This is a genomic window from Novosphingobium mangrovisedimenti (assembly GCF_025153475.1).
GTDB lineage: Bacteria > Pseudomonadota > Alphaproteobacteria > Sphingomonadales > Sphingomonadaceae > Novosphingobium > Novosphingobium mangrovi_A.
This window is the reverse complement of sequence record NZ_JANZXA010000006.1, coordinates 1-56625: the sequence shown is the minus strand read 5'-3', so window position 1 is coordinate 56625 and position 56625 is coordinate 1. Positions and strand designations below refer to the sequence as shown.

At 61.4% G+C, this 56625-nt stretch carries 53 protein-coding genes; 19 read left to right on the top strand and 34 right to left on the bottom strand.

Features of this window, described 5'->3' with window-relative positions:
• The first annotated feature begins 453 nt into the window (after nt 1-453).
• Genes NZK81_RS10285 through asnB form a run of 5 tightly spaced genes read left to right on the top strand, consistent with a single transcriptional unit; the run spans nt 454 to nt 5422 of the window.
• Nucleotides 454-822, top strand: coding sequence for a hypothetical protein (locus tag NZK81_RS10285; RefSeq protein WP_260046043.1), 369 nt, complete (start codon nt 454-456; stop codon nt 820-822).
• The gene (locus NZK81_RS10280) at nt 815-2239 is read left to right on the top strand and encodes a sodium:solute symporter family transporter (RefSeq protein ID WP_260046042.1); all 1425 of its coding nucleotides are present in this window, start codon (nt 815-817) and stop codon (nt 2237-2239) included. Before NZK81_RS10285 ends, NZK81_RS10280 begins: the two co-directional genes overlap by 8 nt.
• On the top strand, nt 2236-2358 hold the full coding sequence (locus tag NZK81_RS10275) for a hypothetical protein (RefSeq protein WP_260046041.1): 123 nt from the start codon (nt 2236-2238) through the stop codon (nt 2356-2358). Before NZK81_RS10280 ends, NZK81_RS10275 begins: the two co-directional genes overlap by 4 nt.
• Nucleotides 2355-3446 (top strand): aspartate/ornithine carbamoyltransferase family protein, encoded by a 1092-nt coding sequence (locus NZK81_RS10270; RefSeq protein WP_260046040.1) that lies wholly within the window; start codon nt 2355-2357, stop codon nt 3444-3446. Before NZK81_RS10275 ends, NZK81_RS10270 begins: the two co-directional genes overlap by 4 nt.
• A gap of 29 nt (nt 3447-3475) precedes the next feature.
• Nucleotides 3476-5422 (top strand): asparagine synthase (glutamine-hydrolyzing), encoded by a 1947-nt coding sequence (gene asnB, locus NZK81_RS10265; protein WP_260046039.1) that lies wholly within the window; start codon nt 3476-3478, stop codon nt 5420-5422.
• Nucleotides 5423-5458: 36 nt separating this feature from the next.
• Here the strand turns inward: asnB and NZK81_RS10260 are convergent, their stop codons facing one another.
• Nucleotides 5459-5947, bottom strand: a complete 489-nt coding sequence (locus tag NZK81_RS10260) for a MarR family winged helix-turn-helix transcriptional regulator (RefSeq protein WP_260046038.1) — start codon at nt 5945-5947, stop codon at nt 5459-5461.
• Between the two features lie 81 nt (nt 5948-6028).
• Here NZK81_RS10260 and NZK81_RS10255 point away from each other — a divergent pair, with 81 nt between their 5' ends.
• Entirely contained in the window at nt 6029-6964 is a 936-nt protein-coding gene (locus tag NZK81_RS10255; protein WP_260046037.1) for a DMT family transporter, read from the top strand.
• On the opposite strand, the gene NZK81_RS10250 is transcribed toward NZK81_RS10255, so the two are convergent.
• From NZK81_RS10250 to NZK81_RS10240, 3 genes are all read right to left on the bottom strand, one after another.
• A complete protein-coding gene (locus tag NZK81_RS10250) occupies nt 6941-8215 on the bottom strand; it encodes a Zn-dependent hydrolase (protein WP_260046036.1) in 1275 nt (424 codons plus the stop codon). The two genes, NZK81_RS10255 and NZK81_RS10250, sit on opposite strands and share 24 nt — an antisense overlap.
• 198 nt (nt 8216-8413) lie before the next feature.
• On the bottom strand, nt 8414-9226 hold the full coding sequence (locus NZK81_RS10245; protein WP_260046035.1) for a TauD/TfdA dioxygenase family protein: 813 nt from the start codon (nt 9224-9226) through the stop codon (nt 8414-8416).
• A gap of 130 nt (nt 9227-9356) precedes the next feature.
• Complete coding sequence (locus NZK81_RS10240; protein ID WP_260046034.1) at nt 9357-10028, bottom strand: TetR/AcrR family transcriptional regulator; 672 nt, start codon at nt 10026-10028, stop codon at nt 9357-9359.
• 155 nt (nt 10029-10183) lie between these two features.
• Here NZK81_RS10240 and NZK81_RS10235 point away from each other — a divergent pair, with 155 nt between their 5' ends.
• Both NZK81_RS10235 and NZK81_RS10230 read left to right on the top strand, forming a co-directional pair.
• Entirely contained in the window at nt 10184-11551 is a 1368-nt protein-coding gene (locus NZK81_RS10235) for an aromatic ring-hydroxylating oxygenase subunit alpha (RefSeq protein ID WP_260046033.1), read from the top strand.
• A gap of 46 nt (nt 11552-11597) precedes the next feature.
• Nucleotides 11598-12056, top strand: a complete 459-nt coding sequence (locus tag NZK81_RS10230) for a hypothetical protein (RefSeq protein ID WP_260046032.1) — start codon at nt 11598-11600, stop codon at nt 12054-12056.
• 93 nt (nt 12057-12149) lie between these two features.
• Here NZK81_RS10230 and NZK81_RS10225 read toward each other — a convergent pair whose 3' ends face one another.
• Together NZK81_RS10225 and NZK81_RS10220 are read right to left on the bottom strand one after the other, a co-directional pair.
• The gene (locus tag NZK81_RS10225; protein WP_260046031.1) at nt 12150-13418 is read right to left on the bottom strand and encodes an amidohydrolase family protein; all 1269 of its coding nucleotides are present in this window, start codon (nt 13416-13418) and stop codon (nt 12150-12152) included.
• Nucleotides 13419-13602: 184 nt separating this feature from the next.
• Entirely contained in the window at nt 13603-14541 is a 939-nt protein-coding gene (locus NZK81_RS10220; protein WP_260046030.1) for a LysR family transcriptional regulator, read from the bottom strand.
• A 147-nt stretch (nt 14542-14688) separates the two neighbouring features.
• On the opposite strand from NZK81_RS10220, the gene NZK81_RS10215 reads away from it, so the two are divergent.
• The 5 genes from NZK81_RS10215 (at nt 14689) to NZK81_RS10195 (ending at nt 18445) form a co-directional block, all read left to right on the top strand.
• Nucleotides 14689-15912: a CaiB/BaiF CoA transferase family protein gene (locus NZK81_RS10215; protein ID WP_260046029.1), complete on the top strand. Its 1224-nt coding sequence runs from the start codon at nt 14689-14691 to the stop codon at nt 15910-15912.
• Nucleotides 15909-16676, top strand: a complete 768-nt coding sequence (locus NZK81_RS10210; RefSeq protein WP_260046028.1) for an enoyl-CoA hydratase/isomerase family protein — start codon at nt 15909-15911, stop codon at nt 16674-16676. Before NZK81_RS10215 ends, NZK81_RS10210 begins: the two co-directional genes overlap by 4 nt.
• Before the next feature lie 4 nt (nt 16677-16680).
• Nucleotides 16681-17271, top strand: coding sequence for an LLM class flavin-dependent oxidoreductase (locus NZK81_RS10205; RefSeq protein ID WP_260046172.1), 591 nt, complete (start codon nt 16681-16683; stop codon nt 17269-17271).
• A 6-nt stretch (nt 17272-17277) separates the two neighbouring features.
• On the top strand, nt 17278-17406 hold the full coding sequence (locus NZK81_RS10200) for a hypothetical protein (RefSeq protein WP_260046027.1): 129 nt from the start codon (nt 17278-17280) through the stop codon (nt 17404-17406).
• 91 nt (nt 17407-17497) lie between these two features.
• Nucleotides 17498-18445: an SDR family NAD(P)-dependent oxidoreductase gene (locus NZK81_RS10195; protein WP_260046026.1), complete on the top strand. Its 948-nt coding sequence runs from the start codon at nt 17498-17500 to the stop codon at nt 18443-18445.
• Between the two features lie 50 nt (nt 18446-18495).
• Here the strand turns inward: NZK81_RS10195 and NZK81_RS10190 are convergent, their stop codons facing one another.
• The 8 genes from NZK81_RS10190 to NZK81_RS10155 all read right to left on the bottom strand — a co-directional run bounded on the left by NZK81_RS10190 (nt 18496) and on the right by NZK81_RS10155 (nt 24441).
• Nucleotides 18496-18867, bottom strand: coding sequence for an SgcJ/EcaC family oxidoreductase (locus tag NZK81_RS10190; RefSeq protein WP_260046025.1), 372 nt, complete (start codon nt 18865-18867; stop codon nt 18496-18498).
• Nucleotides 18868-18943: 76 nt separating this feature from the next.
• Nucleotides 18944-19702, bottom strand: coding sequence for an SDR family NAD(P)-dependent oxidoreductase (locus tag NZK81_RS10185; protein ID WP_260046024.1), 759 nt, complete (start codon nt 19700-19702; stop codon nt 18944-18946).
• Nucleotides 19703-19720: 18 nt separating this feature from the next.
• A complete protein-coding gene (locus NZK81_RS10180; protein WP_260046023.1) occupies nt 19721-20944 on the bottom strand; it encodes a cytochrome P450 in 1224 nt (407 codons plus the stop codon).
• 31 nt (nt 20945-20975) lie between these two features.
• Nucleotides 20976-21344 (bottom strand): transcriptional regulator, encoded by a 369-nt coding sequence (locus NZK81_RS10175; RefSeq protein ID WP_260046022.1) that lies wholly within the window; start codon nt 21342-21344, stop codon nt 20976-20978.
• A complete protein-coding gene (locus tag NZK81_RS10170; RefSeq protein ID WP_260046021.1) occupies nt 21334-21948 on the bottom strand; it encodes a hypothetical protein in 615 nt (204 codons plus the stop codon). The genes NZK81_RS10175 and NZK81_RS10170 overlap by 11 nt, the downstream gene beginning before the upstream one ends.
• 153 nt (nt 21949-22101) lie before the next feature.
• Complete coding sequence (locus NZK81_RS10165) at nt 22102-22971, bottom strand: LLM class F420-dependent oxidoreductase (protein ID WP_260046020.1); 870 nt, start codon at nt 22969-22971, stop codon at nt 22102-22104.
• 48 nt (nt 22972-23019) lie between these two features.
• Nucleotides 23020-23943, bottom strand: coding sequence for an SDR family NAD(P)-dependent oxidoreductase (locus NZK81_RS10160; protein ID WP_260046019.1), 924 nt, complete (start codon nt 23941-23943; stop codon nt 23020-23022).
• A 96-nt stretch (nt 23944-24039) separates the two neighbouring features.
• Nucleotides 24040-24441 (bottom strand): TonB-dependent receptor plug domain-containing protein, encoded by a 402-nt coding sequence (locus NZK81_RS10155; RefSeq protein ID WP_260046018.1) that lies wholly within the window; start codon nt 24439-24441, stop codon nt 24040-24042.
• A gap of 214 nt (nt 24442-24655) precedes the next feature.
• Between NZK81_RS10155 and NZK81_RS10150 the strand changes: the two genes are divergently transcribed.
• On the top strand, nt 24656-25717 hold the full coding sequence (locus tag NZK81_RS10150; RefSeq protein WP_260046017.1) for an AraC family transcriptional regulator: 1062 nt from the start codon (nt 24656-24658) through the stop codon (nt 25715-25717).
• A gap of 10 nt (nt 25718-25727) precedes the next feature.
• On the opposite strand, the gene NZK81_RS10145 is transcribed toward NZK81_RS10150, so the two are convergent.
• The 5 genes from NZK81_RS10145 to NZK81_RS10125 are packed head-to-tail and all read right to left on the bottom strand — an operon-like array spanning nt 25728 to nt 31727.
• Nucleotides 25728-26630 (bottom strand): endonuclease/exonuclease/phosphatase family protein, encoded by a 903-nt coding sequence (locus NZK81_RS10145; protein WP_260046016.1) that lies wholly within the window; start codon nt 26628-26630, stop codon nt 25728-25730.
• A 49-nt stretch (nt 26631-26679) separates the two neighbouring features.
• Nucleotides 26680-28032: a lipopolysaccharide biosynthesis protein gene (locus NZK81_RS10140; protein ID WP_260046015.1), complete on the bottom strand. Its 1353-nt coding sequence runs from the start codon at nt 28030-28032 to the stop codon at nt 26680-26682.
• On the bottom strand, nt 28022-29695 hold the full coding sequence (locus NZK81_RS10135) for a glycoside hydrolase family 44 protein (RefSeq protein ID WP_260046014.1): 1674 nt from the start codon (nt 29693-29695) through the stop codon (nt 28022-28024). Before NZK81_RS10135 ends, NZK81_RS10140 begins: the two co-directional genes overlap by 11 nt.
• Nucleotides 29692-30978 carry a hypothetical protein gene (locus NZK81_RS10130; RefSeq protein WP_260046013.1) on the bottom strand — a complete coding sequence of 429 codons (1287 nt, stop codon included), beginning with the start codon at nt 30976-30978 and terminating at the stop codon, nt 29692-29694. Before NZK81_RS10130 ends, NZK81_RS10135 begins: the two co-directional genes overlap by 4 nt.
• Nucleotides 30975-31727 (bottom strand): polysaccharide biosynthesis/export family protein, encoded by a 753-nt coding sequence (locus tag NZK81_RS10125; RefSeq protein WP_260046012.1) that lies wholly within the window; start codon nt 31725-31727, stop codon nt 30975-30977. Before NZK81_RS10125 ends, NZK81_RS10130 begins: the two co-directional genes overlap by 4 nt.
• Nucleotides 31728-31842: 115 nt before the next feature.
• Between NZK81_RS10125 and NZK81_RS10120 the strand changes: the two genes are divergently transcribed.
• Complete coding sequence (locus NZK81_RS10120; RefSeq protein ID WP_260046011.1) at nt 31843-33846, top strand: GumC family protein; 2004 nt, start codon at nt 31843-31845, stop codon at nt 33844-33846.
• A gap of 98 nt (nt 33847-33944) precedes the next feature.
• On the opposite strand, the gene NZK81_RS10115 is transcribed toward NZK81_RS10120, so the two are convergent.
• The 3 genes from NZK81_RS10115 to NZK81_RS10105 all read right to left on the bottom strand — a co-directional run bounded on the left by NZK81_RS10115 (nt 33945) and on the right by NZK81_RS10105 (nt 37524).
• Nucleotides 33945-34568 carry a WecB/TagA/CpsF family glycosyltransferase gene (locus NZK81_RS10115; RefSeq protein WP_260046171.1) on the bottom strand — a complete coding sequence of 208 codons (624 nt, stop codon included), beginning with the start codon at nt 34566-34568 and terminating at the stop codon, nt 33945-33947.
• Between the two features lie 575 nt (nt 34569-35143).
• Nucleotides 35144-36280, bottom strand: coding sequence for a glycosyltransferase (locus NZK81_RS10110; RefSeq protein ID WP_260046010.1), 1137 nt, complete (start codon nt 36278-36280; stop codon nt 35144-35146).
• Nucleotides 36281-36627: 347 nt separating this feature from the next.
• A complete protein-coding gene (locus NZK81_RS10105) occupies nt 36628-37524 on the bottom strand; it encodes a DMT family transporter (protein ID WP_260046009.1) in 897 nt (298 codons plus the stop codon).
• Nucleotides 37525-37772: 248 nt separating this feature from the next.
• Between NZK81_RS10105 and NZK81_RS10100 the strand changes: the two genes are divergently transcribed.
• A complete protein-coding gene (locus tag NZK81_RS10100; protein ID WP_260046170.1) occupies nt 37773-38474 on the top strand; it encodes a 2OG-Fe(II) oxygenase in 702 nt (233 codons plus the stop codon).
• Between the two features lie 417 nt (nt 38475-38891).
• On the opposite strand, the gene NZK81_RS10095 is transcribed toward NZK81_RS10100, so the two are convergent.
• From NZK81_RS10095 to NZK81_RS10075, 5 genes are read right to left on the bottom strand one after another with little or no spacing between them, the layout of a single operon-like run.
• The gene (locus NZK81_RS10095) at nt 38892-39305 is read right to left on the bottom strand and encodes a Fur family transcriptional regulator (protein WP_260046008.1); all 414 of its coding nucleotides are present in this window, start codon (nt 39303-39305) and stop codon (nt 38892-38894) included.
• Between the two features lie 2 nt (nt 39306-39307).
• Complete coding sequence (locus NZK81_RS10090) at nt 39308-40465, bottom strand: CobW family GTP-binding protein (RefSeq protein ID WP_260046007.1); 1158 nt, start codon at nt 40463-40465, stop codon at nt 39308-39310.
• Nucleotides 40458-41165 carry a class I SAM-dependent methyltransferase gene (locus NZK81_RS10085; RefSeq protein WP_260046006.1) on the bottom strand — a complete coding sequence of 236 codons (708 nt, stop codon included), beginning with the start codon at nt 41163-41165 and terminating at the stop codon, nt 40458-40460. Before NZK81_RS10085 ends, NZK81_RS10090 begins: the two co-directional genes overlap by 8 nt.
• Nucleotides 41162-41800 (bottom strand): DUF1826 domain-containing protein, encoded by a 639-nt coding sequence (locus tag NZK81_RS10080; protein ID WP_260046005.1) that lies wholly within the window; start codon nt 41798-41800, stop codon nt 41162-41164. Before NZK81_RS10080 ends, NZK81_RS10085 begins: the two co-directional genes overlap by 4 nt.
• Nucleotides 41797-43041, bottom strand: a complete 1245-nt coding sequence (locus NZK81_RS10075; RefSeq protein WP_260046004.1) for a GTP-binding protein — start codon at nt 43039-43041, stop codon at nt 41797-41799. The genes NZK81_RS10080 and NZK81_RS10075 overlap by 4 nt, the downstream gene beginning before the upstream one ends.
• A 23-nt stretch (nt 43042-43064) precedes the next feature.
• Between NZK81_RS10075 and NZK81_RS10070 the strand changes: the two genes are divergently transcribed.
• A complete protein-coding gene (locus tag NZK81_RS10070) occupies nt 43065-43520 on the top strand; it encodes a MerC domain-containing protein (protein ID WP_311202084.1) in 456 nt (151 codons plus the stop codon).
• Nucleotides 43521-44073: 553 nt separating this feature from the next.
• On the opposite strand, the gene NZK81_RS10065 is transcribed toward NZK81_RS10070, so the two are convergent.
• Nucleotides 44074-44688 carry a S24 family peptidase gene (locus tag NZK81_RS10065; RefSeq protein WP_260046003.1) on the bottom strand — a complete coding sequence of 205 codons (615 nt, stop codon included), beginning with the start codon at nt 44686-44688 and terminating at the stop codon, nt 44074-44076.
• Nucleotides 44689-44808: 120 nt separating this feature from the next.
• Between NZK81_RS10065 and NZK81_RS10060 the strand changes: the two genes are divergently transcribed.
• Nucleotides 44809-45675 (top strand): IS110 family RNA-guided transposase, encoded by an 867-nt coding sequence (locus NZK81_RS10060; protein ID WP_260046002.1) that lies wholly within the window; start codon nt 44809-44811, stop codon nt 45673-45675.
• Nucleotides 45666-45929, top strand: coding sequence for a hypothetical protein (locus NZK81_RS10055; protein WP_260046001.1), 264 nt, complete (start codon nt 45666-45668; stop codon nt 45927-45929). Before NZK81_RS10060 ends, NZK81_RS10055 begins: the two co-directional genes overlap by 10 nt.
• 213 nt (nt 45930-46142) lie before the next feature.
• On the opposite strand, the gene NZK81_RS10050 is transcribed toward NZK81_RS10055, so the two are convergent.
• From NZK81_RS10050 to NZK81_RS10025, 6 genes are all read right to left on the bottom strand, one after another.
• Nucleotides 46143-47606, bottom strand: coding sequence for an ADP-ribosylglycohydrolase family protein (locus NZK81_RS10050; protein WP_260046000.1), 1464 nt, complete (start codon nt 47604-47606; stop codon nt 46143-46145).
• Nucleotides 47607-47735: 129 nt separating this feature from the next.
• A complete protein-coding gene (locus NZK81_RS10045) occupies nt 47736-48476 on the bottom strand; it encodes a PGN_0703 family putative restriction endonuclease (RefSeq protein ID WP_260045999.1) in 741 nt (246 codons plus the stop codon).
• Between the two features lie 139 nt (nt 48477-48615).
• Nucleotides 48616-51045 carry a DUF262 domain-containing protein gene (locus NZK81_RS10040; RefSeq protein ID WP_260045998.1) on the bottom strand — a complete coding sequence of 810 codons (2430 nt, stop codon included), beginning with the start codon at nt 51043-51045 and terminating at the stop codon, nt 48616-48618.
• Nucleotides 51042-52862 (bottom strand): DUF262 domain-containing protein, encoded by a 1821-nt coding sequence (locus NZK81_RS10035; RefSeq protein ID WP_260045997.1) that lies wholly within the window; start codon nt 52860-52862, stop codon nt 51042-51044. Before NZK81_RS10035 ends, NZK81_RS10040 begins: the two co-directional genes overlap by 4 nt.
• A 66-nt stretch (nt 52863-52928) precedes the next feature.
• On the bottom strand, nt 52929-56093 hold the full coding sequence (locus NZK81_RS10030) for a UvrD-helicase domain-containing protein (protein WP_260045996.1): 3165 nt from the start codon (nt 56091-56093) through the stop codon (nt 52929-52931).
• Nucleotides 56086-56469 (bottom strand): hypothetical protein, encoded by a 384-nt coding sequence (locus tag NZK81_RS10025; protein ID WP_260045995.1) that lies wholly within the window; start codon nt 56467-56469, stop codon nt 56086-56088. The genes NZK81_RS10030 and NZK81_RS10025 overlap by 8 nt, the downstream gene beginning before the upstream one ends.
• Nucleotides 56470-56625: the final 156 nt, after the last annotated feature.

The following is a 56625-nucleotide window of genomic DNA, read 5'->3' as shown; positions in this document are numbered from 1 at the left end:
TACATCAAGTAATCGTCCATTATACCAACGCATTGAGGACTGCCCTGCCACCGACAATCGGTTACGGCAGGATGACATTCCGTAACGCTATAATGCATCGATCGCCACGCAGTGGCATCGATCAAATTTTCAGCGCCGCTTGCGGATATTTCACTTAATGCAGACCAGCGCGTCAGCTGCCCTTTCCACCCCAGGCTGGGGATCCTTTCAATTGGGCGGTTCCCCTTTCATGGCCGATTTGTTAGGGACCCTGCACTTTGGGCACATCAGCAGGAGCACCGGCACCGCGGCCGGCAGGACGGACAAGGGACAATCTTATTTTCCGGTCAGAATAATCCCTCCGGTCGGCACATGCCGTCGGAACGCCCCATAATCTCCCAATATCGAACATGGCGAAGGGCCCTTGAGGCATGCCTGGCAGGCATTAGCCTGGGCTGTCTGGCGGCGCTGTTCATGGCAGCGAGTCCGGCCCATGCCGCCACGCCTCAATTTACGGGTCCGGTCGAACTGGAAAGCGATGCAGGCAATACCATGCTCAGCTGGCAGGCCGACGGACCGGTATTGCTCCAGATCGCCGACGCGCCCGACTTGTCGGCCCCCAAGCTGCTTTATGAAGGGCAGGCAAAAAGCTATTTCCTCTCAGGGCTGGCCAACGGTGACTACTATCTGCGCCTGAAAGGCGTCGGCGGTACGATTTCCGCGCCCTTGCACGTGTCCGTGGTGCACCAGTCGCTGACGCGTGCACTTCTGCTCGTCGCCATCGGCGCGCTCGTCACTCTGGCGATCGTCGTCACGATCCTGTGGGGTGCACGCGATGAATGAGGCCGCAGCCCTGCTTCCTCCCTCGGTTGGCTGGCTCCTGCTGGCCCTGTTCAGCGCCTTGTGGATTGGCCTCGGCGTCTACTGGGGGCGGCGCAACAAGAGCTTCGAGGACCATGCCCTCGCCGGCCGCAACATCGGCCTCGCGCTGGGTTCCGCCACTGCAGCGGCAACCTGGATCACCTCCAACACGACGATGCTCGCCCCGCAATTCGCGCTGGAACTGGGCGTCTGGGGCATGCTCGCCTACACAACCGCGAGTTTCGGGCTGTTCCTGTTCGCCCCCATGGCAGGCCGCATCCGCAAGCTCATGCCGACCGGTTACACCAGCGGTGATTTCTTCCGCCTACGCTACGGGCGCACCGCCTGGGCCATCTACATGGTCTTCACGCTGTTCTACTCGCTGACCTGGCTGGTGAGCATGGCGATGGCGGGCGGCATCCTGCTCAACGCGCTATCGGGCATTCCCTATGCCTGGGGCATGACCGTGATCCTGGGCGTCTGCGTTGCCTACACGATGCGCGGCGGGCTGGCCGCCGTTATCGGCACCGACTTCATCCAGAGCCTCATCATCATCGTCGGCGTGGTCATCGTCGGCTTCGCCGTGCTCTCGCATGTCTCGGTCGAGCAGATCCACGAGAACCTGGAAGCCACGCGCCCTGCCCTGCTCAACGTGCTGTTCCCCGCCGCGATCATGGCGATCTTCAACAACCTGCTATTCGGCCTTGGCGAAGTGTTCCACAACAACGTGTGGTGGAGCCGCGCCTTTGCCTTCCGCGACGGTGTGGGCGGCAAGGCCTTTGCGCTGGGCGGGCTGATCTGGTTCCCGATTCCCGTCGCGGCAGGCTTCATCGCGCTCGCCTCGGGCGCGCTTAACGTCGCGGTTCCCGCCGCAGACATGGTCGGCCCGCTGGTCGTTGCACACGTTCTGGGCGAATTCGGGGCGATCGCCATTTTCATCGTCGTGTTCTGCTCGCTGGCATCGAGCCTCGACAGCCTGCTCGCGGCGACCTCGGACCTGCTGACCGAGGACATCTACCGCAAGCTGCTGCGTCCCGATGCGACGCCCGACAAGTTGAAAAACATGGCGCAGTATGTGACGCTGGCGCTCGGCCTGTTCACATGGGCGGTTTGCCTGCCCCGTATTGGAACCCTGGCCTCGGTCCTGTTCTTTGCCGGCCCGCTCGTCGGCGCAATGATCTGGCCGATCGTCACGGGCCTGTACTGGCGCAGCGCGAACGCGACCGGAGCGGTCGGGGGGATGCTGTTGGGCGCAGGCGTTGGCCTCGTCTGCTATTTCGCAATCGGCTGGTACGTGGCGACGCTGATGGCCACCGCCGTGTCGATGGTCTGGGTGCTCGCCTGCACCCACTTGTCGAAGTCCCGGTTTGACTGGGCCCAGCTAAGTGAAACAGCATGAGCTTCTCAGCCGAATTCCTCTCGACCATCATCTACGGCTCGCTGATCTGGTGCGCGTTGACCGGCCTCGGCCTCGCAGCGCTGCTTATCCGTGACATGAAGAACGGGGACATCTGGTGAACCTTCCCGCCTCCCAAGTCGAACATATCGCCGATTCCGAACGCAAGGCCGGGGTCATCGGCAATTGCCCCGACCCTTCCGGACTGCTGAAGCACGATCCCAAGCTGCGGCTGGACGTGCTGGATCGGCTGCACGACTGCTCCGTGCTCTCGGCAGCCCAGTTCGACCATGACCTGCTGTGCGAACTGACAAAGCTGGCGGCCTACCTGCAGCTCAAGCAGTTCCCGGTCATGCATGCGCTCGACGACAAGATCATGGCCGCGGCCTTTTTCGAACCGAGCACGCGCACGCGCCTCTCGTTCGAAAGCGCGATGCTGCACCTTGGCGGCAAGACCATCAGCGTAGCGGATGCCAAGACGACCGGCGTCGCCAAGGGGGAATCGCTGCGTGACATCGGCCAGATGTTCAATTCCTATGCCGACGTCGTCGCCGTGCGCCACACCGAGCAGTCCGCGATCAAGGAATTGTGCGACTACTTGCGCATTCCGCTGCTCAACGGCGGCAACGGGTCCGACGAGCATCCGACGCAAGCGCTGGCCGATTGGTACGCGCTGCTGAAATGGCGCCCGGAAATCGCCTACGGCACATTGCCCGACCAGTTCCGCCTTAACATCGGCATCATCGGCACCCCGGGCAACATGCGCACGGTGAAGAGCTTCCTGATCCTCGCGCTGCTGTTCCACAAGAACATCAGCCACATCACCATCTTTTCCGAGATGGCCGACCCGCTGGGCGAGGAAATCCGCGAGCTGACCAATGCCAGCCCGATCGGCATCGACTTCTCGCAAAACCTCCAGCAGAGCCTCGAGTATCTCGACGTCATCTACATGAACGCGATCGCCTATCTGGGCGACGGCTACCGCTTCTTCGGCGATGCCTTCAGTCTCGACGCGGAGAGCAAGCTGAAACCCGACACGGTCATCCTGCACCCGCTGGCCCGCGGCGAGGAACTCGACATCAGCCTCGATGACACCGTGCACAACCTCTACTTCAACCAGGCCGACGGCGCCGTATGGATCAGGCAGGCCCTGCTGCTCGCCGTGTTCGGGCGCGTTGGTGACGTGGTTCCCCAAGAATACCTCGCCTGACCCTCTTCTCAGTCTAAGGAACACATCCGATGTGTGGCATCGCCGGGCTCTGGAGCCCCACCCGCTATTCTTCCGAAACCGAGGCACATGCCCACAAGATGGCGGACAGGCTCTATCATCGCGGGCCTGACGGACGCGGCTTTCATTTCGATGCCGCCAACGGGCTCGCCATGATCCACACGCGCCTGTCGATCATCGGCCTGAGCGCGGGCGACCAGCCGCTCTATGGCCGCAAGGAAGACGGCACCGGCAGCCTCGTCGGCACGATCAACGGCGAGTTCTACGACTACAAGCGCCTGCGCGGTCTGCTGCGCACCGACGGGTACGAATTCAACACCAAGTCGGACTCGGAAATCGCGCTCAAGCTCTACGACAAGCATGGCCTCGATTTCGTCGAGCACCTGCGCGGCGAGTTCGCCTTCGCCATCTTCGATGAAGCCAAGCAGCAGCTGATCCTTGTGCGCGACCGCTTCGGCATCCGCCCGCTGTTCTACCACCACGGCGAGGCAGGCTTCTTCTGGGGCTCGGAAATGAAGGCCATGCTGGCCCACCCCGACGTCCCGCGCGACATGTGCCCCAAGGCACAGCTGCATCAGATGATGCAGGTGATGGTGCCGGGCATGACGCTGTTCGAGGGCATCCACGCGATCAAGCCCGGCCACATGCTCATCGTCACCCGCAAGGGGGATGAGTTCGAGGTCGAGGAACGCCGCTACTGGGATGCCGAATTCCCGCTCGAAGGCCAGCACGACGAGTTCCCCGACGAAGTGCACATCGAGAACGTGCGCCAGGCGCTGGTGGAATCGATCACCTTCCGCCTCGAGGCCGACGTTCCGGTCGCCTGCTATCTTTCGGGCGGCATCGATTCCTGCTCGATCATCGGCATGGCCGCTGCGATCCAGCAGTCGCCGGTCAAGGCCTTCACCATCAGCTTCGACGATGCCCGCTACGACGAGGCCGCCATCGCCACCGAAATGGCCGAGAAGGCGGGTGCCGATCAGGACATCCTCACCGTCAAGGCGCTCGACCTCTACGGCAAGAATTTCGAAGACGCGATCTACTACTCGGAGCGCACGTTCTACAACACGCTGGGCGTCGCCAAGATGCTGATGTCCAAACACGTGCGCGAGGTCGGCTACAAGGTCGTCATCACCGGCGAGGGATCGGACGAGCTGTTCGGCGGCTATGCCCAGTTCAAGGCCGACCTGTTCCTGCACGATCCTGAATACGCCAAGACCCCGGCGGCCGAGGAAATGCGCAAGCGCAACGCGATCTTCTCCGGCTCGGTGCTGGCCGAAACCGCGATCTCGCACCCGGCCTTCGAGGAAGTCATGGGCTTCACGCCCAACTGGATCCAGCCCTGGATGCTCACGCTCGAACGCGTGAAGCCGCTGCTTTCGGACGAGTTCAAGGCGAAGTTGGGCGACTATGATCCGATTGCCGCCATCGCCTACAGCCTCGACAAGTCGATGCTCGACGGGCGCCACGTGCTCGACAAGGTCCAGTACTCGTGGATCAAGACCATGCTCGAAGGCCAGATCCTCAACTGGGGCGGCGACCGCGTGGACATGGCCAACAGCCTGGAAAGCCGCCCGGCCTTCCTCGACCACCACGTGGCAGAACTGGCCATGCGCATCCCGCCGCACGTGCGCGTGCGCGACGGGATCGAGAAGTGGGTGGTGCGCGAAGCGATGAAGCACGTGCTTCCCGAAGTGCTCTACAAGCGCGAGAAGTTCGCCTTCATGGCCCCGCCCGCGCACACCGACAAGGCCAAGGCCGCCGAGATCGACAAGCTCATCGCCAAGTGGCTGTCATCGGAACGCATCGCCAAGTACGGCATTTTCGACGAGGCGAAGATGAAGGCCTCGATCGAGGAATATCGCAAGTCCGACGATCACGCCGCCAACACGCGCAAGGACATCATCCTCAACCACGCCATCGCACTCCATGCGATCGAGGATCTGATCGCGGCCTGAGGCCGCAACGCACCGGCATAGCCAGCCCCGTGACGCTCATGCGCCGGTCTCCAGACCGGCCATGAGCTTGCGCAGGGCCGCGTCCAGCCCTGCCAGTTCCTCGGCATCCAGCCCGGCCAGAAGCTCGGTCTGGGTCGCCACGTGGTCGACGATGGCCCGCTCGATCAGCGCCTGTCCCTCGTCGGTCAGGCGGATGACGACGCGGCGGCCATCGGTCTCGTCCCCCTGACGCTCGACCAGCCCTGCCTTGGCGAGCTGATCAATACGGTTGGTGACAGTGCCCGAGGTTATCATCATCGCCGCCATCAGCTCACCCGCCGTCAGCGCGTGAGGCGGGGTGCGCCGCAAGGTTGCCAGCACGTCGAAACCCGCCGCGTTGAGGCCATGGCGCGCAAACGTCTGTTCCATGCGCCGCGCCAATGCGCTGGACACCCTGCCAAGGCGCCCCAGAGGCCCCATGGCCCAGACATCGAGGTCCGGCCGCGCGACCTGCCACTGAGCGAGAATTCGATCGACGTCATCCATGCGCATCCGCCTATCGCATCATTATCTTGACATCAAGATATATCCATTTATCTCGACGTCGAGATAAATGGAGTCAGCCCCATGTCCCGCGCTCTCGATACCGCCCTCGCCGCCATGGCCCCTGCCGTCTGGGGCAGTACGTTTCTGGTGACCACGCAGTTCCTGCCGCAAGGCTATCCACTGACGGCAGCGATGCTGCGCGCGCTGCCTGCCGGGCTGCTGCTGCTGGCGATCACCCGCCGCCTGCCCTCGCCCGGATGGTGGCTGAAGATCTTCGTGCTGGGCGCGGTGAACTTCACGCTCTTCTGGTGGCTGCTATTCGTGGCGGCGTACCGGCTGCCAGGCGGGGTCGCCGCGACCGTGGGCGCGATCCAGCCACTCATCGTGCTGTTCCTTGCCAAGGTTCTGCTGGACCAGAGGATCACGCCGATGGCGGTCGCGGCCGGTTTCGGCGGGCTCGCCGGTGTCAGCCTGCTGGTGCTGACGCCGCAGGCAAGCTTCGATCCGTGGGGCATTGCCGCGGCTGCCGGCGGCGCGGTGTCGATGGCGCTGGGCGGCGTGCTGACGCGGCGCTGGCAGCCCCCAGTGCCCGCGCTTACCTTCGCGGCCTGGCAGCTGACGGCGGGCGGCGTGCTGCTTGTTCCCGTCGCCATGCTGGCCGAGCCGGCGCTGCCGCCGCTCAGCACCGCCAACCTGCTCGGTTTCGCCTATCTCTGCCTGATAGGCGCGGCGCTTACCTACATTCTGTGGTTTCGCGGGATCGCCCGGCTCGGCCCGGCAGCGCTGGCGCCGCTCGGTTTCCTGAGCCCGGCCACAGCCGTACTGCTTGGCTGGGTCGTGCTGGGCGAACGGTTGGATGCGGTCCAGACGGCGGGTTTCCTGCTGGTCGTGCTCAGCGTCTGGATAGGCCAGCGCGCCCAGCGCCGGGCCGCCGAACCGGAACCCAATGCCGGAAACGCCCTCACACGGCTTGTCCCGGCTTTGCCGGTCCGGTCAGTCGCCGGACGCCTCCGCTGAGAGACTGGGCACGGCCCCTTCCCCGCAAGCCAGCTCCATCACGCATTCCAGCAGAAGCTGCGCGCCGCGCTCGCAATCTGACCAGTGCGTCCATTCGTCCGGCGCGTGGCTGATCCCGCCAACGCTGGGCACGAAGAACATCGCGGCATTCACATGCCCGCAGAAGAACTGCACGTCGTGCCCCGCGCCCGAGGGCATGATCTTGTAGCTATAGCCCAGTTCCCTGGTCTTGGCCTCGATGAGGTCCATCAGGCCCTGGTTGCAGTGCGCCGGGGCAAGCCAGCTCATCTCTTCATATTCGAACTTGAGTTTCTGGCGCCGGGCGATGGAGGACAGCACGCGCCGGCACGAGTTGGAAAGCACGCGCATCACCTCCTCGTCGAGATCGCGCCCGACGATAGTGAAATCGACTTCCCCCGGCACGGTGTGGGGAAAGCCCGGCTTGCACGTGACCGTGCCGATGGTGATCCGGCTCCTCTCGGTTCCCTCTTCCTCGATGATGCGCGGGATTTCGTGGGCGAAATCGACCATGCCCATCAGCGCATCGGCGCGCATGTCCATCGGTGCGGTGCCGGCATGGTCCGCCTTGCCGATCAGCCGGCAGTTCCACTTGAACACGCCCGAGATGCCCTCGACGATGCCGATGGTGGTCTTTTCCGCATCGAGCACCGGCCCCTGCTCCACGTGCAGTTCCAGAAAGGCCCGGATCGTTTCGGGACGGCGAAAGGCGTGGAGCGCCTTGTGATAATCGAGCCCGGCCGCCGCCATGGCCTCGGTCAGGCGGTTGCCGCGTTCGTCGGCCGCCCGTTCCAGCCAGTCGAGCGTCAGATGCCCGGTCAGCGCCTGCGCGCCGAGCATCCCGCCAAAGCGGCCTTCCTCCTCGGCCGTGGCGATCACTTCGATCGGATAGTCCGGGACGATCCCGTTTTCCTGCATGGTGCGCACGACTTCGAGCCCGGCGACCACGCCGAGCACGCCGTCGAACATGCCGCCCGCCGGCACGGAATCGATATGCGATGCAATCACCACCGCCGGTTTGTCGGCCGGACCGAAGCGGCCGATGACGTTACCGGCCCCGTCGATCCCGTGCGTCATGCCCAGCGTTTCGAACTGCTCTCGCAGCCAGGCACGCGCGGCCATGTCGGCCTCGCTGAAACCCTGGCGGTACACGCCCCTGTCTTCTTCATTGAAACCAAACTGCGAAACGGCAGTGATATCGCGTTCTATCCGTTCAATATTGACCGAGGGCACGAACTCTCCTGAGGTTGCTTTGGGCAAGCATAGCCCCGGCAGGTTCGGTTGGACAAGAAGCGGGGCGCGATGAAAGACCTGCGCAGGCGCGCCAGCCACACGGCGCAGCCCGCGCCAATACCCGCTGCCGCGCCGGTGATAGGCGCAACTTTCGTCGTCATGTTTCCTGCTCCCCGCTCAATCGCCGTCACCTTCACTTCAGGCGAAGGCTTCCTCACCCAGAAGGGTCGTGCGGTGCATCACCCGGCCGCTGTCGAGCGGATAGGGCCTTGCGCGGTGGAGCACGCCGGTATTGTCCCAGATCAGCAGGTCGCCCGGCTTCCATTGATGCCAGTAGGTGAATTGCGGCTGCGTCACCCAGTCGAGCAATTCTGCCAGCAGGGCATCGCTTTCCTTCCGGTCCATACCGACCACATGCGAGGCATGGCAGCCGATCACCAGCGACTTGCGGCCGGACTTGTGAGGCCAGACCAGGCTGTGGGTCTTGTCGGGAATGCTGCGCCAGTAGGCGACGTTTTCCGCTGTCGGAGACACGTCCGCGCGGCTCATCGATGTCGCGAAGCTGTGCACGACTTTGAGCCCTTCCAGCCGCGCCTTCATCTCGGGCGAGAGCGCTTCATAGGCGGCATAGGAATTGGCGAAACCCGTCTGCCCGCCTTCCTTGGAAAGAACGCGCCCGGTCAGCAGCGAGGCGAACACCGGCACATCGTCATGCGTGCCATCCATGTGCCAGAGCCACGAGCCCTTGAGGTATTCGGCCTTGGCATTGATCCCGCCGTCGAGCGTGACCTTGAAAATGCCCTTCTCCCCCTCCGAACGCAGATTGCCCATCATGTCGGCAAGCTGCACCTGCTGTTCGTCGGTGAGGTTCAGTTCGGGAAAGACGAGCACGCCGCGTTCGACCAGCAGTTTGCGCAATTGCGCCGCCGTTTCGGGTTGCAGCACATTCTCGGGGCTTCCGATGATCTTCGATCCGATCGCCGGTGTCAGATCGACTGCTTCTATTGCCATGTGATCCCTCTCCCTTCCGCAGGCAACGCGCCCATGCACCTGCCGCGAATTATTAGTCCATTTGGCCTATTTTTAGATCTACATCCGCCAACCTGTCAAGCGACAGGCACAGGTCGTCCGGCTGAGGAGATTACCAGTGGGCGCGCCCGGCGATCAGGGTGCCCACCATGCCATCGACCCAGGCTTCGCGCTCTGCCTGCGTCACCTGTTCATCGCGCAAGATGGCGAAGCCATACCAGCCGCGCAGCAGCAGGATGAAGCACTCGGCCGGAACCTCCGGGCGACGACAGGCAATGCCGTCCGCCTGCGCGCAGTGGCGAATGAAATCGGTGATCTGCTCGATGCCGACGCGGGTGCTCTCTATTGCCGCGCGCGCCACTTCGGGAAACTGGTTGGCCGCGCCGTAAACGAGGCGATTGACCTCGAGATAGTCCCCCTCGAGGCTGTAAGACAGGGCGCGGTTGGCATAGGCCTTCAGCCCTGCCCCCAGATCGGGCGCATCCTGCGAGCCGAGCGAAGTTGCCGCGGCCATGCGCGCAATCTGCTGCGTCATGATTGCCTGGAACAGCGCTTCCTTGGTTTCGTAGCGGGCCTGCAGCGTCGTGCGCGCGACATTGGCCGCCTTGGCAATGCTGCGCATTGATGCACCGCCATAGCCCTCACGGATGAACTCGCCCAATGCCGCCGCCAGCAACTGGTTTTCGATCTCCGCCGAATCCTCGCTGGTCGGCCGTCCGCGTGAACGCGACGAAGGCGCGGAAGCCCTTACCTTTCGCCGTACTGCTTGCCCTGTTCCCGTCATAGCATTCCACTAGCAAATTCCTGCCGGCTTTCGAAAGCGGCTGCGGCCCCGCCGCCCGAAAATTGGCTTGCGAATAAATAGTCCATGTGGAAGTTTAAATAAACCGATGTCGGAACGAGTCCGCGAAAACGGACCACGAACGGGAGAGAGCAGGCATGCAACGCGACAAACCAGGCCGCCTGGTCGACGAAGGCCCGCGGATCGCGCAAATCGATTTCACCGGCTACCGCATGCGCGTCCCCACGGACCGATACTACAGCCCCGAATTCGCCGAACGCGAGCGCGACCGCCTGTGGCTGCGGACATGGCAGATCGTCGGCCGCTGCGACGACATTCCCGAAACCGGCGACTGGCTGGAATACAAGCTGTTCGACCAGTCGTGGATCGTGGTGCGCGGCCGCGATGACAAGATCCGCGGCTTCGTCAATGCCTGCCGCCACCGCGGCAATGCCTTCTGCGAGGGCAAGGGCCATGCGGCGCGCTTCACCTGCCCCTATCACAACTGGTCCTACGGCCTCGACGGCAAGCTGCTCGCCGTGGCCCGGCCCGATTTCGACGGCACGCTGGAGGAATTCGTCGGCGCCAAGGAGGAACTCGGCCTGATCGAGGTGCCGGTAGAGACCTTCGCGTGCTTCATCTTCCTCAACCCGGACCGCGATGCCCCGCCCCTGTCCGAATTTCTGGGCGAAGCGGTGGAACTTCTGGGGCCTTACCGGATCGAGGAGATGATCCCCTACGGCTTCAACGTGCGCGAGGAGATCGCCTGCAACTGGAAAGTCGTGCTCGACGCCTTTCAGGAAGGCTATCACATCCAGGGCGTCCACCCTGAGCTGGTCGCGGCCATGGACGAATCCCAGGAACGCTACGTCTTTTGCGGCGATCACAGCGTCGCAACGGCCCCCTTCGGCTCCTCGAATCTCGGCGACAGCAGCCTGGAAGAACAAGTCGCGGCGATCCACGGCCTGCCCGCCACGTTCCCCGCAGTGGCCGATTCCCTACCGCGTTTCGACAAACTGCTCGCAAACTATCGTGACGCTGACGGCAAGCTGCCCGCCTCGGGCGAAGTGCCGTTGCGCACGCTGCTGCAACAGGCGATGCGCCAAAGCTGGGAAGCCAAGGGCCTCGATGTGGGCGGGCTGACCGACAACCAGCTCAGCGACAACCACTTCTGGATCCTGTTCCCCAACTTCTTCCTGACCATCCATGCCGGCGAAGGCACGCTGATCATGGCCTTCCCGCACGAGGACGGCGATCCCAACCGCTGTTATTGGCACGTCCAGAACCTGCAGTGGTTCCCGCCCGAGGAACGCGCGACAAACCGGACGCCGCTGAGGCAGGTGCCCGAGGGCGAGCACTACCCCTACTTCCTCGCGCTGGAGCAGGACTACGAGCAGATGCAGCACCAGCAGCGCGGCCTGCGCAACAAGGCCCAGCCGTTCCTGACGCTGACACGGCAGGAAGTGCGCCTCGCCCACTATCATGCCGCGCTTTCCAGCTGGGTCGAACCCGAAAGCCCCCACTGATCCGCGCTGCCACGATCAACAAGACAATTCAGGGAGAAGACCCGCGATGGAAATCATCACCGCCACGGCCACGACGAACGAAAAAGGCCCGCTGACAAAACTCGTCGAGGCATACAGCGAAGCAGTCGGGCAACTCGCAGCACAAGGCATTTCCTCTCCCAGCGACTGGGAACCGCTGTCCGAGTACATCGCCACCGACGAGTTCAAGCGCGTCGGCGCCTATCTGGAGGAGCTGGACTGGGATCAGTACTGCCGTTTCATGACCGACTGGGTCGGCGGCGGCACCCGCTTCGAAATGGACATGTTCCGCATCACCGAGGCCGGCCGCGTCGTCGTGCAGGAGATCGAGGAACGTCACTATCGCGGCGATGAATTCATCCGCAAGAACGTGATCGCGCTCTACGTCTTCAACGAACAGAAGAAGATCGTGCACCTCGACATCTACGAACAGGCCAGGGATTCCGGCCGCTGGATTCAGGAAGCCGCCAGCGCGGCCATGGCCTGAACGGGAAAGTCGTTGTGTGCCTCAGGCAGCGCAAGCGACCAACCGATGACCGCCCTGTGAGCGGCCATCGGCGTCTGTCCTGTCAGTGACGGGTCACAACCCCAGGTTATACAACCGGGACGGATTGTCCTGCAGGATTTTTTTGCGAACCTCGAAGGGCTGGTCACCCAGCGCCTCCACGATGTGCGACTGCACATCGGGGTAGAGCGACGTGGGATGCGGAAAATCGGTTTCGAACAGGATGTTGTCGGCGCCAATGATGTCGATCTGGGTCTTGGGACCCAGCTTCTCGAACCAGAACGTGGTCCAGAAGTTTGAGCGGAAATACTCCCAAGGCCGCTTGTCGGGCAGGCTGGCCGGGTCGGGTAGCATTTCATCGAACTGGTGTTCGAGCATTTCGAGCGCGAAGGGCACCCAACCCATGCCCGCCTCGATCAGCCCGATCTTGAGCTTGGGGAAACGGTCGAGCAGGCCGGAAACCATCCAGTTGCCCAGCGTCGCCGCGCAGGCGAGCGAGTGCATGATCGGCTGGATCGTCAGGCGCTTCTGAAACGTAAAGCCGTCCCAGATCACCGTGCCCGGATCGATCGCGGCATTGATGTGGAAATTGATCGACATGCCGGTTTCGTTGCACATCTCGAGCACGTCGGCCCAGTGATCGGTCATGTAGCCCGGAATGCCGAACATCTCCGGCTTGTCAGGCAGGACGAAGCCCTTGAGCCCGCAGTCGATGCAGCGGCGCGCCTCGGCGTTCATCGCCGCCTTGTCCCAATAGGGCAGGTGCGCCATGTTGAAGATGCGCTGGCCGGATTCCTCCTGATACTCCATCGAGGCGTCGTTGAAGATCCGCAGGATGTCGACCGCCAGTTCGTTGTCTCCCAGCGACATGAGCATGCCCGGCTGCGTCACGCCCGAATTCTGGAAGCAGATGTGCGCCCAGACGCCCATGTCGTCCATGATCTGCAGGCGCGGCTTGACCTGATAGGCGCCGGGAATGGATTCCTCGATCGTCGGGAAAGCCAGTTTGCCCAGCAGCTTGTTATAGTCCTTTCGGATCACGTTGCCGCCGGTCGAACCGCAATTGCGCTCACCGATGTACCAGCGATCGACACCGTCGGTATCGCGGCGCAGGTAGGGCACCTTGTCCTTGTACTTCGCCGGTGCACGCGAGGTAAAAAGGTCGGGCGCCTCGGTGAAATGGGTGTCGCAATCGACGATCTTGATCCCTTCCAGCAGCGGATCGAGACCGCCGTTCTGGGTGGAATAATCGACTTCGCGGATCGTGCCGCCGGGGGTGTAGCCTTCCGCAGCCCAGTACTTGCGGGCGGTTTCGGCAAGCTCCTTGTCATCGACGTCGGCCATGTTTTTGCTCCTCTCTCCAATAGCAGACGGGCACTTCCAGCCTGGCCGGCGCCCGGCACCCATTCTGGCTAACGCGCAGGCAGGCGGAGAGCCAATGCAAATAGGAGAAAATGCTATAGAGGAAACGAATATGATGGCCCGCTAACGGCTTGGCTGCGCATATTCAGCGCCGGGCAGGAAGCGCTCAGAAAAGAAGCTGCACGTGCGACGGGTTTCTCTCGGCCAGTTCGACGATCTCGGCCTTGATCATCTCCTTCACCCGCTCCAGCGCCCGCGGATATTGTCCGCCGGGATAGGTGCCCAGAACCATATGGCGGGACAGGCGATGGCCTGAGATCGGCGCATAAGTCAGCGCACCGCGTTCCGCCTCGTGCGAAACGGCCGAATGGGGAAAGACCGAATAGCCGATCCCCGCCTCGACATAGGATTTCGTAAGCTGAAAGGAATCCGCATAGGCCGGGAAGTTACACTTGCCATCCGTCAAACCCGACAGGATTTCGACGAGCGCGCGGATCGGCGGCGGATGGTTGGGCGGGCTCGGTAGCACCAGGGGAAGCTGCGCCAGATCCTCCACGCTCACCGGATTGTCGATGGAAAGGCCCGCGTCGGCCGAACCGGCCAGAACCAGTTCCTCGACGAACAGATCCTCGATCTCGCAGCGCCATTTGGTGTCGGTCGGCGGCGCGTTGAGCAGGGCGATATCGATCTCGCCGCGCTCCAGCGACTTGAGCATCTGCCCGGCCGATCCCTCGACGATGTGCACCGCCATGTTGGGAAAGGCGCTCGCGCGCCGCGCCAGCGGACTGGCCAGGGCATCGATGGCGCTCGACGGCATGCCGAACACGACACTGCCCCCGATCTGGCTGGAGTGCGACTTGATCTCGTCCAGCGCCATTTCGAGCTGGCGCAGCGGCCCCAGAATGCGCGTGCGCAGTTCCAGGCCGTCACGGCTGAGCACCATGCCGTCGCGGCGGCGGGTAAACAGCGAGACGCCCAGTTCCTCTTCCAGCAGCCGGATCTGCCGGCTCAGCGAGGGCTGGCTGAGATTCACCTGCTCGGCCGTGGCGTTGAGCGAGCCGAACTCGGCCACCTGCAGGAAATAGCGCAAACGCCGGATGTCCATCGTCTTCCTCACCCCTATAGAATAAGCGTATATGTGATGGACATTTTTGACATTGTCGATGCCTGCATCCCCCCACTAGGACAGAATCCACACATGCCCCCGGTTCGGGCGGCCTTCGTGCGATACGAACAAGAACGGGAGATCAGGATGACACGGGTGATGAAGGGCATTCGCGTCCTCGAAGTGGCGCAATATACCTTCGTTCCGGCGGCTGGCGCCGTACTGGCGGACTGGGGCGCAGACGTGATCAAGGTGGAGCATCCCGTGCGCGGCGATGCCCAGCGCGGATTCCTGCGCGTGGGGAGCGTGCCCGTCACGCCCGATCGCAATACGGTGATGGAGCACCCCAACCGGGGCAAGCGCAGCGTCGGCATCGACGTGTCGAGCGAAGAAGGGCGCGAGTTGATCTATCGCATCGCGCGCACCGCCGACGTGTTCCTGACCAACTACCTGCCCGACGTGCGCCAGAAGCTGCAGATCGACGTGGAGCATATCCGCGCGATCAATCCGAACATCATCTACGCACGCGGCAGCGCCTTCGGCGACAAGGGGCCCGAACGCCGGCTCGGCGGGTTCGACAGCACCGCGTTCTGGAACCGGGGCGGCATCGGTTTTGCCCTCACGCCCGAGGAACTGCCCGGCGTGATGTCGCAGGGCATTCCGGCTTTCGGCGATACCATCGGAGGAATGAACATCGCCGGCGGCATTACGGCGGCCCTGCTGCACCGCGAACGCACCGGCAAGGCGAGCGAAGTCGACGTTTCGCTGATGAGCACGGCCGCATGGGCCATGGCCTCCAGCTTGTGCCTGACGATGGAAACCGGCGCCCAGATCCGCTCTCCCTACCCCGGTTCGGGCGCGACGCCGGGCAACCCCTTCATGGGCAATTTCCGCACTTCGGACGGCGGGACGATCAACCTGACCATGATCACGCCGGGGCCCTATATCCGCGACACCTTCGAACATCTTGGGCTGGCGGAATACGCCGATGATCCCCGGTTTGCCGAAGTGAAGGACCTGCTCGCCAACTGGGAGGCTGCCGGTGCCCTGGTAAGAGACGCGATCGCCAGCCAGCCCTTTGCTTATTGGCGCCAGCACCTCAAGACACTGAAGGGCCAATGGGCCCCGGCCCAGAGCCAGAAGGACGTCGTCACCGACGATCAAACTCTGGCCAACGACACGATCTTCGAAGTGGAAGGTTCGGGCGGCGAGCCGATCCGGCTGATCCGCAATCCCGTGCAGTTCGACCATGCCCCGGTAGAGACCACCCGTGCTCCGCAGGCCTCCGAGCATACCGAGACGTTCCTGATGGAACTCGGCCTCGAATGGGACGAGATCGAAAGCCTGAAATCCAAGGGCGCGATCGCATGACGCGCCTTTCGGACTATGCGGAGAAGTATCAGGGCATCGCCATGACCCGCGAGGGCGGCGTCCTCGAAATGACGCTCCATACGCGCGGTGGCCCTGCAAAATGGGGCTCCTCGCCGGATTCGCTGCACGGCGAACTGGGCGATGCCTTTCTGGACGTGGCGCGCGATCCGGAAAACAAGGTGATCGTGCTGACCGGCACGGGCGAGAGCTTCATCGACGGCTTCGATCCGTCGCTGTCCTTCCCGGAGCCGGACATGGCCTCGATGTGGCCGCGCATCTACGACGAAGGCAACGCCCTGCTGCAGAACCTTCTCGCCATTCCGATGCCGATGATTGCCGCCGTCAACGGCCCTGCCCTCATCCATGCCGAAATCCCCGTGATGTGCGACATCGTGCTTGCCGCCGAGCATGCCGAGTTCGCCGATCTGGCGCACTTTCCCAACGGCACGGTGCCCGGAGACGGCGTCCATGTGATCTGGCCGATGCTGCTGGGCCCCAACCGGGGGCGCTACTTCCTGCTGACCGGGGAACGGATCGGAGCATCCGAGGCAAACCGGCTCGGCGTGGTCGGCGAAGTCCTGCCCCCGGCAGAGCTTCTCCCGCGCGCCCGCGCCCTCGCCCAAAGCATGGCCGCCATGCCGACGGCGGCGCTGCGCTACACCCGCTCGCTCCTGACACGCGAACTGCGGCGCAGGATGGCGGACGAACTGGCGAGCGGACTGGCGCACGAGGCTCTGGCAACGCTGGTGACCGACAAGGGCTGATCGCCTGGCCGAGACCATCGCCGTGGCCGACATCATCTCGGGCGGGCGCCTCTACACCACGCTCGTGCCCGGCTACGTCGAGGCCGAGTTCGCCATGTTCGGCAAGTCCCTGAAGGACCGGGCGCGGCTGATGGACGAAGGGCTCGAGGTTATTGCCCGGGCGCTTTCCGGCAAGCGCTTCATGTACAGAGAGCGTGAAGTCTTCGTCCGCCCGCTTACCGTCAACCGGCCCCCACGCCTGCTTGTCGGCGGCGGGGTTCCGGCGGCCGCGCGGCGCGCTGCGAAGCATGGATTCGGGTTCTGGGTGCTCCAGCCCGAGATGATGCCCGAAAGCCAGAAGCTCATCGCGCTCTACAAGGAAGAATGCGCCAAGGCCGGCCACGCGCCGGGGCCGATCATGTCGACCCACCCGGCCGATCATGTCGCCCTCGATCCCGATGCGACATGGGAGCAGATCGGCCCCCACATTCTCCATCTGGTGCGCAGCTATGCCTCATGGGCCAGCGACGTCGACACCACGACCTCGCCCTTCTACGGTCTCGACACCGTCGATGCGATCCGCAATGCGGGCATCATCAACGTGATGACGCCGTAGGATGCCGTGGCCTTCGCCAGCAAGACCGACATCTCGCTGACGCCGCTGATCTCCGGCCTACCACCGAAGCTCGGCTGGGAAATGCTCGAACTCTTCGCGTCCGAGGTGCTGCCCCAAATCCGCGCGGCAGGCTGACATAGCGCGCCGCTTGCGAAAGCGGACCAACCGAAGAACAGGCTTCCAGAAAAGGTTTCCGGCCAGTCCGGATCGATCGTGGAGAGGACAGATGAGGAGGATTTCATTCGACGGCCGCGTGGGCATTGTGACGGGTGCCGGCGGCGGCCTTGGCCGAGCCCATGCCCTCGAAATCGCCCTGCGCGGCGGCAAGGTTCTGGTCAACGATCTGGGGGGCGACGTGGCCGGGCGCGGCGGCTCGGCTTCGATGGCAGAGACAGTCGTGGAGGAAATCCGCAAGGCCGGAGGCACGGCGGCGGCGAACCACGATTCGGTTGCATCGACGCAAGGATGTGAAGCGATCGTCGCGCAGGCCATCGCCGAATTCGGCAAAGTCGACGTGCTCGTCAACAATGCGGGGATCATGCGCAACGCGACTCTCGAAAACACCAGCGACGAAGATTGGGACGCGGTTATCGCGACGCACCTGACCGGCAGTTTCAAGCTGACGCGTGCCGTATGGCCGCACATGAAGGCCCAAGGCTACGGGCGGATCGTCTATACCGCATCGAGCGCAGGAATTTTCGGAAATCCCATGGTCGGCGGATATGGCGCCGCCAAGGCCGGCATCGCGGGCCTGATGAACGTCGCCGCGCTGGAAGGCGAAAGCCACGGCATCCTGTGCAATGCGCTGATGCCCCATGCCATCAGCCGCATGGCCATGCAGGCCGCGGCGGACTGGGCCGGCAAGCTCGAAGGCATCGACGAGCCCATGCCCGATGCCTGCGGCAATTCGATGAATCCCGAATTCAACACCCCTCTGGCCATCTATCTGGCGAGCGAGGCGTGCACGGCCACGCACGGACTGTTCTCGCAATGCCTCGGCAGAGCAGCGCGCGTGTTCATCGGCGCGACGCCGGGCTGGCAGGCACAGCGTCAGGCCCCGCCCAGCGTGGAAGACATCGCAGCGCACTGGGACGAGATCTGCGATACCGCCAACGGCTTCGACATCCCGCTAGCCGCGCGTCAGGAACACGAGATCGTGCTGTCGCGGGGGTAGCAGGCCGGAAACGTCGATACGGACAGTCCCGCATCGGCGACCGGCTGGAGTCATCCCATTCCGAGTTCGGCCACCGTCTTGCGGTCATAGTAGTCGCGGAACATCACGATCTTGCCATCGACGACCCGGGTTGCATTCATCACCGGCAGCGGCATGTGCTTGTCTCCGATGATGTGATCATCCAGCCTTTCGCACAGAACCCATTCGCCGTTCAGCGCGATGTTCAGGACATCGACGTCAACGCGGGTCAGATGCTCGAAGCACTTGTCGAGCCAGGCTCGGATCGCCTGCCGCCCGACCATCGGCGCCTTTTCGGGTACGTTGTCGTAGACGCCGTCTTCCGCAAAACAGGCGACCATGCCGGCGGCATCGCGCACCGCCCACATCTTCACGAAATCCCGCACGATCTGTTCGTTGTCCATTGCCTTTCCTCTCCCTTTCCATCCGGGACGCGGCCGGTCCTGTGATGGCTTGCGCGCAGGCCCGCGCGGCGTGCCGCTAACCTGCGATAGTGATCCCGCCATCGACGACGAGGCACTGCCCGTTGACATAGGTCGCCGCCGGCGAGGCCAGGAACACGATGGCCGAGGCGATGTCGTCCGGCTCGCCGATCCTCCCGCATGGCGTGCGTCCCGCCACGTGCTGCAGGAACGCCTCGGGCACGTGGCTCGTACCCTCGGTATGGATCAAACCCGGAAGCACGGCATTGACCCGTACGCCCAGCGGGCCGAGATCGACCGCGGCGGCGCGCGTCACCGCGTTGAGTGCGGCCTTGGCGGAACTGTAGTGGGCATTGCCCGGTCCGCTGGGCCGCAACGATTCCATCGATGAGACATTGACGATCGCGCTGCCCGGCGTCATCCGTCGCGCCGCCTCGGAAATGCAGCGCAGCGGCGCCATCAGGTCGACCGCATAGGTCCGCTCGATGATCTCCCAGTCGACCTCGGGCAGGCGCGGCCCATGCGGATAGATGCCGGCATTGTTGACCAGAATGTCGAGGCGACCGAACGCACCCACGGTCGCCTCGACAAGCTCTTCCGGTCCGCTTGCGCTGGCAATGTCTCCTTCCACGGCAAGAATGCTCGCGCCGGATGCCCGCAAGTCGGCGGCGGCCTGCTGCAAGGCTTCACCGTCCCTGTCGGCCATGGCGACGGCTGCTCCGGCCTCGGCCAGCGCACGGGCCGCTACCCTGCCGATACCCGCCGCAGCCCCGGTTACGATCGCAACGCGACCGTCCAGGCGAAAACGCTCGGTCATGCCTGGTGCTCCTGCGCTTTATGCCGGGGTCAGAGCAAGCGGAAGATAGTCGATGCCGAACGTTCGTCCGGTGTGATAGCGATAGGTTTCGCCGTCACGAATGCGGATGTCGCGAAAGCGCGAGAGGAACTCCTCGACCACCATGCGCAATTCGCGCTTGGCAAGGTGGATGCCCAGGCAATTGTGGGTCCCCGTGCCGAACGCGATGTGCCGGGACTTGCGCTCGATATCGACCTCGTGCGGATTGGCGAAGACGGACGGATCACGATCCGCCAGCGAGAGCGGCAGATTCACTTCCTCGCCCTTCTTCATCTCGATACCGTGAAACGTGCAATCCTTCGCCACTTCGCGGTGCGTGACCACGACCGAGAAGGCCCGGCAGAATTCCTCGACGGCATTCGGGATCAGCTCCGGGTTTTCGCGCAGCCGCTGCTGCAGTTCCGGATGGGTCGCGAGATGGCGCATCGTCCAGCCCAGCGTGGAATAGACAGTGTCGAGACCGCCTACGTAGAGCACGTAGAACATGCCCATCAGTTCCAGGTGCGTCAGCGGACGTCCCTCGTACTGCCCGTTGACCATGTCGCGCAGGAAGTCGTTGCTGGGCGAGACCTTCTGCTTTTCCTTGTGGGCCTTGAGGTATTCGTAGACCGACCTTGCCGCTTTCATGCGCTCCATCGGATCGGGCGCACGCATCAGCTTTTCTTCCCAGCCGATGAAGTCATCCACCTTCTCGCGCGGCATCCCCATCAGGTCGAGGAAGATGTACGACGGAAACGGAATGGCGAACTTCCCGATGAACTCGCAGCCGCCATCATTCTCGAACCTGGAGATCAGATCGACGCAGGCGGCCCGCACGGCGGCCTCGACGCCCTTGATCGCCTTGGGCGTAAAGTGCGGGTTGAGAATGCGGCGGTAGCCATGGTGCGCGGGCGGATCGATCTCGATCGGGTTCAGGCGTATGTTCTCGCCTACCAGGTCCGCGATCATCCCGGTGCGTTCGGCGCCGAAGCGCTCGTAGTCCATGAAGACCTCGGAAACGAAGTCGTATCGCGTGACCACCCATCCAGGCCGGCCATAGCTGGCGTCGGTCGACCATATTACCGGCGGCCCGTCGTGAAGGCGGCAAATGGCCTGGAAGGGATCGCCGCCCTCCATGGTAAAGGCATCGAAGCGGTGGTCCCATACGAGTTCCGGCGGAACGTGGGCCGGCACTTTTGCAGCCAGATCGACAGTATCGGACATGTTGCTCGTTCCCCCTCCCCAACAGTGCTGTTCAGGTCGTTCGTGGCCTGAGCGTCACGCTGCCGGTTGCCGCCCGGGCCCCCTGCCTCAGCGCCTGTTCGAGTTCGCCGAGGTATTCGACGAAGCGTTCGCGCCCCAGCGGCGTGACACGGCACGTCGTCAGCGGACGGCGGTTGGTCAGGTCCTTGTGAATCGAAATGAAGCCCGCCTCTTCGAGCACGGCCAAGTGCCGGTTAAGATTGCCATCGGTAAGGCCGCACATCCGCTTGAGCTGCGCGAAGGCGAGGCCCTCGGGCTGTCCCGCCAGCGAGGTCACGATACCCAGGCGCGCCCGTTCGTGAAAAATCCTGTCGAGGCCGTTGAAGGCAAACGGTGCCTCTTCCCTGGAATCACCCGCCATGAGGGATACGCTCCTTGTCCGAAATAACCCATGCGATCGCGAGGTGACCGACGACGATCGGCCCACCGGCCATAAGCGGCGTCAGGCTGCCGTGATGACCGGCCAGGAACAGGCCGACCGCGCCCGAAAGCAGGCACCATGCCGCCGGCCAGATGATGTTGCGCGGCAACGAGGAATAGCTCGCGAACGCCACGAAACCGATCATCATCTGCCAGAACCCCGGCAGGATCCAGGTGACCTGCGGCGCATACGTAAGCACGGCGCCCCCGACCGCGGCCGAGACGGCGAAGGCTGGCAGGACCAGACGCATCGCCGAGAACAACATCGGGCTGGCCATTCCATCGTTCTCGCGCAGCGTGTGCACGATCGCCTCTATGGCGATGGCAGCGCATCCTCCGGCCAGCAACAGCCCCCAGGTGATCGCGATCTGCCAGTCGCTGGCGGCAAAACGCCCCGGCCAGACAATCTGCATGACCACAACGAGCAACGAAAGCAGGCCAATCATCCCCACCGCTTCAGGCGCATAGCCGCGAAAGCGCGTGCTCGCTGCCAGTTGCGCGCGTATATCCGCTATCTGCGCAATCGCCTGTTGAACGTCAGACATCGCATCAACCTCCACTTTGTTATGCAAAGTAAGTAAGTATACCAGAACGTCAAGTGCTTTCGCGAGACCAATGCTACGCGCACCTGCGAGCCGAGAGCCGCCTGCGACGAACCGTCGGGCCCCGCAGCAAGCCATGTCAGGCGCGCGGCGACGTCAGAGCAGCCCGGCTTCCGCCGCCTTGTCGGCGCAGGCTTCGAAATATGCGATGTGCTCATCGCCCGTCGCGAAACCCAGTCCCATCGAATTGATGGTCGCATGCGTGCCTCCTGCATCGCGCCAACGCTGCGCGGTCTCGATCGCCTGATCGGCCGTCTTCGCGCGCAGCATCTGACACTGCTTGCCGAATCCAGCGGCATCGCGCCCGGCCTCCCGCAGATAGCCATCCAGCTTCCCAAGCTGCTCGAAGGCATCCGCCGCACCGTCGGCGAAGATGAAGCCGTCACCGATCTGCGCCGCACGGTGCAGCGCGACATCGGCGAAGCCACCCATCCAGATCGGGATTCTACGCTCCGGGCGCGGCACCAGCGCTGCCCGGTCGATCGTGTCGAACGCGCCCTCGAAGCTGACCAGTTCCTCGCTCCACAGGCGCCTCAGCAGCATGACCTGCTCTGCCATGCGCCTGCCCCGCTTCGAGAAATCCTGGCCCAGCGCCTCGTACTCGACATAGTTCCAGCCAATGCCCACGCCAAGGCGAAGCCGTCCACCGGAGAGCAGATCGACATCGGCGGCCTGCCGCGCAACCAGTGCGGTCTGGCGCTGGGGCAGGATCAGGATACCGGTAACCAGCTCTATGCGCAGCGTGATGCCGGCGAGATAGCCGAACATCACGAAGGGATCGTGGAAAGGGTCCTTCTCGGTATAGGGGCCCCACAACCTGGGTTCGCGGTCGTGAGAGGCACCCAGGACGTGATCGTAGGCAACGAAATGATCGAAACCGAGTTCCTCGGCCGCCAGCCCGATCGCGCGCACGGCGGCCGGATCGCCGCCAAGCCCGTTCTGCGGATAGATGATGCCCAGTTTCACGCTCGCTCTCCCTCTCGCGATCCGGAATGCCCGGCCACTCCGGTTGTCCTAGCCCTGTCGTGCCATTTCGAAGCTTCTGGCCATGTGCTCGCCGAAGCCGTTTTCGACCGGATGGAAGGTCCAGCAATCGCTGTCATCGCGGATCGCGTCGATCTGGTCCGCAACCGTGTCCATGGTCCATTCCGGCCTGTATACCCCCCTGGTCTCGGTAATGAAGGCCCGGGCGATGCGGCCCGCCATCGAGACATACATCTCGCCCGAGACGCTGCAGCTTTCATGCGCCAGCCAGCCGACAACCGGCGCGACGAGATCCGGCCCCATGGGCGGGTACTGCGAGATGTCGAGCCCTTCGGCCATGCGCGTCACCGCTCCGGGCAGGATCATGTTCGACTTCACGCCAAATTCCCTGCCCTCGATCGCAACGATGTTGTTGAGGCCGATCATGCCCGACTTGGACATCGCGTAGTTGACCACGCCGGGCATCGAATAGAGACCGCCGATCGACCCGGTCAGCACCACGCGCCCGTAGCCATCCTTTACCATCCGCTCGAAGGCGGGGCGCACGACGTGGAAGGCGCCCAGCAAGTGCACGTCGAGCACGGCGCGAAAATCCTCGTAGCTCGTCTCGGCAAGGTTGGCGAAGCGGTTGTTTCCCGCATTGTGGATCAGCACGTCGATCCGGCCGAAGACATCGAGCGCGGCCTCGATGATGGCCTTGCCCCCTTCGGGCGTGGCGACACTGTCGGTGCTGGCAACGGCCTCTGCACCCATGTCGCGAAGCACCCCGGCCACTTCCCCGGCCGGCCCCGCATCGCCTCCGGAACCGGAAAGCGCGCTGCCGTTGTCGTTGACGACGACTTTCGCCCCCAGCGAGGCAACCAGTTCGGCATAGGCCCGGCCCAGCCCCCGCGCACCTCCGGTCACGACGACCACGCGATCGTCGAAGCGGCGTTCGGAAGGACTGCGGTTCATTGTGTTCTCCATATTCCTCTTCCCGCGGCAACCTTTCGCTGCGGCAACGCATAGTCAGCTACAGCAATCGCAGGCTTCGGGCTTGACCTATCCGGACTAACTGCGCCCCCTCAAGCCTTGCTGAACCATCCGGGCCAATAGGGCTTGATACTCCAGGTGCGCGGATCGGTCTCGTCGTGCAGGGATGCCGAACGTCGCGTAAGCCTGGGCCTTGACCGAGTTGAACCGGCCATAGCTGACCTTGCCCTGCCCGCTGGTCTCCGAGCTCGGCTCCGCGGTCGTGACGATAATCGCGCCGCCGGTCGTGTTGCGACCGAACAGCGTGCCCTGCGGCCCCTTCAGGACCTGGATATTCCGCACGGTGAGCAGGTCGAAGTCCGAAAGACAGGTGTTCGCCTGGAAGAACCCGTCGACGTAGATGCCCACGTTGGGGCCGCCACCCGATGTCGTGATGGCCGTGCCCACGCCGCGGATGGTGGGCTGCACGGCCTGCACCATGATCGCCGCGCTTTGGCCAACCTTCTAGCACGCAATTCGGTCGCGTTGACTAACTAGGTATATAGGTCCCCTATCAAAGGGATCCTGCCTCAGAATTGCAGATGTGACTTGACCAATGTGGACAAACTGAACGGCCAGTGGAACAATCCGCCCGGCCGATACACGCCTTCCTTCGAGACGGTTCGGCAGATGAAGCCAAGGACCGGAGTCGTTCGTGTTGCATGCTGAAGCCGAGGGCGAGTTCGAAAGGCTCAATGCACCACTGCTGCGTCACTTCGCATCGCTGGTAAACGAACTGGGCGGTGACCTGCCTGATCTTCTGCGAAGAGCCGATATCGACGAGGACACCTTTGCCGACGGTTCGGGAAGCCTGACTTATCGTCAGGCCATCCGCCTGCTGGAAATCGCCGCCGAAGCGCTCGCTTGCCCCGACCTGGGGATGCGCCTTGCTTTCCGTCAGCGTGGCGGGCGCATGTTTGGCCCGCTGGGACAGGTGATGCGCAACTCGCGCACCTTCGGCGAGGCGTTGAAGTTCGCCTGCGATCACAGCAATGCCCACAGCCGCGCGGCCCGCCTGTGGTTGCAGCAGGTTACCGACGAAGGCCATGTCTTCGCCGGGCACGAACTGCTGCTGGGCAACATCGCGAACCGGGCGCAGGCCATGGAACAGATCCTGCTGATCGGCCATCTGGAAGCCATGGAGATGACCGGGGGCTATGCCCGGGCCCGAAGAATCCATTTCCGTCATGAACCGGTCGCGCCGCGGGAGACCTATCGGCGACAGTTCGGATGCGAGGTATGCTTCGGCGAGCCTGTCGACGGCATGGTCTTCTCTGCCGAAGACCTTGCCAGCCCGATCCTGCAGCAGAGCCACCGCATTCATCAGGAGATGGTGGCCTTCATCGAACGGAACTTTCCGCACCAGCGCCTGCCCTTCCACGCGGAAGTACGCGGGCTCATCATGCGCAGGCTCGCACAGGGCGACTGTTCGAACAGCGAGGTCGCACGGGCCATGAACATTCACCACCGCACGCTTCGCCGGCGCCTCACGCAGGAAGGCAGCCGGTTCCAGGCCGTGAAGGACGAGGTTCGCCGGGATCTCACACTGTACTACCTCGAACGCACCGCGCTGGACTTTCGAAGCATCTCGGAGAAGCTCGGGTTTGCCGAACAGTCAATTTTCTCGCGAAGCTGCCGGCGCTGGTTCGGGCAATCGCCAAGCAAGCTGCGTCAGGCGCTTTTGGAGCCGGTAGCCCCGGGGCACACCGGAAGTTGAAACGACCGGCTCAGGGGCGAAGGCGCAGCCTGCACAGCACGGCACGATGATCCGAGCCTGCCACCGACAGCCCCCTGCAGCCCAGGCTGTCCCAATGCCCGTCGCTCAGGACATGGTCGATCGGAACCACGGCGGGGAAGAAGAGGTTGGCAGGATAGCTCGGTACATAGCGGTCCAATCGCCGCAAACCGCTTTGCCGCTCCAGTGCCGACAGGGCGAAGCTTCCGGTTGCAAGATTGAAATCGCCTCCGGCGATCGTGGGCAGCCGGTTCCCGGATCTCACCAGATCGACCAGCATGCCCCTGTGGCGTTCCGCCTGCGGCGAGAGCATGCGCGGAAGATGAAGGGTCACCACCCGAAACCGCGCGAACGGCGCCGAGACTTCCGCGGCGAGCAGATCCGGCAGGTCATGCGCATGCAGATCCGGCCGATCGCTGCGCGCCAGCGGCCAGCGGGACACGATGACCAGCGAACACCGCGCGGCGGGGCAGGAAAGGACCCGATGATGCCCGGGCAGCGCTTGTGCCAGAGCCTCGGCCGCTGCACCGTCGGCCTCCTGTATGAAGGCCAGATCGGGGTCGAGTTTCGAGATCATGTCACGCAGGACGAAGGGATGCGGATTGGCGTGATAGGCACTTACCGTCAGGACCCTGACGGTGTCCGTCGCTCCGTCTTGTCGAGGGCTTGCGCGCAGCACGCCGCTGCCGAGCTGGATCAGTGCCAGCGCGGCCCCGATCGTCGCCACCGTCACGGCCGTCCACTGTCGCCGAGCGAAGCCATGGAGTGCTATCAGCGCGAGCAGGATTGCCGTCGGACCCAGGAACGCATTGAGCGTGTCGGCCCAGGCCCACCAGCGCCCACCCTGCCCGATCAAGGGGATCGCCGTCAGGGCCACGGCCGGCAGGAGCTGCAACTGCCTCGGGAAGCGTGGGCGTCGCGTGGCGGCAGCAGAAGCCTCCACGTCATGCACGACGCGATTGCAGCGACCTGACCAGGGCGACGACCGGCACGAAACCGAAATAGCGCACTCCCAGCCGCACCGCACCGAATGCCGTGACGGCCGCGATCAGAATGGACGCAACGGCCGCGCCTTCGGCCGACATCGTCCAGGCCAGCCCCGCAAGCGCCGGCAGGTATAGGACGATGGCCAGATTGTTGATCCGCTGCATGGTGCGCTCATGTCCCGACATGCCGAGCAATTCCGGCGAGCCGGCGGCAAGCATCAGCACGAATTGCCCGACAAGAAGGATGCGCATGGTGGTGGTCGCGGCGACGAACCCTTCACCGAAAAGCCCGAGGAAGACCGGTGCACCGATCCACAGCACGACAAGCGGCCCGAGGCCGAGCGCGAGAACCAGACCTACCGATCCTGCTGCGGTGGCACGCAGCCCCTCGATGTCCCCGCGCGCGGACTGGTCCGCAAAGCGCGGCGAAGCCATTGCCGCGATCGCGACCACCAGCAGGTTGAGGATCAGGGCCAGACGCCATGCCATGGCATATTCGCCGACGGCAGCCTGCGTGGACAGGACGCCGAGCACAAGGGCGGGCATGGCCGCATTGAGCAGTTGCACGATCTCCGTGGTGAACAGTGACCAGCCCAGCGTCATCAGGTTCGCGGTCGGCATCCCGCTCTCCGCTTCGGCGGAACGCGCAGGGAGGAACCACAGCAACAAACCGAAGGACACCAGCGCCGCAACGGACGTGGCGCCGAACAGGAGCAGCATGATGCCGTTCAGGTCGAGCGACAGAGGCAAGGCGCAAAGGCAGAAAAGCGCCGGCCACAACCAGGAATAGATCATCTGGCTGAGTGCGATGCGGTGCAGCCCGGCCAGCGCCCCGCCGGCAGCCGCGCTCAGGCAAAGCGGTACTATCGTCGCGGCACCGAGCACCAGCGGCCAGACAAGCGCGGGGTTATCGAAAACCCGGTCCGCGATCGTTCCCGAAAGCGCCGCCATGAGGCAGGCAACCAGGGCGGAAAGGCATGCGACCCGCGCCATCCCGTTGCGGATTGTGCGGCGCGCCCGTGCTGGCTCGTCACGGGCAAGCGCGCGCGCGACCTCGCGGGTCATCGCCCGGTCCACGCCCAGACGTCCGGCGCCCGCAACCAGAGTGATCACGCTGAACACGATGTAGAAGGCACCTGCAGCGACGAGCCCCAGCTTGCCGGCCACGATCAGGTGGAAGCCATAGCGGCTGGGAATGTCTATGGCCCTCGACCCGAGCGCCCCCACGGCCGATTGCCACATCGGACGCCGGCCCGTCCGCGCCGCGGTGTCGGCATCCTTGCCGATCGAGGCCGAGTTGTCAGTTGCCACTATCGACGATCACGTAAAGAGCGATGCTCTGGACCGGCAATTCGTCGCGCAAGGTACCATTCGACAACGTGATGCTGTTCTGACTGCGCTGGCCTTGCACGAGGCGATAAACCGTCACGTTCCGCGCTCCGGCCGATACGAGGCCGGAAAGGCGCACGTCCACCGGGGCGGGATCGTCGAGCGACTTGTTCACCAGCAGAAGCGTCACCGCCTTGTCGGTAGATCGACGTGCCGCGAATGCCGCGAGCCGATCCGGGTCCGGTCCATCAACAGCCAGCGACAGGTCGCCGAAGGCCCCGTCCTGCCCGTCGTAATTGCGGATCAGCCGCATGGCCTCGTAGACGGGCGAACCTTTGCCCGGCGCCGTCCAGCGGTTCGCGAGATCGAGACCTTCCCTGCCGAAGATGCCCCAGATATCGGCCTGGGCAGTCGCCCCGTTCATGCTGTCATCCCCGCCCCAGTTGTATTCGGTAATGGCGATTGGCGTTCCCGCGGCATAGTAGGTGTCCACCCAGCCGCGAAGACGCGGGATCAGCGCCACTTCGGTGTCGATCCAGCTCCTGGCCTTGTATCCCGTGTCCCACAGCAGGCGGGTGGACTCGTTGCGCCGCAGCTGAACGTCGCGCGGACCGCCATCGGTCCTCGGATACTCGCCGCCCTGGGGATAGAAGTGGACACTCACGACATCGACCGGGTGCCCGGCGGCGCGCCACTGCGCAAGCAGGTAGGGCAGATAGTCCACCCCGCCTGTCTGCTTCGTCCGGTCCAGTTCGTCCGCAGGCTGGTTTTCCGACTTTGCCTGCTGGTCAAAGCCGCTGTCGAAATAGCCGAGCCACCCCCATTCCTCGGGGGCCACGACACGCGCCGAGGGATCGGCTCCATGAATGGCGTTCGCCACGGCAACGACCTTTTGCGCCACTTCAGCGGCATGAGCCCCCACCGGATGCACGGCCCGATGCGTGAGGTGCCACAGGCTCGGCTCGTTATCGACGACGTAGTAGACAACCCCGCCGCTGTCGGCGCGCCCCCAGCGCTGGACAATATCCTGCACCCGGGCGCCGGTTTCGGCGCTTATGTCAACCGAAAGCGCCGCATCGTTCGGATCGTTCCCGCGCAGGAAGCTGCCGTCGGGCTTCACGCCATTGCCCGCATCGGGGAAATAGGCGGTGTCGGCGTCCTGCTGTGGGCCGTACTTGGCGATCGAAAAGGCAGCCAGCTTCGTTCGGCCCGGCCCGAGCTTTGCGGCCCAGCCGATCGCGGGAATGGTTATCATCGCCGCCGCCCCTCCGCGCCGCGCGATGTCGACGAAACCGTTGTGGAACTGGTCGAATATGTCCGCCGTGACGGGAAGGCTCTCGAAGAAGAAATCGGACCCGGCGTTGCGGGCATCGATGCGCCAGTTGTAGAGGCTGGCACTGTTGCCTCCCGAACGGCTGAGCGGAATGTTGAGATCCCTGAGCGTTTCCTCCGTCCCGAAGCTCACACCATATATCGCCGGTGAAATCGCATGCGTCGGCGTGCTGGCATCGACGTCTATTCTCAGCAGGTCGGCAGCGGGCGGCGGCACGCCTGTCCCGCCCTCTCCGGAAGGTCCGCAAGCCATCGTCGCGAAGCAGGCCATGATGCCGAAAAGCCGGCGGACCACTTCGCGCGGCGCCTTCAAGGAACCTGCTCTTCGGTCGCGCCGCGCTGCCGCAGGGACAGCCAGCAATAGCTGAAGGTGGCCATGATCACCGCAATTTCCCCGGGTTGCAGCGTCATGGTCGCGTATAATGGCGAGATAATCAACGTGAACAGCACGTAATCCTGGAGGCCGGCCAAAAACGGGGAATCGAGTTCGCGCCTCACGCGGACCGCGAGCCAGAGCGTCGTCACCAGCAGGCTGACCATCATCATCGCTCCCAGCACGCCGTATTCGAAGATGATCCCCAGCCACGAAATGTCCGCCAGAAAGAAGAAGTGGTTGAAATACCGTGACAGGCCAGCGCTATCGAGCGGGGTGATAGTCCCTACCCCGAAGAACCAGCGCAGAGGGCTGTCTCCGAGAAAGGTCATTGCCTTGACCACCGTCGTCCAGCGCAGATCGAAGCCGGATGCCGAACTCGTATCGAATGCGCTGGAGACGTAGGGGATCTGGAGGACGAGGATCGCGCCGATGCCTGCCAGGCAGAAGGCTGCGATTCGGGTCCGCGGGCTGGCGGCGATCAGCGCCACGGTCAGCAGCGTCGCGGCTGTCGCAAGCACGGTGGCGCGCGTCTTGACGACGCCGACGAGCACGGCCAGCGCAAGCACCAGAACGACCGCGGTCGAAAGCTGCGGCCGCATCAGTTGCGAACGGAACGCCGTAAGGATGGCGATCACCCCGAAGTACATCGGCATGCGGATCCGGTTGCCGCGGTCGTCCGCGCTGAGCAGAGGCGCATCGCCGAACTCGTAGCCGGTCGTGTACCACGATTGGGGCGCGAAGGCCCAAAGCGCCAGCAACACGCCGAAGGTCACGATGGCCCAGATCAGGAAAGCGGTCCTGATCTCATCCATGCTCGGCCGCAGCACCAGCAGCAGGCCAAGGAAGGAAAAGGCATAGAGCATGGGCAGGATCTTCACCTGCGCCGTCAGTCCCAGGAAGAAGGTCTGGTCGAAGGTGAATATGGCGATGAAGCTGGGGGCCAGCACCAGCCATATGAACACGCCCAGCCATTGCAGGAGAAACGGCGGGCGACGGGACAGGAGCACCGGCAGGGCAAGCGGAAGCGAGAGGACCGGGAAGGCCTTGGAAAGAGCCCAGAGCGGAGGCAGGTCCTTCATGTAGTGCATGACCTGGCCGAACAGCGGCAACAGCAGTGCCAGCACCATGATCCGACGCACCCGGCCGGTATCCTCGATGCTGGAAACGCCGTTCATGTCTGCATGTCCACTGGCCATGGCGGTCAGCACGATGCCCTTCACGGCGTTACGATAGCCGAGGTCTGGTTGTTGCCGTCGCCCAGATTGACGTTGAAATGCAGCGCGTCGGGAATGATGCCGTTGATGTGCTGGTCAAGCCACAGGTTGACTTCGGCGATCCCCGATTTCGGTACGAACACGATGTCGCCGGCATGCAGGACGATGTTCCCCTGCGGATCGCCTGTCTTGACGAAGCTGCGCACGTTCATCGTGTAAACATTGCCCGGTCCGGAAACCGTGGGCCGGATCACCGCGATCCGCTTGCTCCTGGCCGTGCCGAGCAGCCCCCCGGCACTGATAATGGCCTGGAGCGGGTTGAGCGGGCCGGTCAGTTCGACCTGCCCCGGATTGCGCACTTCTCCGCCGACGAACACGGTGCCGCCGAATTTTTCGACAGCCAGGCTGGGGCGTGCGTTCGCAACCAGCCGGGCCTCGTGCAAGGCCGCGGAAATCGCGCCTTGCGCTTCATCCACCGTAAGGCCGCCAAGTTCCACCTGCCCCGCCATCGGCAGGCTGAAGCGCCCGTCCGGTCCGATAGGGCCCGTCGCATTGAGTTCGGGGTGGAGCGGCAGCGTAATGGCGACCCGGTCACCGGGGCTCAGGCGGTAGGGCGAAGGTTCCCCCGGCTCGGCCCGGACGGACTGGTGCGACAACGCCAGACACAACAGAAGCAGGCAGCCCAGCACCCGGCGAAGCGCGACAAACTGTCCCTTTATGAAACCGTCTCGTTTTTGGCCGCAACGGGTAGGCAATGCCGCTTTCTCCTAGGAATGCTTACCGGTATAGCACGTAATCTAATAGTTAAAGGCCAAGTAATCAAAGCGCACGAAATCGGGACACTTCTCTCTGGCTACTAACGGAACAGATATGACCTTGAGGCTCGACAGAGCGGCCGTATCGTCCCGACAGGCTATCGCATCGATTGCGAAAAGCTGCCTGTACTACGGTCGCCACGCCCTTCTGACATTGCTTGGCATCTCGCTCTTCGGCGTGGCCGTTGCCTTGTTGCTGCCCGCCAAATACGAGAGCGAAGCCCGGCTGCTCGCCCTGCCCTCGGATTACTATGCCGTCCGCAACGACAACAACGAGGTGGCGGGGGCCGAAGACTTCAAGCCGGAAGAAGTCCTGAACGTCGAAATGCAGATCCTCTCGAGCGAGGATCTGGAGACCGAGGCCGTTGTTCGCTCCGGGGTGCCCGCCGGCGACAAGGCCGTCATCGAGCAGGCCCGAAAGGAATTCGCCAAGAACCTGCACATCGAGCGGGTCGAAGGCGCCAACGTTATTCTGCTTTCGTACACGGCAGGTGCCCCCGGTCAGGCGCAGCGCAAGCTGGCGAACCTGATCGACAGCTACTTCGATGCACGCGCCAGGGTTCTGACCTCGGGCCGGGTGGGCCTGCTGGCACGGCGCCGCGACGAAGCCAAACGCCGCCTCGACAAGGCAAATGCCGCGCTCGAGACATTCCAGACACAGCACGACGTCGCCGATATCGACGCGCAGATCTCGGGCGCGGTGACCATCGACACCGAACTGCGACAGAACCTTTCCGAAACCACCGCCGATCTTTCCCAGGCGCGCAGCGCGCTTGCCAACCTGCGCAATACCGCCAGCCGCGTGCCTGACCGGGTCGAACTGTTCCGCGACGACAGCGAAGCGACCCGGGCCGTCGCCCAGCTTCAGGGTGAACTGCTGAAGCTGCAAGCCAGCCGGGCCGATCTGGCCTCACGCTACATGGAAGGTGCGGCACCGATTGCAAAAGTCGACGCAGAGATCGCCGCGCTGCGCAAGACCATCGAGGAGAAGAGCGCCGGTCTTCGCGAAGCCCGAAGACTGGGACGCAACACATACTACGACGCCGCACGCGACCGCGTGTTCGAGAACGAAGCCGCCGTGTCGGGCCAGACCGCCAAGCTCTCGAAGCTCAAGGGCGAGATCGCGCAATCCGGGGAGCGCCTGAGAGCGCTGAACCGGATCGGCAGCCGTGTAAACGACCTGCGCATCCAGCGCGACGTCGCCGTCCAGCGCTACCGCATGCTCGCCACCAAGGTCGAACAGGCGCGCGCCATGGAAGCCGAAGCGCTCACCGGCAGCACCAATATCCGCGTCATCCAGCAACCGACGCGACCCGACAAGCGCAGCAACTCGCCGATGCTGCTGATCGCGGGAAGCATTCTGGCCGGACTGATCCTCGCGGTGGCCGGCCTGTTCGTTGTCGCGACCGGGCGCACGGCGATCCTCGACGATGCGGAGGCAACAGCGGCAGCCGGTGCACCAGTGATCATGGACCTGCGCCAACCGGCCACGGCAGCCGACCCTGCCCACAACCGGCTCCGGCAATACCTGGCAGGACTGCATGCCCCGCCCGGTTCCGGCCATGTAATCGCGCTCGCAGGAACGGGGGCCCGGGACTACGCGCAGGCTTTGCGGCCCGTCATCCGGGGACTGGAAAAGACCGATGGCTCGCTCGCCGTCGTCACGTTCGAGGAGGCCGCCTACGGCCTGCCGTTCGGACGGCTCGCCAAGTTCCTGGACGGGCGCAAGTTCGCACGAATCAAGGTCGGCACCGCGGCCTGGTCCATCGACGGAACCGGCAGCGCCCTGATCGAAACCTTGCGCTCCCGCCATTCATGCGTGCTGCTGGTCATTCCGCCGGTCGCCGGGGACAGTGCCGACAAGGAAGCGTCGGATGCGCGACTGCGCATTGCCGCAGCCGCGGACAATGTCCTGCTCATCATGCAAACCGAGAGAACGCGTACTGCCGAAGCGCAGACCGTTACCAAGGCCCTCGAGGTACTGGACGGTCATGTCGGAGGTCTGGTCCTGACCGGGCGGCGTTTTCATTGGCCGCGTTTCGTCCGCACCCTGAAATGACCGTTCGGGGGGCTCCGCCCTCTTCACGACGGACAGGCTCGCGCAATAGAGCGCAGAGCACCTGCCTGCCGCACAGCACACTGCCCGGACGACGGATTTCAATTATAGATGCGCATGTCCTGCGATGCCGGCCGGGAATGTTCCCCTGACCCGATGTCGTCGATCACCGCCATGGCGAAGCCTATGACGCCGGTCACGTAGCGCCGGAACAGACGCCGGGGCTCACGCCCCAGACGCCAGAGCCACTCCACATGCAACTTCTCGACGACGGCCGGCGGCTTCTGGTCGAGCCCGAGCGACAATTTCACCGACTGCCCCACGCACAGGATCCAGCAATCGGGCATGTGTTCGCGGTAGCGCGCGGCAAAAAGCTCGCTGCGAGGCGCTCCGACGCAGAGGAACAGGATCGTCGCGCCGAATTCGCGGATGCGGGTTGCAAGGTCCCCGCAATAGTCGGCATCCGAGCCGAAGCCCATGGGCGCGACTTCCGCATGGCAATCGATCTGCGGGCAGTGCCGCGCCGCCCATTCCGAGACGGCCATCGCGGTTTCCACGCTGTCGACAAGAAAGAACAGCCGATGCTCGGGCCCGAGGAGCGTACTGGTCAGAAGATCATCGACCACTTCTCGCCCGGTAACCCGCCCGGGCAGCTTGCATCCGCGCCAGCGCGCATATCCGGCAACCGGAAAACCATCGCAAGTAATGAGATCCGCCGATCGCATGGCAGCCTTGAATTCGGCATCACCACGCATGACAGCAATGTGCTGGATATTTGGCGTCACGAATATCCGCGAACCGGTCCGCTTTGTCGCGGACCTGTGCGCAATAAATCTCGCGACTTCTACATGATTGAAGGGGCTGATTTGCATCCCGAAAAGCACGTCGCGCGATTGCTGCGACGCATCACCGGAGAGATCGGAAGTGTTCATCATCAGTCCAACCTTTTGAAGAACGTCTTCCTCAATTTAACTGATGTTAACTAATTTTTCACACCGATTCTTAACCTTTTCGCAAATTTCCTTAATAATCCTTTCCATTCACACGCTTACATTCGCACTTGATACAAAATATATCAAAATAATAATTTTATTAAATTTTGACAAAAAAACTTTACACATGAAATGAGGGAAGATTGGCACAATTCCATCAAAGTTAAATCCACAAATATGGAAATAATTTAAAAATAGAATGCGCAATTAGGCCAGAAGACTCACACAGAATCTATGCTGCAAGTGCACAGAACCGCACCAGCCTCGAAAATAAGAACATGTCAGAATTATTCAGCGTGAGAGCAGGATCATCTTTTCAAAACGACATCCCGAATACCCTTAATGAAAACTTCTTCACTGAAACGCTGTGCACGCCGCCGAATCCCGTCTGCCCGGAATTCGGCCTCTCGGGCCTCGAAATCACGTATGGCAGCCGCAACTGCATCAACAGTCTGCTCGGCAAAAAGCACCGAGTCGGTACCGTTTTCCAGGATCTCCAACGATCCTCCGTGCCCATAGGCGATAGCGGGCAGACCGTACGATTGCGCCTCTACCGTGGCGATGCCGAAATCCTCATCCGCGGCGAACAGGAATGCACGGGCATTCAGATAGAGATCGTCAAGCACTGCATCGTCGACCCGCCCCAGCACCTCGACCGTCGGGCCGGCGGCCGCCTTGAGTGCCTCGTATTCCGGCCCCTGCCCCGCCACCAGCAGCCTGCGCCCAAGCCGATTGCATGCCTCGACCAGAAGATCGGTTCGCTTGCCCGGAACCAGCCGCCCCACCGTGAGATAGTAGTCGCCACGCTCGGCCGGAGATAGCGGCCGGTCGACGACCACTGGCGGATAGATCGTAATGCTGTCGCGCTGGTAATACCTGCGGATACGGGCGCCAATGTAGTTGGAATTGGCGATGAACGTATCCACACGCTGCGCCGCCGCGAAATCGCGCGCACGCTGGCGTCTGGCGGAAAGCGCGAACAACGGCCTCATGGCCACAGGCAGACGCTTCAGCCAGACCTCGTACTGGTCCCAGAGATAGCGAACGGGCGAGTGGCAGTAGTGGATGTGCAGGCAGCCGGGATCGACCCTGATCGTCTTCGCCCCCGGCCCTCCGGAACTGATAACGACATCGAAACCCCGCAGGTCGAACTGCCTGACGGCCAGATCGTATAGCGGGGACAGATGCTGATAGAAGCGCTTGAGCCTGGGAAAACGGCTGAGCGCGGTCGTGTGGATGGTTCGTCCCTGCATCTGGCCGGAAAGGCTGGAGCGATCGAGAAGAAGCGCAAAAAATTCCGCATCCGGGAACATGCGGGCAAGAGCATCGATGACTTTTTCGCCGCCGCCTTGCGAAATGAGGAACGGATGCACGATTGCTATTCGCAGGCCTTCCAGGCTGTCGCGCGTTCCTGCCGCCGATGTCACAGTTGTTGATTTGGCCAAGTCATCTCATCGCCGTCGGCCGTGCGCCATACGATGCGCGCGCCTTGCGGAACCGTGTGCCAGAGGTCGTATTTTCTGCGGACGATCTCTTCCTCACAACGCCGGCAGCGACCAAACGCCATATCGCCGTTCGTGACGACCTGCCCATCGGAGCGATGGACCCCGAAACCGCAAATGTATCTGTTTAGATCCATGAACCGGAATTGTACGTCAGTTCTTTGGAACTTTTCAAGCTTTCCTGTTCCTTGCATCGACATGCGACGAAAAGGCGCAAAGGAAATGCAGGAATCACTTCATGCACTCCCAAGTTCGGAAAAAGGATGAACCCTAATTCAGCCAGATCCGCATCAGGAATTGCCATCGCCCCCCCAAAGAGATGCGACTGCCGTCCAGAGGCGCCCGTCGATCGCCGCCAGACCGGCACCTATCAGCCCCATGCCCGCGAAATGCCGGGGTAGAAGGACTTCGCCCAGGAACAAGGTACCAAGAAGGATCGCACTCACCGGAATGAGGAAGGTCACCAACAGCAGGTTCGTTGCCCCTGCCGTTGCGAGAATGCGGAAATAGAGCGCGTAGGCCAGAGCCGTAGAGATCGCGGCCAGGCCAATCAGCGCACCGATCGCAGTGAGACCGGGAGCCTGTAGCATCCAGGGACGATCCAGTACTATGACGAACGGCAAAAGGATCAGGCTCGACGTAACGACCTGCCCGGTTGCCGCGCTCATCGGACTGACGCCCATCGCACGAAATCGGCGCCCGTAGATGCCGGCAAAGGCGTAGGACACAGCCCCGGCCAGGCACATGAACTGCGCCGTAACGCCCATACCGAGATCGCGAAACGCATCCGCGCCGATCATCACGGCAACGCCGATAAAGCCGATCAGTACGCCGGAAAGTTTGCCCTCCGTCATGCGCTCATCACCGGTAAGGAGATGGGCGAGGACCACTGTGAACAACGGTGTCGAGGCATTCAGGATCGAAGCGACGCCGGAGGCGATGTACTGCTGCCCCCAGACGATGAGCGAAAACGGGATCGCATTGTTCAAGAGCCCCATGCCAAAGAAGGCCGACCAGACATGTCTGTCACGAGGCATCCGCTCGCCCCGCAGCCGCAGAACGGCAAGCAGAATGATGGCCGCGAGCCCGACGCGGCATGCGACAACGGTAAACACCGGCAGTTGTCGAACCGCGACACCGTTGAAGAAGAACGATCCACCCCACACAATCGCAAGGGCGGACAACATGCTCCATTCCACGGGAGTCATTGGGCGGTTCGTTGCGGCGGGTGGCGACACGTTAAATCCTCCGTTTCAGCCATTGGGCTGTTCTGCAGGACGCAGGTGTCATGTCCGGTTTGAGCTGCGCGATCCGTTCCTTGCTTTCAAATCCCGAAGACCGGTTTTGAAAGCAAGGAACGGAGTGAGGCCGGCACTTCCCTCACCTAGGGCAATCTCAAGACCTCTGCCCAAGCATGAAAATCACCGGAGACAGCATGGAAGAGCGACTTTCGAAATGCGACTGGAATGCTTTCGCAGAAGAGATGAACGGCTATGGTTACGCCACGCTGCCCGGTATTCTGACAGCGGAAGAATGCGGGAACATCGCAGCGGCCTATTCACAGGAAGCGCACTTCCGCAGCCGCGTCCACATGGCGCGGCATGGGTTCGGCAAGGGGGAATACCGCTACTTCAAATATCCGCTACCCGATCCGATCAACGCTCTTCGAACGGCGCTTTATCCCCGCCTCGCCGGGATTGCGAACTATTGGAATGAGCGGATGGGCATTCGGTTGCGCTATCCTGAAGTGCATCAGAATTTTCTACGCCAGTGCCACGAGGCAGGCCAGACCCGGCCGACACCGCTATTGCTGCAATATGTGACTGGCGACTTCAATTGCCTGCATCAGGATCTTTATGGCGATCTGGTCTTTCCGATCCAGGTCGCTTTCCTGCTGTCCATGCCGGGACGAGACTTTACGGGCGGCGAGTTCGTTCTGACCGAGCAACGCCCGCGGATGCAGAGCCGGGCCGAAGTCGTACCCATGCACCAGGGCGACGCGATCGCATTTGCGGTCCACAATCGACCTATAAAGGGCACAAAGGGAACATATCGCGTCAATCTTCGCCATGGCGTCAGTCGCATACGATCAGGCATGCGCCATAGCCTCGGGATCATTTTCCACGATGCCAGATGATCCGGGACGACCTTGGTCCGACAGGAACAGGGGTCATGCCCCGTCCCGCACGATGTCAGCCGCCTGCCGGGCGACCTCGGCGCGTTCAGGCTTAACGCAAGCTTGGCATCATCCATGTCCTCCAGCTCGAACCATCTGGCATCCAGAGCATCGTCACCGGCAAAGGCGTCGAGTTTTACGTGCGGGACACCAACCTGCTCAACGAACTGGCGTTCGCGCACACTTCCATCGTGAAGGATCAATCGCCGCTGCGTGGTCGCAGTGTTGCTTTCGGAATGCGGCATCAGTTTTAAAGCCGATTGGGTTGCGACGGGGCTCCCAGCGCTGTCACGACCCAATGAAGCATCACATCACGTTCCTGATTTCGCTTCGAGGGGCTGGGCAGCGAGTGCAGATGACCAACCGGGAACGACCCGGTCAGTCTGCACTTCGGCATTCATCGCATTCGCCCCGCGCCTCGATCGGGGCATCGGTGAGATCGAAACAGCGGCCCTGCGCGGCCTTTCCAATCACATGATCGATACATGGCAGATCGACCCATGCAATCGCGCCGCAGCATTTGCAGATCAGGCATATATTCGCGCCTGATCGTCGCAGGACATAGGCGTTGAGAGTTTCAATGCGCAGCACCCTATGCCTGTCGATCAGGCGTGCCAGTGTGCGGTAGACTTGATTGGCGACCATGTGTGTCCCCCGGCCGCCAAGCCTGTCGGCAATGTCGTAGGCGCTGAGCGGACGGTTCGCCTGAGTGAGAAGATCAAGAACCAGCGCATCATTTTCCGCACTGCACCGCCGCCGACCGACAGAGGCAGAGGCAACGTCCGGTTCCATCTTCAGCCCGCCCCGGCAACGCCGGCGATCATGCCGCTTTGCGGCACATCGTTGACCAGTCCCTCAAGCCCGTATTTGTCGAGGCCGGCCGTCATCAGGGCAAGCGTGCCGCGTAGATCCTCGGCGCTGATGTCGCGGGTGATGAACACCAGCCGGGTGCGTTTGTCCTCTGAGGGCCAGCGGTCAAGTATCACCGGCGGATGGAAGACATGCTGCACCCCATGGATTACGACCGGATTTGCCTCTCCTTCCAGGTTGACGATGCCCTTGACGCGCAGGATGTCTGCCCCCTTGAACATCAGGAGGATATCGAGCCAGCGTTCGAAGGTCTCCGCTTCCAGCGGCTCGTCGAATGTCAGGCAGGTCGCCCGGATATGGCCGTCATGGCGGTTCACATCATGATGATGGGCGTGCTCACCCGTCCCGTGATGATGGTCATGATGATGCGGCGCGTCATAGGCTTCCGCTGCCAGCCAGCGCTGCACGTCATGACTTTTGGTCGCCGGGTTATACAGCCCGGCGTCGAACAGGCAGGCTGGATCGACCTCCCCGCCTATTGCCGGAATGATCGGCGCCGCCGGATTGAGCGCCTTCAACCGCGCTTCGATCGCCATGCGCTCAGCCTCGACCGTAAGGTCGACCTTGGTCAGCAGGATGCGGTCGGCCACCGCTGCCTGCCGAACCGCCTCTTCCTGCGCGTCCAGCGTCGCCATCCCGGTGGCCGCATCGACCGTGGTTATCACGCCATCGAGCCGGTAGAGCGTTTGCAACTGAGGATCGGTCATCAGCGTGTGGAGAATGGGCGCGGGGTCCGCCAGACCCGTTGTCTCTATCACGACCCTGTCGAACCAGCAGGTGCCGTCGCGCGCGAACCGCCATGGCGCGTCGCGCAGCGCCGCCTGCAGGTCTCCCCTTATGGTGCAGCACAGGCAGCCGCCCATCATCTCGACCACCAGATCATCGTTCGACCGTGCGATGAGGTCATGGTCGAGGCTGACCGCGCCGAATTCATTGATGATGACAAGCGCCCGGTTCATGCCCGGCGAGCGTACCAGATGATTGAGCAGCGTGGTTTTGCCGCTGCCCAGGAAACCGGTCAAAACGGACACCGGGATGAGGGATTGGTCTCCGGCGAACAGGTGCGTGCCGTTCTCAGACATGCGCGATCCAGCCATGCCAGGTGAAGGCGGCAAAGAACGGCTCGACCTCGGCAAACCCCGCTTCCCGGATCATGGCTTCGTCTTCGGCGGGCGTGAACAGGGAGAGGTTTGCCGCGACCGCGCTGCGGGCCTGCCCCACCTGTTCCGCATCCGCGCCCGACGCAATGGCAAAGGCGGCGTAGCGATCCAACCAGCGATCGCGGGCATCGGCATCCTGCGAAAAACTGCTGTGCACCGCGACGAAGGGCGCGCCGGGACACAACCGCGCGCGAATGGCGCGCAGCGTGCGCACCCGTTCCGCCCGATCCAGAAAGTGAAGCGCCAACAGACAGGTCGCCCCATCGAAAGGCCCGGCCGGCGCATCGTCAATAAGGCCTTCGATGAGGTCGATCCGATCCTTGAACGGCGCCAGTGCGGCTTCGGCCAGATCGAGCATCGGGCGAGCCGGATCGATACCGGTAAACCGCCAGCCGGGATGGCTCCGGGCCAGCGCATCGATTTCCAGCCCGCCGCCCGCGCCCAATACGAGCAGATGTGCGCCTGCGGGCACGACTTCATCCAGCAGCACGCCTGTCATTCGGTGCATGGCGTCGAAACCGGGCAGAAAACGCGGCGGCCCCTCGGCATAACGGGCAATGGCGTCCTTGTCCGCAAACTGATCGAGGAAGCGCTGTGCTCCATCGGTTTCAGTAGCCGTCATGGCAGATACTCCGTTGTGCTACGTTCATCGGCCGGATCGAGTGCGAGCAGCAACCGGGTTTCGCCGGATGCGGCGATCGGTGGCGAGCGGTGCAGGATCGTCGGTTCCTCGACAGACAGCCGCCCCTTGAAGATGCCCACATCGCCGCAAGCGAGCTGGCGGACAGGCGGGGTCTCGCCGTCGCCAAGATCGATCCATTGCGTACCCGGTCCAGATAGCGGCAAGAGCAGGCGCGCCTTCACGTAATCGACGTGGAATTTGCGGCACGCATCTGTCTCGATCACTTCGAGCCGGAACCGCAAGGACCGGCAATTCATCAGCCGAGAAAACCGCTCTACGAGCCGCACGATTTCTGCGGTCAGAGCATGGCCTTCAGTGGTTTGCGGATAGCCCGCATTGCGCAGCAATCGCTCGATCCCCGGTGCAAATGCCGGTCCCCCGATCCTGCTGTCGACATCGTCGATGATGTCCCATTCCAGCGTATCGACCCAGTCGAGAACCGCTGGACGCCGCCGCCGCCACAGCGCGAGCTGCACGGCGGGATCGAGGATGGAGGACAATATGGCATCCGTACCGCCCAGGGTGACGGATCCGTCCGGTGATGCGACCGGCTCTGCAAGCAGTGCAGCGTTCATTCCGCCATCTCCACGGCGTGCCCCCATGACGGGAACGGGTCGTGTAGGCCCATCCACATTTCCGGCGTGAAGGCATCGACCGGGAGCAGGCAGGCATCCAGCCCGGCGCGGATGCGAGCCGCGTCCATGCCGATGCCGATGAACACCAGTTCCTGCCGCCGGTCGCCCCAGACCGCATCCCAGTGTCCGGCGACAAAATTCTCGAAACGATCATCGTCCGGCCACTGGTTCCTGGGAATGCTCGCCCACCAGCGGCCAAGGCGTGCGGTCATTGTCTGCGCGCCAGCCACCGCCAGTTCGCCCACCCAGTCGGGCCGGGTGGCCAGCCAGAAATGCCCCTTGGCGCGCACCACGGCGTCGAGCCCGCCACCGGTCAGAAAGGCATGGAACTTCGCCGGATCGAAAGGCCCCCGCGCGCGATAGACGAAGCTTTCGATGCCATATTCCTCGGTTTCGGGAACATGGCCGGCATAGCCATAGAGCTCCTTGGCCCAAAGCGGATGCTGCGCGGCCTTCTCTTCGTCGAACAGGCCGGTGTCGAGAATGGCGTCAAGCGGGACCTGGCCATGATCGCAGGGGATGATGCGGGCTCCGGCGTTGAGGCTGGCGACCAGCTTCGTGACGACTGCCAGTTGCTCCGCCGAGACCGACGACGCCTTGTTGACCACCACCACGTCGGCAAATTCGATCTGTTCGACCAGCAGGCCGACAAGGCTGCGGTCATCGCCTTCCCCCAGTGATTCCCCGCGATCGGCGAGAAAGTCCTGACTGGAATAATCGCGGAGCAGATTGACCGCGTCGACCACCGTCACCATCGTGTCGAGCCGCGCGACATCGCCGAGCGACAAGCCGCCCTCATCGCGAAAGGAGAAGGTGGAGGCCACGGGCAGCGGTTCGGAAATGCCGGTGCTTTCGATCACCAGATAGTCGAACCGTCCAACCTCGGCGAGCGTACGCACCTCCTGCAACAGGTCGTCGCGCAGCGTGCAGCAGATGCAGCCATTGGTCATCTCGACCAGTGTTTCCTCGCTGCGGGACAAGGCGGCATCGCCGCCCCGCACCAGGTCGGCGTCGATATTCACTTCGGACATATCGTTGACGATCACCGCTACCCGCCGCCCCTCGCGATTGGCGAGGATATGGTTGAGCAGCGTAGTTTTGCCTGCGCCCAGGAAGCCGGAAAGCACGGTAACTGGCAGGTGCGCCTGCGGAGTACGGACAATGGGAAAAGACTTGCTCATCAGTCACCCTTGCGAATCATGATATGATATACCATTACATCGCCATGCTTAAAAATGAAGACTCATCCCAATCCGTTGGCGAACGCAGAAGCAATTGGCTCGATGGCTTCGCTATCTGCGCTTCAGCGACATGCATGATCCATTGCCTGGGTTTGCCGCTACTGCTGGCGGCATTACCCACGCTCGCGGATCAGATCGACCCCGGCGAGAGCTTCCACATGATCGTGCTGGCGCTCGCAGTGCCGACCAGTGCGTTCGCTCTCATCGAAGGCTGGCGCAGGCACAGGGCGTTCGTGCCCTTGGCCGTGGGTGTCATCGGCCTTTTCCTTATGGCCACAGGAATCGCATTCGCCAGTCGTGAGATGCTTGAAACAGCAGTGACTATCGCCGGCAGTCTCTTGCTGGCTGGTGCCCATATCGCCAACTGGCGTCATCGACGGTCGGCACAAAGGGCGGCACTTGGTCCAGAGAGTGCCTGACCTCATTGGGGGCTGCTAGAACGGAGCCAAGATGGCCCGCATTACCAGCCGTTTCGGGGCTGCATTCACGCCTGTCGTGTTTCTCCCAGAGACTTGCACTGGCCGAACCTCAGTCCAATCAGTGCAAGCACGACGACAAGCGCGAACGCGATCCATTGCGGCGGGTCCCAAGGCGATCCGGTGTAACCGATTCCATAGCCGAGGAAGAGCACGGCATAGGCCGCATATTGAATGCCACCGGGCCACTTCCATACCTATGCATGAGGACGATTACGATCATCTCCAACACCTCAACGCGGCGGAAAACCGCCATTTTGCGAGGTTTGAGGTGATTCGCGAAATGGTAGCGGAGGAGGGATCCACCAACCTCACTTAAGTAGCTGTTAAATTGGCAGTTCTCTATTAGCTTCGCCAAAAATACCCCCTGCAATACCCCCATCTTGGGACCTTTGCGATGAGCGGAAATTCGATCGCTGCAAACCGTTGGACTTATCCCGAGCAGTGGGCATTCACTGCGCAAGTTGGCGTATGTCGCAGGCAGCATAGCTCCCACTCACGACACCTGAGAACCAATCCAGATCACTCTGCCGACGACATTGATCGCCTTTCGCTGAACACCGTTCCAGCTTGGATAAGCGGGATGGTCGGTCAGGACAGAAATGCGATTTTTGGTCGGGTCCAGAGCGATCCGCCTGACGAACGTCTCTGACGAGCCCCGGACAGCGTAGAGCCCGTCGTGAAGGGCATCGTGAGAGCGCAACCTTTGGATTATGACTTCGTCGCCGTTCTGCAGGGTCGGCTGCATAGCCTCACCAGCAATGGGTAAGATCGCCAAACCTGCAGGCCTGTTGCATAAGCGTCTTAGCCAGGCTTCATCTACGATCCGAGATCGTTCCTGTGGGATTTCCAAGCCCTTGGCCTCAATTACCGGCACAGTGATGACCGAACGTCGCGGAGTTGAAGAACTCTCTTTTCCGCCGAGCAGTTTGGCAGGAACATCGAAATGCAGAGCCAGCTGAGCGATGTCGCTTTGATCGAGACGCGCGGGCGTGCCGCGCTTGATGTATTGCTGGATATAGGCTGAGTTTCGGCCAAGCAGACGCGAAACCGCGGCGTAGGTCTCTTCCCGCTCGCGGATCAAATCATCAAGCGCTTGCCTTGGGGTCATCCTATCCACTCCTAGCATATCCTATTCCACTATCACGCCAGAGCGGACAATTCCTACTCGGCGAGTTGCGCGGGCCAACCTAGGTTGGGCTTTTCGGAGAGGTTTCGGAGGAGGCGCTGGTTGGCTTATCAGCACTACTGGGTGGGGCTCGATGCGGGGCATCTCGAAACAGCCGTTTGCCTCATCGACGCAGAGGGCGGGATCCTCTTCGAAGCGATATGCGAAACGAAATCTGGACCCATCAGAGATATTCTGCGGAGGTTTGGCGTCGAGGCAGCGCAGTGCCTCACGATCGAGGCCGGCAATGGCACACAGGTGGTTCGTGAACTGCGCTCATTCGGATTTCCCGTTGAGGTGGTCGATGTACGCAAATCGAGCAAGTTCCTGGCAATCAGGCGGCAGAAGACAGATGTCCACGATGCCCGAGGGCTCGCAGAGCTCGGGCGGCTTGCTCGATCGATGGGGTCGCAGGTTTTCGTGAAGCCAATGGAGCATCAGAATATCCGAACTCTGATCAATGTTCGGAGAACAATGCTGAAAAACCGCGCCAGGACGGATGCGCTCATCCAATCGATTTTCAGGTTATACGGCGGGAACGTGAAACTTCTGAACGGAAAGGGTGCGCTAGCCGCTGAGGTGAACGACCAGGTGCGGAAAATGCGGCAGCACGGGCTTGAAATCGGGGTCAATCTGCAACCGCTCGTCGAAATTTCCGAGGCTCTGAGAGAGCAGATCTCCGCTCTTGACCGGCAGATGCGCAATATCGCATCGAACAATCCTACATGTCGCAATTTCCAGACGATCCCCGGCGTCGGAGCTGTGATCGCGCTTTCGTTCTACAGTGCCATCTGCGATCCACATCGATTTGAGCGGAGCCGTGACGTTGGCGCATACTTGGGCCTGACCCCAACCCTATATCAGTCAGGCGCCACTTCACGCCGGGGGCGTATCAGTCGGCACGGTAACAAGCTGACAGGATGCACCTGATTACCGCAGCCACCGTGCTACTTTGCAGGATTGAGATCGAAAGCCGTCTTCGCACTTGGGGTCTCGAGCTGGCCCAGCGGGTTGGGTTCCTGAAGGCGCGCGTTGCCGTGGCCAGGAAGCTTGCGGTGATCATGCTCGGAATGTGGAAATCAGGTTCGCCGTTTCGCGCAGACGGCGAACCTTCGCTGTTCCTCCAGCAGGAGGAGGCAGGCTTGGACCCCGTTCTGATTTCTGGGACGCAGATCTCGTTGTAGGTAATTGGGCCAAGCCTGCCGTCAATCGCAGCGTTCACTTCAGACAACAGCTCATAATGTCGCAAACTTGCAGCATTATCCCCTGAGACAGCGTTACGGTGTCAAAATTGACGCATTACGAACCCGATCGCGACCTGATGCCTACAGGTAGCCATTGAATGCTCGTGCTCTAACTCGGGAATTTGGGCCGCGCTGCAAAGCGATCGTTCGACACTAACTTGGGAGCGGAGTTGCGGGGAAAGCTAACTTTCGGGCGAGCGCCTCAATTTCGTCGCGCCAAGCTAACTTCTCCTGCCATGACTGACGAATAGACGAGGCTCCGTAGATGGCACCAGCCAACTGCCCAGCGATTGCCGCAGTGGTGTCAGCATCGTCACCAAGGTTGGCTGCCAGCAACACCGCATCATCGAAGTTATCGGTATTTGCTACACACCAGATTGCCGCTTCGAGGCTGTGAGCCACGAAGCCGCTGCTCGAAATTTGATCTCGGGCCTTCCCGCGCCAGCTGCCGGCGACAATCGGCCCGATGTGTGGACCGTAGGATCCGCGAGCATCTCCCAGTGCACTGTCGAAATCGGCACCGAGAATCGCCGCTCGCAGCATCAGCGCATAAGCTTCGCACGCTTCCAGGCATGCATCGGCCGCGTGGGTGGTCATACTCTGCCGACGGGCCACTCGTGTCATCACCGCAGGATCAGCCCGGATGCCCCAGATCGCGACTGGTGCCAGCCTCATCAGAGATCCATTTCCTGCTGAATAGGGATCGTCCGAACCTGAAATGGGATCCCCGCTCTGTTCAAAACGCGAGAGTGCTTGGCGAGTGGTGATCCCGATATCGAAACAGTGGCCTGTTGGGCTGTAAGCCCCATTCTTCCACCATTCGACAAATCGGCGTTGTGCTTCTTGGGGTTCAAAGATTGAGCCCTTGGCCGCACTAGCCAGAAGAGCGTCCCCGAGAGCAAGAGCCATCGCGGTATCATCAGTCCAGGTGCCCGCGTCCAGACCGAACGGCCCTCCCCCGACCATATCGGTAATGTGGTCATAGCTATCACGAGGCTTGAACTCGAGCGTCGTCCCCAAAGCGTCTCCGACGGCCAAACCGATCAGACATCCACATGCACGATCGTACACGCGCCAAAGCTCGTGCAGATGGTTCTCCTGCGCCCTGGTTTCGATGGCTCCAGGCCGAACCTCTCGTACTCGTGCAATCGCGCTAGCGGCGTCAGCTTCGCCTAGCTCGATAAGCAGCCTCGCTGCTACCGTTCCCGCCCTGCCGAGTCCGCCCCTGCAATGGATGAAAACGCTTCGTCCTTCTGCGAGCATGCCGCGCACGCGAGGTCCAGCGGATCGCCACCGTTGCTCGAATTCATCACCGGGTGCGGTAACATCAACGATCGGCAGATGAAGCCACTCCATGCCGCGAGCGGTCACTTCCGCTTCCAAATTGGAAACGCCAAGAAATTCGATCTCATGATCCTCGATTAGAGAGACGACTGCGGCGGCTCCCCAGTCGCGCACCGCGTCCAAGTCGACAGCGAGATCGCGCTTCCAATCGAAGCCGGCAAATGCCGGCCCCCGTTTACCCGGACAGAACGATACTCCAATTCGCCCCGCCGCTGCTGATAGCGTCGGGATCTGGATAGGGTCGGTTAAGCTGGTCCGAAGGTTTCGACTCATTGTGCCTGACTAATTTCCACCTACGACAAAATTGGCCACATCAGAGCGCCCTGCGCATCAAACAACACCTGGGAACGAGTTGACCTCGAGCCAAACCCCAAACCAAGCCGGAATAATCTGTGCGCCTACCTATGGCTCGAACTTCCTTCGCAATGCCTCCGCATGCGCGGCAACCTCAGGAGATGTGGCAGGCGATGAGAACCGCATCAGCCATTCTGACCAGCTTGCCGCAGCAAATCTGACACGGGCACCGCTTACCGCGACAGAGAAGGCCTCGATTTCCGCGCGGTGCTCGGAACGCGCTGAGGCTGACACCCGAGAAGGTTCGGCAAAAAGATAGACCAAGACCGGCGCGCGGCTGATCCGCTGGGCTTCAGTTACCAACCCGAATGCATGCTTCACGAGCTGGGCAGCATCGAGATAGCGGAAAGAAGAAGGCGCCAATCTCAAGCCATTACGCATAGCGCACCACGGGTCCATTTCTGCTCCCCACACATCGCGATCGTACGCATTGGAGAGGATGGCATGCTTGGTGTCGCGAAATGGTTCGAAGCGTTTGGATTCGACTCCGATGAGACAACTGTCGGTGACAACGGCAGCATCAAGCCAGGGATGACGACCGCCATTCCAAGGGAAGCGCATCTGTCGTTCGATCTCGACGGAAACTGGCGGCCATTTGAGATCGTCAAGTCCAGGGAAAGGCGGGAGTAAGGCCGGTCTTTCAATGAACCAGCCGAACCCATTGACCGCCAAAGCGGCGCTACTTTCGGGGCTATCAATTTTGCCCGAGGCTATTTCGTTACCGCCAGCCCTATCTAATGCTTGGTGGACCAAATACTGCGGGACACCGGGAAGGAAACGCTCGCTCATCACCTCCCCTTATTCCTAGTGTCCGTCAAAAGTGGTCGCAGTTGTTTCGGCTGGGTGACCGTCGCCACGGATCGAGTTGGATAGCTTAGGCAACCGAAATCTCCGTATGGATGAGTGCCGTTGCGCGTCGGATCAGTCCCTATTTTTTGATGACCAGCAGATCATCGAGGGACTGCAGTTCCTCGATGATATCACTGTGACCGACACATTTTTTGTTCCATCCATCATCATCGCCATCTTGAATTTCAAATCCTCGGTCGACCAAAGTCGCATAAACCTCAGGAAAAACTTCCACATCAGAACGATCGAACCAAATCTCGAACTGATCAGTCTCGCTCTCGAAATGAATACTGAACGTGATGCCAGAATCTTTATCCCAAGTATGAGTGACGTGAAGGCAGGGATTGTCATCCGTGGAAATCGTCTCTTCGTACTCATATTCAAAGGATAATTCACGATGATCCGATGACATTTTCTTATACAAACAGAACGTGAAAAGCTCCACGTGTCGACCGTTCATTTGGGACTTTGACAACAAGTATACAGAAAATGTTTCATCATCTTCGCCCTCGCATTCGTCATAAACGAAACGGAGCATCTTTTTCGAACCATAGCTATATACGCTCGGGGTTGAAATTATTGCTGATCGCCAAAGCTCAATATCGTCCTGCTCGTCAATGATCCGGACGAGTTCCGCCTCGAAGCATTCAGGGTCCGTGAGTTGGTCCCACAGTTCCTGCAAAACCAAAGCGTGCTCCTCACCCTTACCCGCATCGCCTAGGAGCCGTTTCCAGCTACCAGCTTCATCTCGTGCCGTGACGAGCAGGCAGTAGTTGCTTCCAACCATCGGAAGAAAGTCACCCGTGGCCAGCAATGCCCGTTCCCAGAGCCGCCCCACACCAGCAGGATCGCTAGTCAACGCATTCATCATTGCTACGGAGCATGTGAAATAGTGATCGAATGCAGCGATCAGCTCTTGGGCTTGATCCAACCCAAGGCGAGCAATTTCTTCGTCCGCATTGTTGAGATCGATACCGGAGAAACGCAGCAGAAAGCCTATTTGGCCGCGGAAATAATCATGCCGTTCCGCTCGCGCAATGCGTTCTGCCCATCCTTCGCTTAGTCCGATTAGGTGCGCCTTGATCCGTTCCTCGTTAAATTGCGCGACATTAAAACCCGGCGCCGCCGCAGTGCCATTTGCGGCAAGATGCCCCAGGATATCGTTCATGTAAGGGATAAGGCTGTGAAGCCCGGTAAAGCTCCGTCGCAGGTCATCGGATCCAGCGTATTCCGTGTTTTCAGCAAGGTTAGTGATAACCCGCATCCACGAACCGAACCCATCCAGCGGGCCTTCACCGGATGCTTGAACAAGAAACTGCGTATATGCGGCAAACTGCAAGTATTGAAGATAGGTCAGATCACTCGGCCTAGTGATCGCACTACGGAATAGGGCATCTTCTGCAAGGTGCCGCTCGTCTCCGATATCGAGACGAAATGGCTGCTCCGCATCACTGCACCAATGCTCGAGCAGCGTCATGAACGCAGTGACCATATCCTGATCAAGCCAAGTGCGCTGATGAAACCAGTCGTAGCTACTGCCATTCATCGAGCGCCGCAGATCCGTCAAATCACGGTCCGTAGTTTTTGCCTCAGGCGAGCGAGTGACAATAATCACAGCGCGCAAAAGGTTCATTATTGCATCGTCAAAAGTGGCTGTATGGATGTCGCGGAATGGCCAAAAAAAGTCGGACCATGCCGTGTCGATACGATGGGCGAAAAACTTGGCGACAGGCTGATCGCCGCACAATTGCGGCATCGGAGCATTGTCAAACAGATGCTTCAAATCGTCCTCAAACCTGGCCTTGAAGGTTTCGAACGCGGTAAGCGGCTTACCGCGGGCATTCATCTTGATGTAGAGATCGTCTGACAGGCCAAATTTTTCGAGTTCGAGCAATTGGAAAGTGATTGCGGGCTTCGTATCGTCAATCAGCCGAGCATAGAGCCCAGAGGCGTTGCCAAAACGCTTGTGCATGGTGTCGAGCATGTCCAATGCCGACTGAATGGTAGGATCAAATCTCCAACCGCGAAAAAACCATGCCTCGTCCTTGATCACCTCGCTCAAGAGCCCACGATCCGCTGCCTGGTATTCAGGAAAATGCGTTGCCAGCGCGTCAATGAAGTCACGGCTGCTGGGTCGAACCTCATAGCCAAAGCGAGATTTCCCTCCGACTGCGAAACGCTCCCTAAAATCGTCTTCGGCATGGTCCCGCCACGCCAAATACCAGTGAAGCAGGAAAAGGGTGGTCAGCCGTTGCTGACCATCGAGTGGTTGGAATGCGCTGCGGCCTGATCCATTCGAGACCAACTCGCTTGAGACGCTTCCGTAGACGAAATCCAGATCGAGCGCGTGATGTTCATCTGTACCACTTAGGGCATCGTACAGGACACTGAGAAACCCGTCTCTGACGACACTTTGCTCGTTTCGTCCTTGAACGTAGTCACGCTGAATCGTGGGAATTTCGACCCTGCCGAAACGATTGAGAAGCTGACTGAAGGTTAAACTAGTCATTGCCCTTGTAGCTCCAAGGTTTCGAAGAAACGAAAAAACGTTTCGTTGATTTGCTTCAGATAAGCCTCTGAGTCCTCGTTGGACCAAAGGATCGGATTGCCGACAGTCTGGCTATAGGCCTTCAGAAAAACATTTCTTGTGCAGAGCGGCACAAAGATCCCGGACTTGTCATGGCCCAATAGAGTGCTGCGCTTCACCGCGAAGACGGCATTTTTGTAACTACGATTGGTGCCGCTATCGAGGAGGGTCAGGTTACCGAGACCATGCTTCATCTCTTCGCTATCTTCACCGAAATAGGCCAAGAGCGCGCCATCAATCTCCTCGAAAGTCTCTGGCTCCTTTTGCCGACGCTCTCCCCTGGCCGACAGATACGCCTTGATCCGGTCAGCGAGATCACCGCCTTCATTGTCGCCGATCGATTCAAAATAGGTCAGACAATGACCAAGCCATTCATCTTGCTCATGGGCCGCGTCGGGCCGGCTATTGCTCACAGATCTGATGTGCTCAATGTCCCAGCGTTCGCGCTTAAAGCTATCAAACTGAAATCGCACGTTTGAACGCGGATCAGAAAGCAGCGTCGTCAAATTGAATAATAGGAGGATGCCTCGAAGCTTTGACGAGGCATTGGAATATGTCACTTCCTCACAAAATTCTGATATCTCCTGAAGCAATTCGCTGGCATCGATATCATCTAACGACTGGCCAAAAATTGATTTAAATATTCTTCTGCGAAGCGATCTCGAGAAAGATAGCTTTGAGGAAGTTAAACCACCCTCCAAGAGATCTGTAATTATAGAAATGTTCCCCCGCCCACCTTGTTGCAGGATGAATCCGATGACGTGGAAGAGTTCGCGATCTTCATACCACTCCTCTAGCCTCATAAAAATTGAACGGATGCGCTTCCATTCATCGTCAGCAGAATTTTCTTGAAGTCGATTTGAAAAGTAGAAAAATACCGAATAGGGCTGCCCATCCAGCACGATCCCATCGCTTTTTTGCGCTAAACTCGCTGCCAGACGGAAGATCAGGCCAATTCGGTTAATTCCCCCGGAATCCTCATTTTGAAGGAAATACCAGAATGGGTCGTCTTGCAGCCGTTTTTCGATTTGATCCCATTCATAGGCGATGCGCAAAGACAAGTTCTCTGTGGCATCATCCAATCTGGCGCGACGGAGGAATAATGCGCGAATGAGTTCTGCTTCTGTGAGCGGTATCTTGCCGACATTAAGACGGGTAAATGCCGCAACGGGATCATCCTCAACCGTAAGCTCGTACCAAATCACCCTGACATTTCCGCCTGCTTCGTCGTCGTTCAGCAAATGCTGAATGAGCTTGAGCACGTGAGATCCGTCTCGCCCGCGACACCAAGCGTCGATTGCCTTCCAGGCCTCGCAGATATGGTGAAAGTCCACATTTTCACCGGCACGTTCAAGTTTGATGTCTGCGAGAAACGAAGGATCGCGTGTCTCGAAATCGATCGCGTAGCGCTGCTTGCCGATGATATTCAGGATGTCCTGACGATACGACAGCAGGATGAAAATTGTCGTAAGGCGCTGCTGACCGTCAACAACCTCATAGCTTCCATCGGATCGCTTGCAGACGACTAGTGGCTGCAAGCAATAGAAAGAACCCGACCCTTCATTCCCGCAATTTTGAATAAAATCCCAAATATCGTCTAATAACTGGACTACTTGCGTTTCTGTCCAGCGATACCCCCTCTGATAGGCCGGAATCCAATATCGAGCAGGCATGCCCTCTTCATCCAGCAGAAGCTCGCTAACTGATTTGAGCTTAATTTCAGCATCTAAATCTGGCATTTTCCGTTCCGTCTATCGGTTTGACCTATTGGACTAATCTGCAGATAAATAAATTCGATCAAGAGGTTAACTTCCGCCACGCCCGATTGTCAGCTCGCCGGTTTCCGTCCAAAAAATAGCCGCACCATCAACAGCCTTTGCGCCTTTAGTGCCGACTGCATCGATGTAGGCTGCCAGTTGCGGCCAGTAGCGTTCGAAGCGCACCGCATGGTCTGCGACCGCCCCGCTCTTGTGATCGACGATCATGAAGCCACTGGGACCTTCAGCGATGAGATCCAGGATGATGCTCTGACTCCCGCCATCTGAAAGAGGAACCTCGATCGGTTGCTCGACATGCAGTCGCGGATAGCCAAGGTCCGCGAGAGCCTGGCGTAGGGCATCTGCCTGCTGCGATAGAAATTCGACCTCGGCATCGAGAATGCGGCAATGCTCCTGAACCCTGTGGCGTAGATCAGGACGGCAGAGGAGAATGCGCAGTGCTTCGTGGATCGCCGTGCCCCTATCGGTCGCCTGCACGAGGTCGGCTCCGGCGAGCTTGACACCTGGTGCGATCGCACGCGTCTCGATCTGAGAAGGAAGTGGTCGTGATGTAGCGATTGCTTGCGATGGGCTTACCACGGATGTCAGTGCGTCGATTGGGCGCCGCTCCAGGGCAAATCGCAGCTCGCGGTCGGACGCGTCGAGATGAACCTTGTTCTCAGCCTCGAACGAAGCCGGCAACTCCTTGCTGCAGATCGTCATGCGGGCAGGAAAATCCTCATCGCCGACGCTGATCTGGTTACCCTGAAATCTGATGCCGCAGACATCGTACAGCAGGCGGCGGCCAGTTATCGGCAGAGGCGGTTCCACCTTTTCGTCGTCCTGCGGCCATTCGATAATCAAGCGATCCCGCGCACGGGTCAGTGCCACGTAAAGCAGCCGCCTCGCTGTTTCTTCGGACTCCGGATGGAGTTCATGGAGAAAGCGATCGGTCGCTTCAGGCGCAGCAAATTCGGGAGCATAGGCGAGTGTTGCTTCCTCGATCACATGGTCGAGATCGTCGAACCCCGGAAACTTGGTGCTGAAGGTCCCGGCACGGGGGTCGAGCTTGTGGTCGAGCCCGCAGACAACGACGATTGGCCATTCACGTCCCTTGGATGCGTGCCAGGTGACGATCTCGACGCCGTCGGCCTCGCTGCCTGAGGGGTTCGGGCGCAGATCTTCGCCTTTGAGACCGACCTTGTTCTCAAGCCAGCCGAGAAAGACATTGGCGCTCTGTCCATAGAAGCCGGACGCTTCGCGCATATCGCGGTGAGCGTCCATGAATGCTGCGGCTTCCGCTTCGAACCGGAGCAGGTCTGCTCTCATCTGGGCTGGATCATCGAGCCTGTCGCACCAGTCGCGAAGCCCCGCGACTTCAATAACCTGGTGGACCAGACGATCTACCGGGGTCGCAAGCGCGTCGGGCCAAAGTTGCTGCAGTGCAGACAACTCAGGCGTTTCGATCCGGCCTTGCTGGGCGAGCGCCCTGATCGCGTCCGGAAGTGCTGTCGCCCCAGGCCCAAGCGTGGCAGTACAGATCGCGGCATGGCTGTCCGCAGGATCGACGGCGAACCGCAGCGCAAAGCACACGGCCTGAACGATTTTGCTCTGCCACCAGCCACCTTCCGCCACGCGAACCGGCAGGCCGAGTGATCGCAGCGCGCTGGCATAGCTGGCGCAATGGTTATGGGTTGGGCACAGGACCGCGATGTCTCTGGGCTCCAGCGGTCGCAATTTCTTCGTATGCCTGTCGACGATAGTTACCTGATCGTCGGACAGCAGGGAGAGAAGGCGATCCGCGACGAAATGCTGGGGCTTCCCGCCCGAGCGCGCGCCGCGCTTGTTAGCCAGTTCTATGATCTCAAGCGCGGTGTCATGTCCGGTGGGGTTCTGCGCGGTGAGCGAAGTGTACTCATCGCCAAAAAGGCAAGGGCCGAGCGCGTTGACGAAATCCATGATCCGCGGATCGGAACGCCAGTTCCGGTTGAGCGGGCTGGTTTCGAACTGCTGGGTAAGCGCGACCGTCAGCCTTGGGTCTGCGCCCTGAAAGCCCATGATCGCCTGCTTGGTATCGCCGACGACGAGCGAGCGCTTCGCTTGCCGCGCCAGGGCCCACAGGAACGTGAACTGGATCGGGTTAGTGTCCTGGAACTCGTCGACAATGACGCAGTCCACCTCATCCATGATCGCGGCAAGCACGCCGGGCTTCTCATCTAGAATCCGCGCGGCGTTGGTGACCATGTCGCTGAAATCGATGACGCCGAGCTCCCGCTTGCGGGTCTCGTAGTCGGTCATGGCCGATTGCGCGCCTTCCACAAGCGCGCGCGCATGAGAAACCGCATCTTCGAGCGGGCCCGGATGATAGACCAGTGTGTCGGCCGCCGTCATGACCGCAGCGGCCAGGTCATCGTAACCATCAGGCGTCGGACTGCCGCGCTTGGACTGGCGGAGATCACGCAGCCGCTGCCAGAGCTTCCAGTCCTTCCCGCCGGTCGAGAGGAGTTGTTCGGCTTGCTTCAACGCGCGGAAATTATCCCGAAACGCCGTTTTGGCCGCGGCACTTCCAGCGTCGTCCGCCAGCGATCTCGGAAAGGCGAGAAGCAGCGCGTCGACGGCCTGTTTCAAGCCAGCCGTCAGGGTCTCTGGCGTACCGACCGGCTGGCGATATCCCTGCCTGATCGACGCATCGACAAAGTCGGCCATCGCCGGATCACCGCCCCGCGGTCCAAGCGTTCGCAGGAGTGCGATCACGCCGAGCAACGTCTTGCGGAAGCTGTCTTCCGCCGTGTCGTCCGAGGTGAAGCTTCCCCGGTAGCCATAGGCCCCGAGGTTACGGGAGAGCTCGCTTAGCGCCTGGTTCTCTTCGATCGAACGGCGGATGAGCAGGTCCTGCTCGTCTTCCGCGATGAGACGTTGCTGCGGCGAAGAGCCTGCCGCAAAGGCGTGCTCAATCAGCAACCGACGTCCAAGGCCGTGGATCGTAGAGACATAGGCTCGCTCAACAGCCAAAGCCGCTTGCAGATTGCCGTCAGCAATCAGTGCTCCACGAATCCTCTGACGAAGTTCCCCAGCCGCGGCCTCCGTGAAAGTGACGGCCAGTATCCGCTCTGGCCGAACTTTGCCGTCGCGTACCCACTGGGTGAGGGTTTCCTGGATGTGATGGGTCTTGCCAGCCCCTGCGCCGGCTGGAACGATCGAAAGCTCAGTCATCTTCATTGTCCGTAAGCGCCACCGACGGGTTGATGTCATCGCGCATGAAAGCGGTGATCAACGGACTGTCTTCCAGCGCATAGGTGCCGAGCGCGGCAGAGCGCTGGAAGAATTTCTCGTCGGCTGAAGTGTTGGTATCGAGGCGTCCTGCCTTGAGGGCATCGAACCGCGCCGAAATGAGCGCCAGCGCATGCTCGGCAATATCGCCCGCAACAAGTTCGACCTCAGCGCTATCGAACGCGTCGATCCCGTTGAGCAGGACATTCCCGTCGTTGAGCGTGTGATAGGCGACTGCCGGGAGCTTCGACCATCCGCTCAATGCCTCGGCAATGCGAACAACGCCGTCGTTGCTGCGCTCGTTGAGCCGGACGCTCATGCGCCGGTAGAGATCGACCTGTAGATCCCATCCTGTTGATTTCCGCTGAGAGTTGACCCGGGATTTTCATCGAGAAGTGACCCGGGTGGATGTGTGTTTCCCGCGATGCGGGGGTTGGGTCAAGCGGGTGATTTTTCCTTTTTGGTTTTGGGTGCG

What these genes read in the sequence shown, in the direction of transcription:
- NZK81_RS10285 (WP_260046043.1), top strand. Translation starts at nt 454, where the DNA reads ATGGCAGCGAGTCCGGCCCATGCCGCCACGCCTCAATTTACGGGTCCG.
- NZK81_RS10280 (WP_260046042.1), top strand. Translation starts at nt 815, where the DNA reads ATGAATGAGGCCGCAGCCCTGCTTCCTCCCTCGGTTGGCTGGCTCCTG.
- NZK81_RS10275 (WP_260046041.1), top strand. Translation starts at nt 2,236, where the DNA reads ATGAGCTTCTCAGCCGAATTCCTCTCGACCATCATCTACGGCTCGCTG.
- asnB (WP_260046039.1), top strand. Translation starts at nt 3,476, where the DNA reads ATGTGTGGCATCGCCGGGCTCTGGAGCCCCACCCGCTATTCTTCCGAA.
- NZK81_RS10260 (WP_260046038.1), bottom strand. Translation starts at nt 5,947, where the DNA reads ATGGATGACGTCGATCGAATTCTCGCTCAGTGGCAGGTCGCGCGGCCG.
- NZK81_RS10255 (WP_260046037.1), top strand. Translation starts at nt 6,029, where the DNA reads ATGTCCCGCGCTCTCGATACCGCCCTCGCCGCCATGGCCCCTGCCGTC.
- NZK81_RS10245 (WP_260046035.1), bottom strand. Translation starts at nt 9,226, where the DNA reads ATGGCAATAGAAGCAGTCGATCTGACACCGGCGATCGGATCGAAGATC.
- NZK81_RS10240 (WP_260046034.1), bottom strand. Translation starts at nt 10,028, where the DNA reads ATGACGGGAACAGGGCAAGCAGTACGGCGAAAGGTAAGGGCTTCCGCG.
- NZK81_RS10235 (WP_260046033.1), top strand. Translation starts at nt 10,184, where the DNA reads ATGCAACGCGACAAACCAGGCCGCCTGGTCGACGAAGGCCCGCGGATC.
- NZK81_RS10230 (WP_260046032.1), top strand. Translation starts at nt 11,598, where the DNA reads ATGGAAATCATCACCGCCACGGCCACGACGAACGAAAAAGGCCCGCTG.
- NZK81_RS10225 (WP_260046031.1), bottom strand. Translation starts at nt 13,418, where the DNA reads ATGGCCGACGTCGATGACAAGGAGCTTGCCGAAACCGCCCGCAAGTAC.
- NZK81_RS10220 (WP_260046030.1), bottom strand. Translation starts at nt 14,541, where the DNA reads ATGGACATCCGGCGTTTGCGCTATTTCCTGCAGGTGGCCGAGTTCGGC.
- NZK81_RS10215 (WP_260046029.1), top strand. Translation starts at nt 14,689, where the DNA reads ATGACACGGGTGATGAAGGGCATTCGCGTCCTCGAAGTGGCGCAATAT.
- NZK81_RS10210 (WP_260046028.1), top strand. Translation starts at nt 15,909, where the DNA reads ATGACGCGCCTTTCGGACTATGCGGAGAAGTATCAGGGCATCGCCATG.
- NZK81_RS10195 (WP_260046026.1), top strand. Translation starts at nt 17,498, where the DNA reads ATGAGGAGGATTTCATTCGACGGCCGCGTGGGCATTGTGACGGGTGCC.
- NZK81_RS10190 (WP_260046025.1), bottom strand. Translation starts at nt 18,867, where the DNA reads ATGGACAACGAACAGATCGTGCGGGATTTCGTGAAGATGTGGGCGGTG.
- NZK81_RS10185 (WP_260046024.1), bottom strand. Translation starts at nt 19,702, where the DNA reads ATGACCGAGCGTTTTCGCCTGGACGGTCGCGTTGCGATCGTAACCGGG.
- NZK81_RS10180 (WP_260046023.1), bottom strand. Translation starts at nt 20,944, where the DNA reads ATGTCCGATACTGTCGATCTGGCTGCAAAAGTGCCGGCCCACGTTCCG.
- NZK81_RS10175 (WP_260046022.1), bottom strand. Translation starts at nt 21,344, where the DNA reads ATGGCGGGTGATTCCAGGGAAGAGGCACCGTTTGCCTTCAACGGCCTC.
- NZK81_RS10170 (WP_260046021.1), bottom strand. Translation starts at nt 21,948, where the DNA reads ATGTCTGACGTTCAACAGGCGATTGCGCAGATAGCGGATATACGCGCG.
- NZK81_RS10160 (WP_260046019.1), bottom strand. Translation starts at nt 23,943, where the DNA reads ATGAACCGCAGTCCTTCCGAACGCCGCTTCGACGATCGCGTGGTCGTC.
- NZK81_RS10155 (WP_260046018.1), bottom strand. Translation starts at nt 24,441, where the DNA reads ATGGTGCAGGCCGTGCAGCCCACCATCCGCGGCGTGGGCACGGCCATC.
- NZK81_RS10120 (WP_260046011.1), top strand. Translation starts at nt 31,843, where the DNA reads ATGACCTTGAGGCTCGACAGAGCGGCCGTATCGTCCCGACAGGCTATC.
- NZK81_RS10115 (WP_260046171.1), bottom strand. Translation starts at nt 34,568, where the DNA reads ATGCGATCGGCGGATCTCATTACTTGCGATGGTTTTCCGGTTGCCGGA.
- NZK81_RS10105 (WP_260046009.1), bottom strand. Translation starts at nt 37,524, where the DNA reads ATGTTGTCCGCCCTTGCGATTGTGTGGGGTGGATCGTTCTTCTTCAAC.
- NZK81_RS10100 (WP_260046170.1), top strand. Translation starts at nt 37,773, where the DNA reads ATGGAAGAGCGACTTTCGAAATGCGACTGGAATGCTTTCGCAGAAGAG.
- NZK81_RS10095 (WP_260046008.1), bottom strand. Translation starts at nt 39,305, where the DNA reads ATGGAACCGGACGTTGCCTCTGCCTCTGTCGGTCGGCGGCGGTGCAGT.
- NZK81_RS10090 (WP_260046007.1), bottom strand. Translation starts at nt 40,465, where the DNA reads ATGTCTGAGAACGGCACGCACCTGTTCGCCGGAGACCAATCCCTCATC.
- NZK81_RS10085 (WP_260046006.1), bottom strand. Translation starts at nt 41,165, where the DNA reads ATGACGGCTACTGAAACCGATGGAGCACAGCGCTTCCTCGATCAGTTT.
- NZK81_RS10080 (WP_260046005.1), bottom strand. Translation starts at nt 41,800, where the DNA reads ATGAACGCTGCACTGCTTGCAGAGCCGGTCGCATCACCGGACGGATCC.
- NZK81_RS10075 (WP_260046004.1), bottom strand. Translation starts at nt 43,041, where the DNA reads ATGAGCAAGTCTTTTCCCATTGTCCGTACTCCGCAGGCGCACCTGCCA.
- NZK81_RS10070 (WP_311202084.1), top strand. Translation starts at nt 43,065, where the DNA reads ATGATATACCATTACATCGCCATGCTTAAAAATGAAGACTCATCCCAA.
- NZK81_RS10065 (WP_260046003.1), bottom strand. Translation starts at nt 44,688, where the DNA reads ATGACCCCAAGGCAAGCGCTTGATGATTTGATCCGCGAGCGGGAAGAG.
- NZK81_RS10055 (WP_260046001.1), top strand. Translation starts at nt 45,666, where the DNA reads ATGCACCTGATTACCGCAGCCACCGTGCTACTTTGCAGGATTGAGATC.
- NZK81_RS10050 (WP_260046000.1), bottom strand. Translation starts at nt 47,606, where the DNA reads ATGAGTCGAAACCTTCGGACCAGCTTAACCGACCCTATCCAGATCCCG.
- NZK81_RS10045 (WP_260045999.1), bottom strand. Translation starts at nt 48,476, where the DNA reads ATGAGCGAGCGTTTCCTTCCCGGTGTCCCGCAGTATTTGGTCCACCAA.
- NZK81_RS10040 (WP_260045998.1), bottom strand. Translation starts at nt 51,045, where the DNA reads ATGACTAGTTTAACCTTCAGTCAGCTTCTCAATCGTTTCGGCAGGGTC.
- NZK81_RS10035 (WP_260045997.1), bottom strand. Translation starts at nt 52,862, where the DNA reads ATGCCAGATTTAGATGCTGAAATTAAGCTCAAATCAGTTAGCGAGCTT.
- NZK81_RS10030 (WP_260045996.1), bottom strand. Translation starts at nt 56,093, where the DNA reads ATGACTGAGCTTTCGATCGTTCCAGCCGGCGCAGGGGCTGGCAAGACC.
- NZK81_RS10025 (WP_260045995.1), bottom strand. Translation starts at nt 56,469, where the DNA reads ATGAGCGTCCGGCTCAACGAGCGCAGCAACGACGGCGTTGTTCGCATT.